This window comes from uncultured Campylobacter sp., assembly GCF_947255105.1.
Taxonomy (GTDB): domain Bacteria; phylum Campylobacterota; class Campylobacteria; order Campylobacterales; family Campylobacteraceae; genus Campylobacter_B.
On the sequence record NZ_CAMYFP010000008.1, the window covers coordinates 1 to 57,671 of the forward strand.

The 57,671-nt window shown below is 34.4% G+C and carries 56 protein-coding genes and 2 pseudogenes (1 of these 58 running past the window's edge); 22 read left to right on the forward strand and 36 right to left on the reverse strand.

What is annotated here, in order from left to right; all coding sequences use genetic code 11:
• Nucleotides 1-108: 108 nt before the first annotated feature.
• From Q0X52_RS05270 to nspC, 3 genes are all read right to left on the reverse strand, one after another.
• The gene (locus Q0X52_RS05270; RefSeq protein ID WP_297575727.1) at nt 109-828 is read right to left on the reverse strand and encodes a winged helix-turn-helix domain-containing protein; all 720 of its coding nucleotides are present in this window, start codon (nt 826-828) and stop codon (nt 109-111) included.
• A gap of 19 nt (nt 829-847) precedes the next feature.
• Nucleotides 848-1,798 (reverse strand): formate dehydrogenase subunit gamma, encoded by a 951-nt coding sequence (locus Q0X52_RS05275; protein ID WP_297575730.1) that lies wholly within the window; start codon nt 1,796-1,798, stop codon nt 848-850.
• 67 nt (nt 1,799-1,865) lie between these two features.
• Nucleotides 1,866-3,020 carry a carboxynorspermidine decarboxylase gene (gene nspC / locus Q0X52_RS05280; protein ID WP_297575732.1) on the reverse strand — a complete coding sequence of 385 codons (1,155 nt, stop codon included), beginning with the start codon at nt 3,018-3,020 and terminating at the stop codon, nt 1,866-1,868.
• A 100-nt stretch (nt 3,021-3,120) separates the two neighbouring features.
• Here nspC and Q0X52_RS05285 point away from each other — a divergent pair, with 100 nt between their 5' ends.
• The 6 genes from Q0X52_RS05285 to Q0X52_RS05310 all read left to right on the forward strand — a co-directional run bounded on the left by Q0X52_RS05285 (nt 3,121) and on the right by Q0X52_RS05310 (nt 7,263).
• On the forward strand, nt 3,121-3,342 hold the full coding sequence (locus Q0X52_RS05285) for a MoaD/ThiS family protein (protein WP_297575733.1): 222 nt from the start codon (nt 3,121-3,123) through the stop codon (nt 3,340-3,342).
• Between the two features lies 1 nt (nt 3,343).
• Nucleotides 3,344-3,784, forward strand: a complete 441-nt coding sequence (locus Q0X52_RS05290) for a molybdenum cofactor biosynthesis protein MoaE (RefSeq protein ID WP_297575735.1) — start codon at nt 3,344-3,346, stop codon at nt 3,782-3,784.
• On the forward strand, nt 3,777-4,985 hold the full coding sequence (locus tag Q0X52_RS05295; protein ID WP_297575737.1) for a molybdopterin molybdotransferase MoeA: 1,209 nt from the start codon (nt 3,777-3,779) through the stop codon (nt 4,983-4,985). The genes Q0X52_RS05290 and Q0X52_RS05295 overlap by 8 nt, the downstream gene beginning before the upstream one ends.
• A 715-nt stretch (nt 4,986-5,700) precedes the next feature.
• The gene (exbB, locus tag Q0X52_RS05300) at nt 5,701-6,117 is read left to right on the forward strand and encodes a TonB-system energizer ExbB (RefSeq protein WP_297575739.1); all 417 of its coding nucleotides are present in this window, start codon (nt 5,701-5,703) and stop codon (nt 6,115-6,117) included.
• Entirely contained in the window at nt 6,114-6,503 is a 390-nt protein-coding gene (gene exbD / locus Q0X52_RS05305; protein WP_297575741.1) for a TonB system transport protein ExbD, read from the forward strand. Before exbB ends, exbD begins: the two co-directional genes overlap by 4 nt.
• The gene (locus Q0X52_RS05310) at nt 6,466-7,263 is read left to right on the forward strand and encodes an energy transducer TonB (protein WP_297575743.1); all 798 of its coding nucleotides are present in this window, start codon (nt 6,466-6,468) and stop codon (nt 7,261-7,263) included. Before exbD ends, Q0X52_RS05310 begins: the two co-directional genes overlap by 38 nt.
• Before the next feature lie 324 nt (nt 7,264-7,587).
• Here Q0X52_RS05310 and Q0X52_RS05315 read toward each other — a convergent pair whose 3' ends face one another.
• The 4 genes from Q0X52_RS05315 to Q0X52_RS05330 all read right to left on the reverse strand — a co-directional run bounded on the left by Q0X52_RS05315 (nt 7,588) and on the right by Q0X52_RS05330 (nt 10,629).
• Nucleotides 7,588-8,043: an NAD(P)/FAD-dependent oxidoreductase gene (locus Q0X52_RS05315; RefSeq protein ID WP_297575745.1), complete on the reverse strand. Its 456-nt coding sequence runs from the start codon at nt 8,041-8,043 to the stop codon at nt 7,588-7,590.
• Nucleotides 8,044-8,252: 209 nt separating this feature from the next.
• Nucleotides 8,253-8,597, reverse strand: coding sequence for a CrcB family protein (locus Q0X52_RS05320; protein ID WP_297575747.1), 345 nt, complete (start codon nt 8,595-8,597; stop codon nt 8,253-8,255).
• A gap of 24 nt (nt 8,598-8,621) precedes the next feature.
• Nucleotides 8,622-9,335 (reverse strand): 1-acyl-sn-glycerol-3-phosphate acyltransferase, encoded by a 714-nt coding sequence (locus Q0X52_RS05325; protein ID WP_297575749.1) that lies wholly within the window; start codon nt 9,333-9,335, stop codon nt 8,622-8,624.
• Nucleotides 9,325-10,629, reverse strand: coding sequence for an MFS transporter (locus Q0X52_RS05330; protein ID WP_297575751.1), 1,305 nt, complete (start codon nt 10,627-10,629; stop codon nt 9,325-9,327). Before Q0X52_RS05330 ends, Q0X52_RS05325 begins: the two co-directional genes overlap by 11 nt.
• Nucleotides 10,630-10,737: 108 nt before the next feature.
• Between Q0X52_RS05330 and rdgB the strand changes: the two genes are divergently transcribed.
• On the forward strand, nt 10,738-11,361 hold the full coding sequence (gene rdgB, locus Q0X52_RS05335; RefSeq protein ID WP_297575753.1) for an RdgB/HAM1 family non-canonical purine NTP pyrophosphatase: 624 nt from the start codon (nt 10,738-10,740) through the stop codon (nt 11,359-11,361).
• A gap of 48 nt (nt 11,362-11,409) precedes the next feature.
• The gene (gene pdxS, locus Q0X52_RS05340; RefSeq protein WP_297575755.1) at nt 11,410-12,252 is read left to right on the forward strand and encodes a pyridoxal 5'-phosphate synthase lyase subunit PdxS; all 843 of its coding nucleotides are present in this window, start codon (nt 11,410-11,412) and stop codon (nt 12,250-12,252) included.
• A gap of 29 nt (nt 12,253-12,281) precedes the next feature.
• On the opposite strand, the gene Q0X52_RS05345 is transcribed toward pdxS, so the two are convergent.
• Complete coding sequence (locus Q0X52_RS05345; protein ID WP_297575757.1) at nt 12,282-13,577, reverse strand: DUF445 domain-containing protein; 1,296 nt, start codon at nt 13,575-13,577, stop codon at nt 12,282-12,284.
• Between the two features lie 112 nt (nt 13,578-13,689).
• Between Q0X52_RS05345 and Q0X52_RS05350 the strand changes: the two genes are divergently transcribed.
• Complete coding sequence (locus tag Q0X52_RS05350; RefSeq protein ID WP_297575759.1) at nt 13,690-13,965, forward strand: hypothetical protein; 276 nt, start codon at nt 13,690-13,692, stop codon at nt 13,963-13,965.
• 97 nt (nt 13,966-14,062) lie between these two features.
• On the opposite strand, the gene dcuC is transcribed toward Q0X52_RS05350, so the two are convergent.
• Together dcuC and Q0X52_RS05360 are read right to left on the reverse strand one after the other, a co-directional pair.
• Nucleotides 14,063-15,406 (reverse strand): C4-dicarboxylate transporter DcuC, encoded by a 1,344-nt coding sequence (dcuC, locus tag Q0X52_RS05355; protein ID WP_297575761.1) that lies wholly within the window; start codon nt 15,404-15,406, stop codon nt 14,063-14,065.
• A gap of 9 nt (nt 15,407-15,415) precedes the next feature.
• On the reverse strand, nt 15,416-16,735 hold the full coding sequence (locus Q0X52_RS05360; protein ID WP_297575763.1) for an amidohydrolase: 1,320 nt from the start codon (nt 16,733-16,735) through the stop codon (nt 15,416-15,418).
• A 199-nt stretch (nt 16,736-16,934) separates the two neighbouring features.
• Between Q0X52_RS05360 and Q0X52_RS05365 the strand changes: the two are divergent.
• A pseudogene (locus Q0X52_RS05365) lies at nt 16,935-17,054 on the forward strand (uracil-DNA glycosylase); the annotation flags it as partial.
• A 1-nt stretch (nt 17,055) separates the two neighbouring features.
• Here the strand turns inward: Q0X52_RS05365 and Q0X52_RS05370 are convergent.
• The 16 genes and pseudogenes from Q0X52_RS05370 to Q0X52_RS05440 all read right to left on the reverse strand — a co-directional run bounded on the left by Q0X52_RS05370 (nt 17,056) and on the right by Q0X52_RS05440 (nt 33,712).
• The gene (locus tag Q0X52_RS05370) at nt 17,056-17,610 is read right to left on the reverse strand and encodes a DUF4230 domain-containing protein (RefSeq protein ID WP_297575765.1); all 555 of its coding nucleotides are present in this window, start codon (nt 17,608-17,610) and stop codon (nt 17,056-17,058) included.
• Nucleotides 17,607-18,116, reverse strand: a complete 510-nt coding sequence (locus Q0X52_RS05375; protein WP_297575767.1) for a hypothetical protein — start codon at nt 18,114-18,116, stop codon at nt 17,607-17,609. Before Q0X52_RS05375 ends, Q0X52_RS05370 begins: the two co-directional genes overlap by 4 nt.
• A gap of 167 nt (nt 18,117-18,283) precedes the next feature.
• Nucleotides 18,284-18,559: a hypothetical protein gene (locus tag Q0X52_RS05380; protein ID WP_297575768.1), complete on the reverse strand. Its 276-nt coding sequence runs from the start codon at nt 18,557-18,559 to the stop codon at nt 18,284-18,286.
• Nucleotides 18,559-20,658, reverse strand: coding sequence for a dynamin family protein (locus Q0X52_RS05385; RefSeq protein ID WP_297575770.1), 2,100 nt, complete (start codon nt 20,656-20,658; stop codon nt 18,559-18,561). The genes Q0X52_RS05380 and Q0X52_RS05385 overlap by 1 nt, the downstream gene beginning before the upstream one ends.
• Before the next feature lie 2 nt (nt 20,659-20,660).
• Entirely contained in the window at nt 20,661-21,428 is a 768-nt protein-coding gene (locus Q0X52_RS05390; RefSeq protein WP_297575772.1) for a hypothetical protein, read from the reverse strand.
• Entirely contained in the window at nt 21,425-24,688 is a 3,264-nt protein-coding gene (locus Q0X52_RS05395; protein WP_297575774.1) for an ATP-binding protein, read from the reverse strand. The genes Q0X52_RS05390 and Q0X52_RS05395 overlap by 4 nt, the downstream gene beginning before the upstream one ends.
• Before the next feature lie 11 nt (nt 24,689-24,699).
• Nucleotides 24,700-25,110 carry a hypothetical protein gene (locus tag Q0X52_RS05400; protein WP_297575775.1) on the reverse strand — a complete coding sequence of 137 codons (411 nt, stop codon included), beginning with the start codon at nt 25,108-25,110 and terminating at the stop codon, nt 24,700-24,702.
• Nucleotides 25,110-25,616: a hypothetical protein gene (locus Q0X52_RS05405; RefSeq protein WP_297575800.1), complete on the reverse strand. Its 507-nt coding sequence runs from the start codon at nt 25,614-25,616 to the stop codon at nt 25,110-25,112. The genes Q0X52_RS05400 and Q0X52_RS05405 overlap by 1 nt, the downstream gene beginning before the upstream one ends.
• On the reverse strand, nt 25,607-26,428 hold the full coding sequence (locus tag Q0X52_RS05410) for a helix-turn-helix transcriptional regulator (RefSeq protein ID WP_367173575.1): 822 nt from the start codon (nt 26,426-26,428) through the stop codon (nt 25,607-25,609). Before Q0X52_RS05410 ends, Q0X52_RS05405 begins: the two co-directional genes overlap by 10 nt.
• A gap of 384 nt (nt 26,429-26,812) precedes the next feature.
• A complete protein-coding gene (fdh3B, locus tag Q0X52_RS05415; protein ID WP_297575802.1) occupies nt 26,813-27,424 on the reverse strand; it encodes a formate dehydrogenase FDH3 subunit beta in 612 nt (203 codons plus the stop codon).
• Nucleotides 27,425-27,434: 10 nt separating this feature from the next.
• Nucleotides 27,435-30,062, reverse strand: coding sequence for a formate dehydrogenase subunit alpha (locus Q0X52_RS05420; protein WP_367173576.1), 2,628 nt, complete (start codon nt 30,060-30,062; stop codon nt 27,435-27,437).
• A gap of 21 nt (nt 30,063-30,083) precedes the next feature.
• Nucleotides 30,084-30,350 (reverse strand): annotated as a pseudogene (locus Q0X52_RS07905) (hypothetical protein); the annotation flags it as partial.
• A 10-nt stretch (nt 30,351-30,360) separates the two neighbouring features.
• Nucleotides 30,361-30,552 carry a Tat pathway signal protein gene (locus tag Q0X52_RS05425; protein ID WP_297575806.1) on the reverse strand — a complete coding sequence of 64 codons (192 nt, stop codon included), beginning with the start codon at nt 30,550-30,552 and terminating at the stop codon, nt 30,361-30,363.
• A gap of 169 nt (nt 30,553-30,721) precedes the next feature.
• A complete protein-coding gene (locus Q0X52_RS05430) occupies nt 30,722-31,372 on the reverse strand; it encodes a molecular chaperone (RefSeq protein ID WP_297575808.1) in 651 nt (216 codons plus the stop codon).
• Nucleotides 31,369-33,033, reverse strand: a complete 1,665-nt coding sequence (locus Q0X52_RS05435; RefSeq protein WP_297575811.1) for a 4Fe-4S dicluster domain-containing protein — start codon at nt 33,031-33,033, stop codon at nt 31,369-31,371. Before Q0X52_RS05435 ends, Q0X52_RS05430 begins: the two co-directional genes overlap by 4 nt.
• Nucleotides 33,034-33,127: 94 nt before the next feature.
• Nucleotides 33,128-33,712, reverse strand: a complete 585-nt coding sequence (locus Q0X52_RS05440; RefSeq protein WP_297575813.1) for a hypothetical protein — start codon at nt 33,710-33,712, stop codon at nt 33,128-33,130.
• A 150-nt stretch (nt 33,713-33,862) separates the two neighbouring features.
• Between Q0X52_RS05440 and selA the strand changes: the two genes are divergently transcribed.
• From selA to Q0X52_RS05455, 3 genes are all read left to right on the forward strand, one after another.
• Nucleotides 33,863-35,194, forward strand: a complete 1,332-nt coding sequence (selA, locus tag Q0X52_RS05445; protein WP_297575815.1) for an L-seryl-tRNA(Sec) selenium transferase — start codon at nt 33,863-33,865, stop codon at nt 35,192-35,194.
• 9 nt (nt 35,195-35,203) lie between these two features.
• Nucleotides 35,204-37,021, forward strand: coding sequence for a selenocysteine-specific translation elongation factor (selB, locus tag Q0X52_RS05450; RefSeq protein WP_297575817.1), 1,818 nt, complete (start codon nt 35,204-35,206; stop codon nt 37,019-37,021).
• A gap of 75 nt (nt 37,022-37,096) precedes the next feature.
• The gene (locus Q0X52_RS05455) at nt 37,097-37,813 is read left to right on the forward strand and encodes a thioredoxin fold domain-containing protein (RefSeq protein WP_297575819.1); all 717 of its coding nucleotides are present in this window, start codon (nt 37,097-37,099) and stop codon (nt 37,811-37,813) included.
• A gap of 105 nt (nt 37,814-37,918) precedes the next feature.
• Here Q0X52_RS05455 and Q0X52_RS05460 read toward each other — a convergent pair whose 3' ends face one another.
• From Q0X52_RS05460 to gltX, 4 genes are read right to left on the reverse strand one after another with little or no spacing between them, the layout of a single operon-like run.
• Nucleotides 37,919-38,605 carry an MqnA/MqnD/SBP family protein gene (locus tag Q0X52_RS05460; protein ID WP_297575822.1) on the reverse strand — a complete coding sequence of 229 codons (687 nt, stop codon included), beginning with the start codon at nt 38,603-38,605 and terminating at the stop codon, nt 37,919-37,921.
• The gene (gene upp / locus Q0X52_RS05465) at nt 38,602-39,225 is read right to left on the reverse strand and encodes a uracil phosphoribosyltransferase (RefSeq protein ID WP_297575878.1); all 624 of its coding nucleotides are present in this window, start codon (nt 39,223-39,225) and stop codon (nt 38,602-38,604) included. Before upp ends, Q0X52_RS05460 begins: the two co-directional genes overlap by 4 nt.
• A 1-nt stretch (nt 39,226) precedes the next feature.
• The gene (locus Q0X52_RS05470) at nt 39,227-40,495 is read right to left on the reverse strand and encodes a malic enzyme-like NAD(P)-binding protein (RefSeq protein ID WP_297575824.1); all 1,269 of its coding nucleotides are present in this window, start codon (nt 40,493-40,495) and stop codon (nt 39,227-39,229) included.
• Nucleotides 40,482-41,870 carry a glutamate--tRNA ligase gene (gene gltX / locus Q0X52_RS05475; protein WP_297575826.1) on the reverse strand — a complete coding sequence of 463 codons (1,389 nt, stop codon included), beginning with the start codon at nt 41,868-41,870 and terminating at the stop codon, nt 40,482-40,484. Before gltX ends, Q0X52_RS05470 begins: the two co-directional genes overlap by 14 nt.
• 75 nt (nt 41,871-41,945) lie before the next feature.
• On the opposite strand from gltX, the gene Q0X52_RS05480 reads away from it, so the two are divergent.
• Nucleotides 41,946-42,785 (forward strand): peptidylprolyl isomerase, encoded by an 840-nt coding sequence (locus Q0X52_RS05480; protein ID WP_297575828.1) that lies wholly within the window; start codon nt 41,946-41,948, stop codon nt 42,783-42,785.
• A 146-nt stretch (nt 42,786-42,931) separates the two neighbouring features.
• Here the strand turns inward: Q0X52_RS05480 and Q0X52_RS05485 are convergent, their stop codons facing one another.
• From Q0X52_RS05485 to Q0X52_RS05495, 3 genes are all read right to left on the reverse strand, one after another.
• A complete protein-coding gene (locus Q0X52_RS05485) occupies nt 42,932-44,263 on the reverse strand; it encodes an acetyl-CoA carboxylase biotin carboxylase subunit (protein ID WP_297575830.1) in 1,332 nt (443 codons plus the stop codon).
• Nucleotides 44,263-44,715: an acetyl-CoA carboxylase biotin carboxyl carrier protein gene (gene accB / locus Q0X52_RS05490; RefSeq protein ID WP_297575833.1), complete on the reverse strand. Its 453-nt coding sequence runs from the start codon at nt 44,713-44,715 to the stop codon at nt 44,263-44,265. The genes Q0X52_RS05485 and accB overlap by 1 nt, the downstream gene beginning before the upstream one ends.
• A gap of 156 nt (nt 44,716-44,871) precedes the next feature.
• Entirely contained in the window at nt 44,872-45,918 is a 1,047-nt protein-coding gene (locus tag Q0X52_RS05495) for a type II asparaginase (RefSeq protein ID WP_297575834.1), read from the reverse strand.
• A 244-nt stretch (nt 45,919-46,162) separates the two neighbouring features.
• Between Q0X52_RS05495 and dcd the strand changes: the two genes are divergently transcribed.
• The 5 genes from dcd to Q0X52_RS05520 are packed head-to-tail and all read left to right on the forward strand — an operon-like array spanning nt 46,163 to nt 51,257.
• Nucleotides 46,163-46,723 carry a dCTP deaminase gene (dcd, locus tag Q0X52_RS05500; RefSeq protein WP_297575836.1) on the forward strand — a complete coding sequence of 187 codons (561 nt, stop codon included), beginning with the start codon at nt 46,163-46,165 and terminating at the stop codon, nt 46,721-46,723.
• Nucleotides 46,724-46,732: 9 nt separating this feature from the next.
• A complete protein-coding gene (gene topA / locus Q0X52_RS05505) occupies nt 46,733-48,808 on the forward strand; it encodes a type I DNA topoisomerase (protein ID WP_297575838.1) in 2,076 nt (691 codons plus the stop codon).
• The gene (locus Q0X52_RS05510) at nt 48,805-49,326 is read left to right on the forward strand and encodes a metallophosphoesterase family protein (RefSeq protein ID WP_297575840.1); all 522 of its coding nucleotides are present in this window, start codon (nt 48,805-48,807) and stop codon (nt 49,324-49,326) included. The genes topA and Q0X52_RS05510 overlap by 4 nt, the downstream gene beginning before the upstream one ends.
• Nucleotides 49,319-50,473, forward strand: a complete 1,155-nt coding sequence (locus tag Q0X52_RS05515) for a cation:proton antiporter (protein ID WP_297575842.1) — start codon at nt 49,319-49,321, stop codon at nt 50,471-50,473. Before Q0X52_RS05510 ends, Q0X52_RS05515 begins: the two co-directional genes overlap by 8 nt.
• On the forward strand, nt 50,466-51,257 hold the full coding sequence (locus tag Q0X52_RS05520; protein WP_297575843.1) for a 3'(2'),5'-bisphosphate nucleotidase CysQ: 792 nt from the start codon (nt 50,466-50,468) through the stop codon (nt 51,255-51,257). Before Q0X52_RS05515 ends, Q0X52_RS05520 begins: the two co-directional genes overlap by 8 nt.
• A 74-nt stretch (nt 51,258-51,331) precedes the next feature.
• Here Q0X52_RS05520 and Q0X52_RS05525 read toward each other — a convergent pair whose 3' ends face one another.
• Nucleotides 51,332-52,141: a hypothetical protein gene (locus Q0X52_RS05525; RefSeq protein ID WP_297575845.1), complete on the reverse strand. Its 810-nt coding sequence runs from the start codon at nt 52,139-52,141 to the stop codon at nt 51,332-51,334.
• Between the two features lie 322 nt (nt 52,142-52,463).
• On the opposite strand from Q0X52_RS05525, the gene Q0X52_RS05530 reads away from it, so the two are divergent.
• Complete coding sequence (locus Q0X52_RS05530) at nt 52,464-53,555, forward strand: FUSC family protein (RefSeq protein ID WP_297575847.1); 1,092 nt, start codon at nt 52,464-52,466, stop codon at nt 53,553-53,555.
• A gap of 121 nt (nt 53,556-53,676) precedes the next feature.
• Here Q0X52_RS05530 and Q0X52_RS05535 read toward each other — a convergent pair whose 3' ends face one another.
• Nucleotides 53,677-54,444: a UDP-N-acetylmuramate dehydrogenase gene (locus Q0X52_RS05535; RefSeq protein ID WP_297575849.1), complete on the reverse strand. Its 768-nt coding sequence runs from the start codon at nt 54,442-54,444 to the stop codon at nt 53,677-53,679.
• Entirely contained in the window at nt 54,445-55,311 is an 867-nt protein-coding gene (locus tag Q0X52_RS05540; protein WP_297575852.1) for an MqnA/MqnD/SBP family protein, read from the reverse strand. It lies immediately after the preceding gene.
• A 131-nt stretch (nt 55,312-55,442) separates the two neighbouring features.
• Between Q0X52_RS05540 and recA the strand changes: the two genes are divergently transcribed.
• Together recA and eno are read left to right on the forward strand one after the other, a co-directional pair.
• Nucleotides 55,443-56,483, forward strand: a complete 1,041-nt coding sequence (gene recA, locus Q0X52_RS05545) for a recombinase RecA (protein ID WP_297575855.1) — start codon at nt 55,443-55,445, stop codon at nt 56,481-56,483.
• Nucleotides 56,480-57,671, forward strand: the 5' portion of a protein-coding gene (gene eno / locus Q0X52_RS05550) for a phosphopyruvate hydratase (protein WP_297575857.1). The gene runs 50 nt beyond the window's last position; only the first 1,192 of its 1,242 coding nucleotides appear in the window; its start codon is at nt 56,480-56,482; its stop codon lies off the right edge, out of view. Before recA ends, eno begins: the two co-directional genes overlap by 4 nt.

The following is a 57,671-nucleotide window of genomic DNA, read 5'->3' on the forward strand; positions in this document are numbered from 1 at the left end:
AAAGGAGCTGGACACTCTAAATTTTTACAATCAATTTTCATAATTTTTCCTTTTTTATGTCTCTTCAACACTTGAAGCTTAAGTGCAATTTTAGCACAATAGTATAAATTACTTTACTTTTTTGGTTAAAAAAAGCTCTTTAAATCTTTTGTTTGCAAACTCTTCAATCTCTTTTTGAAGCTCTCTGTAGGCAGCTATTAACTCCAATGTTCGTGGCAGCAACTTTGTCCCACTACCGCCTTGTTTGGTTAAAAAAAGCTCCTCTTTTAAGTTATCTTCCAAAACTTTAAGATGGCTCCAACACTTTTTGTAGTTCATATCCAAAATCTCAGAGGCTCTTTTTATACTTCCAACCTCATCAATGGCTTCCAAGATCTCTGTTTTGCCTTTGCCAAAAAGCATTTTACCATCGACATTTTCTATCCAAATTTTAGTTTTGACAACCATTTTTTTGCTCTTTTTCTCTTTAAAACAGCCAAGCTCACAATACTTCACACCGATATTAAAGTTTTTAAGCGTCGCTCTAATGGTCTTTGGGCAAACATCTTTAGCCACTTCTAAGCCGTCTTTGCAAAAAATTCTTCTCTTTTCATCCAAGAGTTTTTTAAAGCGCTCATCATAAAGAGCGGCGCTTGCAGTTCCAAGCTCTAACTTTCCAAACTCGCCAAGCTCACAATCAGTAATTTTTACGCCAAGCTTGCTTGCCACCTCGCCAACCTTTAGTGGTGAGATTGCTGTTTTGCTGGCTATCTCAAGGGCATTTTTGCAGCTAATTTTGCCCTCTTTGTCTTTTTTCTCCTCTATAAGCTTGGCAATCTGACTTTCCATAAATTTCTCTTAAATTTGGCTATTTTAAATTTAGATATTGCTTTTCAAATATGGATGGCTTTATTTTGCCCTTTCTAACTAACTCTTGATACCAATAGTGATGAAGTATATAGACCTCTTCTTCCTCTTTGTAGCCTGTGATGATGGAGTGAATTGCCCCTTTTATAGCAAAAACTGCCATGTAGATATGAACTAGCAAAAAGATAGCACAAACTATGCCAAGTATGTTGTGGATGAGAGCTGCAGCTCTTAAAAGTTCTATCTGACTAATTCCAAAAAACTCTCTTACAAAAGCTGGTGTGTAGTGATCTAAAAAAAACATCATTGTGCCGCTTATTACCATAATTAGCCCGCCAATAGTGCATACCCAAAACCAAGCTTTCTGACCGGCGTTAAATTTGCCTGCTGGAATTGGCTTTTTGTTTTTGGAAAGATAACCGCCTACCATAAACATCCATCTTATATCATAAACTCTAGGAAGCATTCTTACAAACCAAAAAGAGAGCATCGGAAAGAGGCTTATGGCAAAAGAGATAGTTGCAAGTCCATGCAAGTTTTTACAGAGCCTTACAAAAAAGCCACCACCAAAAGTTGCGCCAAACATCATGATAACGCCGGTTGGCACAAGTATAGTCCAAGAGATAGCTGCTATTAGATGGATAATCCTTTCAAAGGCACTAAATGCATAGACCTTGCCATGGTCGTGTGAAAACTTTTTTGGACCTACGATAATGTAGTGAAGCGCAAATGCCAATATCACGCCAAAAATCCCAATTGCAGCACCCATTGCAAAGTAGTCGTTGCCTTGCAAATAGACAAACAATTTAGCAAAACCATCACTATAGCTATCGATATTTGTAAAACGACCGCTTGCCCAAACAGGACTATCTAAATTTAACTTATTTACAAAGTCTTCATTGGTAGCAAAAAGTGTTCCAAACAGCCCAAACAAAAGAAACAAAGCTCTCATAATCAACCTCTCAATCTAAACTTTTAATGAACAATGATAGCACGCTTTATTCAACAAAAAGTTAGTGCTAATTTCTACGGCGATACTCCTCATATCCAAACTCTATTTTTTTTATAACATCTGCGTTTTCATCAACCAAAACTAAATCAGGTAGCTTTATGCCATTAAATGTTGTGTTTTTTACAATGGTGTAGTGAATTTGATCTTTAAATATAATCCTATCACCAACTTTTAAAGGCCTATCAAACTTATAATCAGCATCTCCTTCTTCAAGCCCTACAATATCTCCTGCTAGGCAGGTATTTCCACCAAATCTATACTCAAACTTAGCGCTTTTTTTCTCACCCACAACAGCTGGACGATAAGGCATAAGTACGGTATCTGGCATGTGAGCTTCAGCTGAAGTATCCAAAATAGCAATATTTTTCTCATTTTCAACGATGTCTAAAACAGAACTTATCAAGTCCCCACACTCCCAGCCAACCGCCTCGCCAGGCTCTAAATAAACATCAACACCAAACTCATCTTTAAACTCTTTTATCAAATTTATAAGAAGTTTTATATCATAACCTTTTTTAGTTATGTGATGTCCACCGCCAAAATTTACCCATTTTACCCCATGGATAAACTCGCCAAAATCAGCTTTAAATTTATCCAAAACTTTTTTTAGACTTTGACTGCTTTCTTCACAAAGTGCGTGAAAATGAAGTCCACTAATGCCATCAAGCAAACTCTTATCCTCTTTTAGAGCTTTTAGCAAATTTGCCTTTGTTGTTCCAAGGCGGCTAAATTTAGCACAAGGATTGTAGATATCTTTTGGCGAAAAAGAGCTTTCTGGATTTATCCTAAGACCACACTCTATGCCTTTATCAAGCGCGATTTGTTTAAATTTTGAAATTTGATTTGGGCTGTTAAAGACAATGTGATTTGAAATTTGCATAATCTCATCAAAATCTTCATCTTTAAAAGCTGGTGAATAGGTGTGAATTTCGCCATTTTTTATAAACTCTTTTGCAAATTTAGCCTCATGTAGTCCGCTGCAAGTTGCTCCCCAAAGGTACTTATCAACATAGGGCATTGCTAAGCTAAATGCAAAACCTTTTAATGCACAAAGCACTTTTGCCCCACTCTCATCGCCAACACTTTTTAAGATTTCTAAATTGCTAATGAGCTTTGGGAGATAGCAGACATAAGCTGGTGTTTTGATATCGTTAATGTTCATTTGGCACTCCAGTTTTTTATAAATTATATAGAAAATATCACAAATCTTGCTATGATTTATAAATAATAAGATAGAATTTGAGGTTAAAAAAGAGGTAGTTATGATAAGAGTTGAATTTTTAGGACCGATTAAAAGAGAGAGTTTAGAGATTGATATCTCAAATTTAAGAGAGTTAAAAGAGCTTTTTGCCAACGATAAAGAGCTAAAAGAGTGGTTAAAAATCTCATCTGTTGCTATAAATGACACTATTGTTGATAGTCTTGATGTAGGGCTAAAAGATGGCGATGTAATCTCTATACTTCCGCCCGTTTGTGGAGGATAAGATGGAAATTTATAGTGGTGCTTTAGATGTTACAAAAATTTATGCCTCGTGGTATGAGCGATACAAAGATAAAAATTGCGGCGCTTTTATCACATTTGCAGGAATAGTAAGAGATGAAGATGGCATAGATGGACTTAGCTTTGATATACACAAACCGCTTCTTAAAAGTTGGCTTGATGGCTGGCAAGAAAGGCTTAAAAAGATAGATGGATATGCGCTTTTAGCACACTCCAAAGGCGATGTTTTGATCCATGAGTGCTCATATGTAGCAGCCATAATTACGCCACGAAGAGCCGCTGGACTTAAGCTTTTTGCTGAGTTTGTTGAAGACTTCAAACAAAACGCCCCAATCTGGAAATATGACATCATAGAGAAAAAAAGAGTCTATGCAAAGCAGAGATCTCACAAACTACCAAATGCAGGGATACTTAGCGATGATTAAAAAAGATTATGTAAGTTATGAAACAGCTCTTAATGCACTTTTAAAAAGCACAAAGCCTTGGGATAGAGTAGAGAATGTTGCCATTACCGAGGCACTTGGAAGAGTGCTAGCAAAAGATATAGTTGCAAAACAAAACTACCCAAAAAGCCCCATTGCTTCGATGGATGGTTATGCTTGCCGCTATGAAGATATCAAAAACAAAAGATTAAAAATAGTTGCAAAACTTCCCGCTGGTAGCAACAAAGAGATAGAGGTAGGCAAAAACGAGTGCGTCAAAACCTTTACAGGTTCGCTTCTTTCCAAAAATTGCGACACATTGATACCGATAGAAAATGTAGCTCTAAAAGAGATGACAATAGAGATATTAAAGAGCGTAGATAGAGGCTTTGCTGTGCGAGATGTTGGGGAAAGCTATAAAAAAGATGAGCTACTTTTAAAAAAAGGCACCACTCTTAGCTACTCACAAATCGCCCTTCTAGCAGAGCTTGGCGAGTTTTGTGTAACTGTTTTTGCAAAACCAAAGGTTGCTATTTTGGCAACTGGAAGTGAGATAAAAGATCTTGGCGAGCCACTTGAAAATGACGCTCAGATTAGAAGTTCAAACCACATAGCGCTCTTTTCAATGCTTCGTCTTTTGGGCTGCGAGACCGCTCTTTTGCCCATAGTTAAAGATGAAAAAGAGTTGGTAAAAGAGGCTATTTTAAATGGCTGCAATGGTAGCGATATCCTAATCACGACTGGCGGAGTTAGTGTTGGGGATTATGACTTTGTAAAAGAGATCTTAGGAGATGGCGAGATGATAGTAAATGGCGTTGCTATCAAGCCTGGGCGCCATCTAAAAATAGCTAAATTTAACGATAAATTTATCTTTGGACTTCCTGGCTTTCCCTACTCAGCGATGGTTACGGCAACTCTTTTTATAAGGGAGTTTCTAAATCACATCTTTGGCTTAGGGCAAAACTACAGAATAAGAGCGATAATCGATGAGGATTATGAGAGAAAAAGTCCTTTTTTGGAGCTTGTTGCCTGCAATCTTTATGTCGATGAAAAGGGTCAAAATAGAGTAAATTTAAGTGGCAAAAAGAGAGGTTCGAGTGCTATTATTAGCAATCTAAACAACGATGCTATGTTACTTATGGTGCCAAAAGAGCTTAAGGGATATAAAAGTGGCGATGTTGTGGAAGTTTTAAAGATGCTTTAATGAAAAAAGTTTTTTATATATTGAGTTTTTAATAATATTTTTACTCATTCCAGCTCTTTTTATACTGCAAATTTTGCCAAAAAATTATATGTTTTTTGTCCTTTGGCTTGGGAGCTTATATGCACTTTATCATATAAAAAAAGCAAATTTAAATCTTTTTAAAGGTTTTAAATTTGATGAGTTTAAAGATATTTTTAAAAGATTTTTAATTTTATCCATTTTTTTAACTATTTTTACTTTTATTTTTTCAAAAAATAGATATTTGGATTTTAGTAATGCTGCTTTACCCCATTTTATCAGCATTTTTTCAAGAAATTATATTTAGAACATTTTTTGCATTAAGATATATTAATTTATTTAAAAATCAAACTCAACCCTACTTTGCTGGGTGGAGCACTCTCTTTATGGAAATTTTATCTTCACAATAGGACTTGGGCACTACTTTTACAATGGCTATTAATAATATAAACAATGTTATTAATAATCCTTATCTATTTTTATTGTTTTTTAAGCAAATATTTTATAAATTACACAGCTATAATTATGATGATACGCACTATCATTATATATTTAAAATAAATTTAGAAGGACTAAAATGCGAAAAAATTATCTTATCTTTATAAAGCACTGCCAAATTTTGGTTATATAAAAATATATTCACCATAAACAACAATAAAAAATTTAAAAAATAAAATTTAATAAAAGGTTTAAAGGAATGGAATTTTTAAAACATTATTTTGAATACGCAATAATGGGTTTGCTCGCATTTATGAGCTTTTTAGTCTTACTTTATACGGTTGAAAGACTTTATTTTTATGCAAAAGTTAAATTTAGTGATTATAAAAATGCTGAAGATTTTGAAATCGCTCTGACAAAAAACTTGACTATACTTTACATAATATATTCAAATGCTCCATATATTGGGCTTTTAGGAACAGTTGCTGGTATCATGGTAACCTTTTATGAGATGGGTTTAGCAGGAGGAGTTGATGCAAGTGCTGTAATGATCGGTATGAGTTTAGCCTTAAAAGCAACTGCGCTTGGGCTTTTAGTAGCTATTCCAACACTTATGATATATAACGCTTTTAGTAGAAAAGTAGATGTTTTAATGACAAGGTATAATAACCGATGAGGCGTTCAAAACTAAAAAAAGACGGACTTAATGTCATTCCGCTGATAGACGTTATGCTTGTGCTTTTGTGTATAGTTTTAAGCATATCAACTTTTATAGCTCAAGGAAATATAAATATAGACCTCCCAAAATCAAAAAGTGGCGAAGGCGATCCAAACAAAGAGGTCGTAAATATCATAATAGATGCAAATAGCACGATTTATCTTGATGATAAGCCTATTTTAGAAGCTGAGTTTGAAGAATACATGAAAGAAATTGATCCTAAAACTCCAATAGTTTTAAGAAGTGATAAAGAGGCTAAATTTGAAAGCTTTGTAAAAGTTATAGATATTTTAAAGTTAAAAAAACATGAAAATTTCGCAATCGCAACAGAAACTAGAAAATAACGGCTTTTTAATCGGGGCTTTAATAAGTGCTTTATTTCATGGAGCTTTAATTTACTGGATATTTTTTTATGCACCAAAGCTTAAAACGCAGCCACCTGTAAATATTACAAAGATCGATTTAAACATCTTTGAAATTGGTGGAGGACCAAATGATGAAGCGCCTACTGAAACGGTTGAACCAGTAGTAGAAGAAGAAATAGTTGAGATAAACGAACCAGTCGAGAAAGTCATCGAAGAGGTTGAGGTGGCAGAAGAACCTGAAATTATCAAGCCAGTTGAAGAGGCAATAATAGTCGAAAAAAAGCCTGAACCTGAACCTAAAAAAGTAGTTAAAAAACCAGCTCCAAAAAAAGTCGAGAAAAAGCCTAAACCCAAACAAGCAAAAAGTGGTGGATTTAACGCTTATAATCCAAATGCAAATAATGTCGCCTCAAGTGCGATAAATAGCGAAAATACAGCTCAAAGTATAGGTGCTGATGAAAAGCTCAACATTGGAGCTCAAATCCAAGCAATCATCGCAAAAGAAGCTAAGAAAAACTACCCTATCAGAGCAAAGCGTCTAAGACAAAGAGGAATCTCAACTATTAGTTTTACCTATGATACTGATGGAAGCGTGACAAATATAAAAGTTAAAAAATCATCCGGCTATAAAATCCTTGATGATACTGTCATACAAGCTATCAATAGAGTAAAGAATAAATTTCCAAAAATAAGTGTAAAAACCAATTTTAATATTCCTGTGAATTTTACACTTAATTAAATTAATCTAAATTTTGTTTTACACAAATTTTAAACCTGCTTTAAAAAGTAGGTTTAAAATCTCATAAATCTATATGATTTAAAGACTATAAAAGTTAAAAATTTGATAAAGCTTTATAAAAGTAAAAACAATAAAATCAATAAATGTATTTTGTAGAATTTAAATATGTAAATTTATGTGTAAAAAAATAAAAAAGACTAAATTTAAAAGCTAAATTTAGTCTTTAATATAGCAAAACTATTTAATTCTCAAGTGATAAATCTTATGTATAATGTAAAAAAAGTAAGAAAGAGTGGCAAAGGCTTGAAAAGTGTGGTTATATGGCTATTTGGTGAGGAAAATAAAAAGGTAAAGAATGAGAATATTTTTTATATTTTTTTCGTGAAAAGTGACAAGATAGCTTAATCCACCACTTGCTACTATTAAATTTTTACATTCAAGATTTCCATTATTTGTATAAATTTTAAAAATATCATCATTTTTTACAACATCAAAAACTTCGGTATTTAAATAAATTTTTGGATTTGTAATTTTACTTTTTAGATAATTTAAAACACTTTTTGAACCAGTTTTGCAAAAAAATTGCGAGTTTTTTACTTTTTCAAATTTTAAAGGTTTGAAAAATTCCAAAACTTCTAAATAGTTTAATTTTGAAATGATTTGATTTATAAAGTTTTTATCACCAAGATAATACTTTAATAAATCTTTTTTAAAAGAGATATTTTCATTTGTGATATTGCATTTTCCTCCACCGCTAATTATTGCCGCGTTATCTTGCAATTGTTTTATTTGATTCTTTTTCTTTTGGTTCCTGTGCTGATATTTCAAAGCTATTTTTTTACTCTTGCTCTCTTTTTAGTTTTTCCGAAGCATCAACTACAGCCTGCTTGGCTTTCTAGCTGGCAAGATTTTATAAAAGCACCTATTAAATTCGCCTTGGTGAACTATACCGACACAATTACAAGCAAAAAATGGCTACAACCAAAACTTTAGCTAAATTTCAAAGCCAAATAACAAGCTCCGAAGCAACAAACTATGCTAAGTCCTACATTTAAAAAACAAAGCGCATATTTGGCATTTTGAAGCAAGTTGATATTTTCTATGGTAAAGGTCGAAAAAGTGGTAAGTCCGCCCAAAAATCCCGCTATCAAAAGAACTCTTAACTCCAAACTAAGACCCATTTTTGTAAGATAGCCCACCAAAAATCCACCCAAGATATTGACTATAAAGGTAGCTAGCGGAAAACTATAAGAGAAAAAAGTAGCTATCACATACCTTAAAACTGCCCCAAAAAAGCCACCACATCCAACTAAAAGTAGAAGTTTTAAACTCATATTTTTGCCTAAAATAGAGCCAAATTACGCATCAACTTTTTTATAATAGCCATTAGCAAAACGCTCTTTTTCTCTATCATAAATTTTTTGCATCTCTTCTCTTGTCTTTTCAAACCAATCTTGCTCGCTGATATCTACAACTGGCAGATAAGTTGCACTCACATCCTGTCCAAATTTAACGCAAAAGGTCTTTTCGTTCATTATCGCTGAAGTATCATACAAAACTATCGGTTGAACCTTTAAATTTAGCTTTTGTGCGATGATTTTAGCGCCACTGTGAAATTTAAGTAGTCTATCGCCCTTTGATCTAGTGCCCTCTGGAAAGATGGCGACTACTCTGCTGTTTTTTACTCTATCTTCAACATCTTTTAGAAATTTTGGCAAGCTTCTTGAGTTGCCTCTATCTACCGCTATCATCTTTGGAAGTTTTAAAATCTGACCAATGAGCGGGATCTGCCCTATCTCTTTTTTGGCAACCCATGCTAGATCTTTTGGGTGACGCTCCTCTAGGATGATGATATCAAGCATGCTTTTATGGTTGATTAGTAGTAGCTGCGCCTCTTCATCTAGCTTGCCATTTTCTATAAGATGATATCTCAAAAAAAGCTTTTGAAACTTGCCCCATACCTTCCTTATGCTTCTATTTTTCTTTCTAAATAGCGCCATAAAAATTATCACAATAAAAACTGTTAGCAAAAAATAGATTGCAAAAACAGAAGCTCCTATTTTACCTCTCATCTCTCAAAGCCTCCTCTAACTGCTCTTTTGTAACTAAACTTGAATTATATCTTATGACATAACTCTCCCCTGTTTTGTAAGACTCTATAAAGCCTTTAATGTTGTGAAGTTTTGTTAGATCTAACTTCTCTTTTTTGTAGACAAAGCTCTTAAGCAGACTTGGGTTGGTTAGAAAAATAAGTTTATAAAACCAAGGAAAGGCCATAATTATGACAAAGAGCGAAAGCCAACCTATCCCATAATTGTGCATAAAAAAGCCGCCAATTAGTCCGCCGCAAAAACTTCCAAAATATCCAACTCCGTTAAATATCCCAAGAACTACCCCTTTTTGTGTAGCTTTGGCAAATTTAGAGACGCTGCTTTGAAGTATTGGCTCATGCATACTAAAGCCTACAAAAAAGATGGTAACTCCTACGATGAAAAATAGCTTTGAGCTTGAAAGTGCAAAGAGAAGATAGGCTATGACAAAAAGGACAATTCCAAAAAGCAAAATCGCTTTAGCAAGCCCACCTCTTTCGCCAAACATTCCAACAAAGCTCATCGCAACAAAACCAAAGCACATAGCGATACTATAGACAATCCAAAGTTTATCGATGTTGTAGTTCATTTTATTTACCAATATGAGCGGAATAGCCAAAAAAGCTATCGTCATAATCATCTTTTGCAAAAAATTTGTCATATTCATCAAAAAAAGATCTCTATCTTTTAAAAGAGTTGCTATATTGCTCTTCTTCTCGATACTACTTATCTTTGGCTCAGCTGGCACAACTGTATAAAGAAGAATGATACAAAAAACAGTAAGCAAAGCACTTAGATAAAAAAGACTTGAAAGTCCAAAAAATCTAGCCAAAACTGGGCTAATAACCAAAGAGATAGTAAAGCCAAAGCCAATCATAGCGCCCATTATAGCCATCGCCTTAGCTCTTAACTCCTCTTTTACAAAGTCGCTTATCATAGCAATTGCAACAGCTCCAACAGCGCCGCACCCTTGGAGCAACCTACCAAAAATCATAGTATAGATATCACTTGATAGTGCACAGACCAAAGAGCCAACAATAAAGATAATTAGCCCTATCAATATGCTATTTTTACGTCCAAATTTATCTGACATAAGACCAAATGGAAGTTGAAAAACCATCTGCATAAGTGCATAAATTCCTATAGCAATACCGATAAGAAAAGTATTTGCACCATCTAAATTTTTGGCATAGACGCTAAAAACAGGTAGTATTATAAAAAGCCCAAAAAATCTAGTAGCAACTATAAATGAGAGCGGTAGAGTGCTTTTTAGCATAAATCTTCCTTTCATAAAACAAAAAGTTTATCATAAAATAGCTAATAAATTTTTCTCTTTTGTTGGATTTTGGTAAAATAGTCCCTATCTTCAAATTTAGGATAAGAGTTGAAAATAGTAGTATCAAGCACAAATTTAGACAAGATAAGAGAGATAAAAGCACTTTTTCATCAATATCAAATTTACTCACTTACAGAGCTTACTGATAGCTTTGAGATTGAAGAGGTTGGCAAAAGTTTCAAAGAAAATGCACTCATCAAATCAACCGCACTCTATGAAAGACTTAGCGACAAACAAAAAGATGAGTTTATAGTCTTAAGCGATGATAGTGGCATAAGCGTGGAGGCTTTGGACTTTAAACCAGGGATCTACTCTGCAAGATATAGCAAACATGGCGATGATAAGGCAAATAGAGCAAAACTTATGGCTGAGTTAGAAAAAAAAGGTGTTACTACAAGTAGGGCTTTTTATAGCGCTGCTATCGCACTTAGTTCCAAATTTGGCAACTACTGTGTTCATGGATTTATGTATGGAAGTGTGATAGATGAAGAAAGAGGCACAAATGGCTTTGGATATGACTCACTTTTTATACCAAATGGCTATGACAAAACTCTAGGCGAGCTAGATGACAAAACAAAACTACAAATTTCTCACAGAACAAAAGCATTAAAACTTGCTGAGATACTTTTAAGACTATTTGATAAAAAAGTCTCACAATCTCGACTATTTTAACTTTTTGTTTTATTCTCTGTAATATAATCTCAAATTTAAGGAGTAAAGATGAATATATTTGACAAACTAAAAGATGGCGTCATTATGGACGTAACGGATGTAGAGCAGGCCAAAATCGCACAAGATGCGGGAGCTGTTGCTGTTATGGCACTTGAGAGTGTTCCATCAGACATTAGGGCGATGGGCGGTGTTGCTAGGATGAGCGATCCAAAGATGATAGAGGATATTATGAAGGCTGTAAATATCCCTGTTATGGCAAAAGTTCGTATAGGTCACTTTGTAGAGGCACAAATTTTAGAGAGTTTAGGCATTGATTTTATAGATGAATCAGAGGTTTTAACACCTGCAGATGAGTTTTATCATATAGATAAAAGAGAGTTTAAAACTCCATTTGTCTGTGGTGCTAGAAATTTAGGCGAAGCACTTAGACGTATAGAAGAGGGCGCAAAGATGATACGCACCAAAGGTGAGGCAGGCACTGGCGACATCTCTCAAGCGGTCAACCACTTAAGAGCCATACACAAAGAGATAGCAGTAGTTGCCGCACTTAAAAAAGATGAACTTTTTAATAGCGCCAAAAATCTTGGTGTTAGCTATGAGCTTTTACTATTTGTTCATAAAAACAAAAAATTGCCTGTTTTAAATTTCAGTGCGGGCGGCGTTGCAACACCAGCCGATGCAGCACTTATGAGACAACTTGGCGCTGAGGGTGTCTTTGTTGGTAGCGGTATTTTCAAATCAAGCGATCCAGAAAAAAGAGCAAAAGCCATCGTAGAGGCGGTCAAAAACTATAAAAATGCTGATGTTTTAAAAGAGGTTTCCAAAGGCATTGGCAAGGCTATGAAAGGCATTTGCGCTAGCAATTTAGAGATAAAAATGCAAGAGAGATAACAACTAGCTCTAAGACTGTCAAAGCGGTCTTAGAGATTTTGCACAAAAGTTGTTATAAAGTAGATAATAAGCCCTATCAAAGCTCCCACAACCATACCATTTAGCCTTATGTATTGAAGATCTTTGCCGATCTCTAGCTCGATTTTTCTGCTTATTGTTTTACTATCCCAACTATTGATAGTCTTTTCAATGTAAGATGATATTAGCTCACTTTTGTTACTTAGCAAATTTATAACAAACTTTTTAAGCCACTCATCAAAAGCAGCAACTCTTCTATCATCTTTTATCAGCTCTTCTAGCATATCACCAAAACTTCTTTTTAAAAGAGTGTTAAATCCTTTGTCATTTTCAATAGACAAAATAATGGCGTCTATCATATTTGCCAAAGTTTTTGAGTCTGTTAAGGCTATGAAATTTTGGTTAAATTGAGCTTTACTTTCATCATCTAAAAGTAATTTATCGATGACGTTATCGATATCTTTTAAAAGCTTTACTCGCTCACTACTGCCCTCTTGCTTGCACCTTTGTAGATAGCTCTTTATACCATCTATAAGATAGCTATCATAGCTAGTAAGAAAGGCCAAAAACTTAGCGCCCCAACCTATAGTTACTTTCTTTTTAATCTCTGGCTCATACTTGTTGAGTTTTTCTTCCAAAGAGTTCAAAATGCCATCTAGTATAAGAGCGTCCTTGTTGCTTTGCTTGAAAGCTAACAGTGTCTTTGCAAAAATAGTGGCAAAATCAACATTTGAGATATTTAAAGTGCCACTTAAGCTCTTGCTTTCTCGAAGTTTTTTATAGATATATGGCAAGATTTTCTCTTCAACAGTGACAAAAAGGCTATCTATATTGAAATGTGCCTCTTTGGAGTGTAAAAAGTTGTGAATAAACTTTTTGGTGTTGTAGCTTTTGATGAAGTCAAGCTCTTTTAAATTTCGCCTATTTAAAAACTCCGCCCTTACAAAGATGGCTAAGTTTTTGGCAATTTTATCTTTGTTGTTTGGAATGATTGCCGTATGAAAAGGAAAGCCTAGCGGTCTTTTAAAAAGCGCTGCCACTGCAAACCAATCGGCAAGTCCGCCAATAAGCGCTGCCTCGCTTACCGCTTTTAGCCACTTTATATCATAAAAAAGTGCCACCAAAAAGACCACAAAAGCAACAACAAGTCCTGCTACCATAAAGCTTTTCATCTTAAAAAGCTCTTGTTTTTTTATCTGCTCGTGTTGCTGATATTGCCACTTTTGTCTTGCATCTTCATCATAAATTGTTATTTCAAAGTTTTTTGATGATGTTTTATCGCCATTTTTATCCATATTCATCTCCATACTTATAAAAACTCCTTAAAATAAAGATAATTCTACACTAAATTTATACTATTTAAGATAGATAAAGGTTTTTATATTAAAATAGTAAGAAATATTTTAATAAGTAGAAGAGATGAAGATAAACAACATTTGGATTTTCTCAAATAAAAATACGATTTTAGGCGCTTTCTATCAAAAAGAACTTGCTGAAATTTTTATAAAAAAGTATAGTCTTAGCGGCACACTTACCGCCTATCCTATAAATGAGCCAATCTATGAGTGGTCTATCGAGAATGAGTTTTTTGCACCAAAAAATATAGATGAAAAAAAGGCAAAATTTATTGAAAGCTTTACTACAGACAAAATTCCTACATTTAACTACAAAGAGGGCATTTTATCAAGAGAGTAATCTCTCTTAAAAATCAAAATTATCTTCAAATTTAACCCCAAAATAGAGTTAAATTTAGATTTAAATTTCAAAGAGAGCAAAAACTGCTCTCTTAATATCAAAGCACTACAAATACAACTACAAGTAGCGCAACAACCATTCCTGGCGCTGTTCTTTTAACCATCTCAACAGGATTGATACCTGCAATTCCTGCACAAACTATAGCCGCACCCGCTATCGGTGAGCAAGTTCTACCAAGAGCACCTGCAATAGTTGCTGCCATTCCAAGTTTGTCTTGCTCAAAGCCAAGCTCAAGAGCACGAGAGGTTATCGCCTCATTAAATGCCATAGTTGCCGCATCGCCTGAACCTGTGATTAGTCCCATTAAAAATGGTATGAAAGTTCCACCATAAATGGCATAGTCTTTCTCATTTTTAAGCCACTCGATTACCAAATCAATAGCTCCGCAAGCCTTGAGTCCTGCGACAAAAACTCCCGCTGCTATGATGATACCCATGATGTTGGCATAGCCACTTCCCATACCACTGAAAAACTCTTTTGTTATTTTTTCTGGGTTGGTTAGAGTTACGATGATAGTAATTACTGCACCAAGCAACATCGCCTCAGCAACTCCCATAGTGATAAAGCTAACCCAATATGGCTTTACGCTCATACCTTTTAGCTCTGGGTGTGTTGCAGTGTAGACTCCACCTATAACTAGTATAAGAAGTGGAATTATTGGCATGATAGCATGAAGGAAGTTGATCTTCTCATCGCTTGCATTGCTGCTTTTTTTATCTGTGTTATTAGCAAGATTGAAATTTGTACCTTTTTGGAAGTCTTTTAAGAAAAGTGCCATCACAGAGATACCAACAACCGCTACAGCAAGTGCTGCCAATGCGCTTGGTATTTGAACTTGGATTATATCTGGGATTGTATATGTTGGATCAACTTTTTGGATATATCCTGCAACCATTGCGTTGTGTGAAAGTCCTGGGCTTAAAAGTGAGCCAAAAGTTCCGCAAAATACAGCTGAAGCTGCCATCTCTGGTCTAACGCCGGCACTCATCAAAAGTGGTATCATAGTAGCACCAACCGCTGCCGCACAACCTGCTGCTGATGGAATAGCAATATTTATAAAAAATGTTATAGCAACTGCTAGCGGGATTAAGATAAATCCAACATTTCTCAAAGGTTTAGTTAGCATCAAGACAAACTGTCTATCGCAGCCTGTATATTTCATAACAAAGGCAAAACCCATACTAGCACAAATAGCCTTTATAAGGGCTGCTTTTGTCATACTTGCCGTAAAGGCATTTAGTGCACCTAGTGGATTTAGGCAAAGCACACAAAGCACAAGTCCAACACCTATAAGCACAGTTTTGGTATCGCGCTTTTTAATGAGTAGGTAGATAGCCACTATCAAACCAACAATGGCTAAAATTATCCTAAAAGTCTGCATTATCTCTCCTTATTTATTGTTTCCATTTATCTTAGTAGCAATTCTTAAAAAGACATCAAGTCCGCTGCAAAGCGCATCTTCGTTGAAGTCAAAAAGGCAGTTGTGGTGACCTGCTTTGAGTTTTGTTCCAATCATCGCATATCCGCTGATACCGCCATTTTTTTGAACTTTATCCATAAAGTGAGAAAAGTCCTCGCAAGCACCAAAATCATACTCTTTGATGATCTTATCGTTGTCTACAAAAGGTGACTCAAGCGCTGCTTCATAGAAAAACTCTCCCGCTTCTTTGCTACTATCACCGCCCCCTGTGCCGCCTGTGCGAACTATCTTATACTCAACTCCAAAAGCCTTGCTAACACCCTCAATGATATCTACACATTTGTCATACATAAACTCATTTAGCTCTGTTGTCTCGCCTCTAGTTTCGCATGCCAAATAGCCATTTGGTGCGATGACATTTCTTCCCTCGCCCGCTCTCAAAACTCCAACATTTACTCTAGTAACGCCCTCGCCATGTCTTGTAATGCCATGCATCAAAAGTGCCATTTGTGCCGCTGCTAGAAGTGCATTTGCACCTTTTTGTGGCTCGGCTGATGCGTGAGCTGAAAGTCCTTTGAGATAAACGTCAAATTTGGTGGTTGAGAGAATTTTATTTACTCTACAGATAAATGATCTATCCTCTGTCGCCTTAAATCCAATATGTGCTCCAAAAAGATAGTCAATGCCCTTTAAAATGCCCGCTGCTTCCATACCAACAGCGCCTCTACAACCCTCTTCACCTGTTTGGAAAATGAACTTAAATTTGCCGTTAAATTTGTCTAAATTTGAGGCAATTGCCTTTGCAAGTGCAAGTCCTATTGTGATGTGTCCGTCGTGTCCGCAAGCGTGAGTTACGCCGTCGTTTTGTGATGAAAAGCCATCACTTGTTGGTCTGTGAGTTTTCTCTTTGCTCTCTGTTACATCAACGCCATCGATATCAAATCTAAAAGCCACACATTTGCCCGGTCTTTTGGTATCTATAGTGGCAACTAAGCCTGTTTTACCGCCCTTTAGCTTTGGTAAAATCTCGGCTTCTTCTTTGGTTAGTAGTTTTAGTGCTTTGTCATAAGCAGCTTGAAGCACGTCCTCGTTTGCTACGCCATACATCTCATCTTTGCAAACTACCTCATCGCCAAACTTTAACTCATATCCATAGCTCTTTAAAAAAGAGGCAATCTTTGCAGTGGTCCAAAATGTAGCCCAACCGCTCTCTGGGTGAGAGTGGAAAAGTCTTCTATGCTCTTTCATCTCGTCTTTATAACTTGTCACTAACTGTGCAATCTTATCCATATTTTCCTCCTTAAAATCTATATGAGCTTAATTATACAACGAATTAAGCTTAAATTTACTTAAATCAAAAACATTAGTTTTTTGATAAATAAAATTAAATTTGACTTAAGACTTAAGATTGGTTGTTGATGGTGTTAAATTTGAATACATTTATTTGTTGATATATATCTTAACTAAGCAGTAATAAAATATCCAAATAGCCAATCCAAGCCCTTTGGCAAGAGGTGGTTTTTTTGGTTGCAAACATTTTTCAAAAACAAATGAAATTTTAAAAAAGCTTGGAAAAAGCCCGATTGACTGGGATTTAAATAACTATTAGTTTATTCACGATATTCAAGCTCAAGTTTTAGATCCATATTATTATTTTTTGCTATCATTTCAAAATATTCTTTTGAGACATTTTGTGTCATTTCAAGCATTTTTGGTTCGTATTTTTGCAAAGTCGAATTTAAAGCCTCCGTCATCTTTTTTTCTACATCAAACTCGGTTCCATTTTCATCAATTGGGGCATATTTTTCTCTTCTTGTTTTTAAATGTGCTATTTTTCTATCTATTGAAATCTGCTCTGGTCTTGGAAGTTTTACATAAAGTGTTTTTTTATCGTTGCCATAGACTTTTACTTTTATCTTATCAAGTGGATATCCGTAAAATATCCTAACATCATCAACTCTTACATAAAAATCATTACTTCTTATTAAATTTTTACTTGTATTTGTAAAGTCAATCCCATAAAAAGCCTCTAAATTTGACAAATAGCCCATATCTTTTAAAATTTGTGAATTTAATTTTTGTGTTAAAGCTTCATTTTCCTCACTATTAAAACAACCTGTAATTAAAAAAGAAATTATTAAAAATAAGCATAATCTAAATCTCATAAATTATCCTTTGCTTTATTTTGACTGGCATGCATGTTGTTAGGGCAATAATTTTTCAAAAATGTCATCAACATATCTTTACCATTTTTTGATATAGAATTTCCATAATTTTGATATATATGTCTTCTTATTTCTATCTCACTTTTTGTACCATTTACCTCTTTTATATCATATGAATCACACTCCGATCTCGTATATTTTCCATAAATTTCTGATGAAACTGGATTTGTGGATATTATTTGTGGACTTGGCAAATTTTCAATGTTGTCATTTTGACAAATATCGTTTTCATATTTTTTGAAAATTTCATAAATATTTTTGTAACCAAGTCCAACTTCATAACGCCTAAGACAGTAACCATCTGCCATATTAGAGTTATCGGAAAATAAAGTAAACTTATCCTTAAAAACAATAATTGGCACATAAGCAAAAGATGTAAATAGCGTATCGATTTTTTTACTTCCTCGCATACTCACTTCCATATTTGTCTTTCCGCTTTTTTTCATAAAGTCAAAAAAACCCAAGCTTAAAGCTACCACCAAATATTAATAAAGCTAAAAGCCGAAATAAAACTAAATGTCTCTCAACAAAAGCCCATATGGGCTTTAAAATTTGAACTATCAAACAAAATATTTTTTTCATTTTTTGCCTTTACTTAAAAATTAATGAAAAATTATCTATTGTCCAATGCATCCTTTATCATTTTAATAATTTCAGGAAAATCGTTTAATGCCAAATTATTTTCTAGCATACTTTCAAGTTCATTCCACTCTTTCTTTTCAATCATTTCTTCAACCATTTCTTTATAGGTATCAAATCTATCTGCATTCGAAAGAATATTATCGCTATCATTGGCTTTATTTTCATTTTTACTATCAGACAAATAGCAAATTGCACCAGCTACCATTACAACACCAATTACCACTAAAATTTTTCCCATTGACGACATTACTTTATCTCCTTTTCAATTTTTTCTAAACAATCAAGTTTAGTTTGATTAATACTTAAATTTTTTTCGCTATTTTGTATGTCTATTTTTAACTTGTCCATATCCCTTAACTTGTTCCTTCTAAACTCAACAAAAATTCCATTTGAGCTATCTACATAATTTTTTATAGCTTCAATATGTATTTTTCTTTCTTTTTCTATGAGCTCATCAACTCCTTTTTGCATATTTTGCGACAAGATCTCTTTAAGTTCATATCCACTTACCTGCATAGTGTGTTTTTCATCTTTAACCATAATTCTTTTTTTGCTAAACCATGTCCAAGGTTTATACCAAGTAGAATCACTAACTGTTTCATAACGAGCACTTTGATATTCGTATGAGATAGTAGAGCTAGGAATTTTTATTTCAGTATTAAAAGATGTCGCAATGTCAAGCTTTGGCAGATTAATTTCCCCAATTGTAATATCCAAGTCTTTTTCAAGCTGTTTATTGAGTTCTAATTTAACCATCTCAATTTCGTTTGTCAAGGCTCTATTTAATTCAAAATAAATATTATCTATATCTGTTTTTATATCAAGATAGTTATTTTTACAATCGTTAATAAGACTACCTGCATATTTTTGCATACTATACATAACATCTTCTACATTTATTTTATGAGAGAGTTCTATTTGATCTTTACCAAGATTTATTTTTCTAAAATTCCTCTCAGCTGTTCTTTTAGCGCTAGTTGAATCAGCTCCTGATGCTAACTCAATAGAATAAGCGATGGATTTTTTAGCAATAACATCAATTTGATCTATAATTTCATCTTTTGCTCTTTTTTCTATACTGTATTCTATCTCTTCTATTGCTTTATTTTCTTTTTTTTTAAGACTATCATATAGTTTGTTTTCAAGTGTTTTTGCTCCATTTTCTAAGAAATCCATAGCGTTTTTAAGTCTTAGTTCGCCTTCTTGTTTTGGTTTTTTTAAAACTAGTATATTTTTTAATAAATCTGATTTTTCTTCATTTAAAATAGACTTAATTTTAAAATTTATATTTTCAAGAAAATTGCCTAAGAATTTATCTTTTATAAGATTATTTATATCTTTTTCAAGTTTTTCAAATCCTAAATATTCAATAAATTTTTCTTCCCACTCATTCTTGAAAATTCTTATAAAATGTTTTCTCTTGAATTCTTCAAGTTCATCATCATCGTCAAAACTTTTTGTTATGTCTCTATTTAAAAGCTCAAATTTTGATGAAGCTGTATAGATTATTGGATTTTGTATGCCATGTTTTTGAGCTGCTATTTTAATTTTTTCAATAGCTAAATTTTCGTGTTTAAACCAATTTTGTCTTTTTGCCTTTATAAATTCTTCTTTGTCCTGTATATAAGATAAATCTTTAAAATTATCTTCAAAGGCCATATCTATTTTATTTATAATAAAATAGACTTCAAAGAATTTATCTTTACTATGTTTTTCTTTGATTGTGTTCCACAAACCTTGCCCATCACTTCTTAAATTTGCATCTATTTGGCCATAATCAAATAAAAATAGTGCTAAATTAGCTTCATTTAACACACTTCTTGTTTGATCTTTATGTTTTTCTTTGTATTCATCTCCAGTTGAATTTGGCCCAGGAGTATCTATAAAAATAATCTCAAGCTCATCATTGAGATCTGTTCTGATATTTTTAAAAGGATAATAAAGCTCTATTTTTTCAACATTTTTGTATTTATCATATTTGCAGTCTTCATCTTTTTGAGCATATTGTTTTATCTCCTGCTCTAAATTCTCAACAATCTCTATCTTAGGCTTATTATCGCTAAAAGTTATCACAGCCTTTTTACTCACGCCTTTTTTAGAACATATAAATGTAGCACAATCGGTTGTTGCTTGATTATACGCTGGCAAAACATCATCGCCAAATAAAGCATTTATAAAAGTTGATTTTCCAGCGCTCATATTTGCAACTACTGCTATTTTATACTTTTGATTTTTTAAATCAGATATTGTCTTGTTTAACTCTTGTTCTTTTTCTTTATTTTTATATTTTTCAAAATATTTTTTTAAAGTATCAATATTTTGTTCTAAAATATTTTTAGTTTTCATTCTTATCCCTTTCTATTTTGAATTTCTTGGTCAACTATTTTTTCATATCCATCAGCTATTTTTTCCTCAAAAGTACTTTTTGGATTATTTAAATCTATGCTAGGAATTTTGTTTATCTTATAGTTTTCATTTCCTTTTAAAGGCGTTTGACTAACTTCATTTCCACTAGAATCTACTTTTGAGATTTCTATTTGTAAATTACCATCAATTTCTTTCATTCTCCAAATTCTTGCTCTATATTCACCGTTTAAAACTTTTTCTTCGATTTGAGCGCAATCAGAATTCTCAGGATCTTTCTTTCGCAATTCACCCACCTTTGCTTCAATCCACTCTTTTGACATTTGTTCGCCATTTTGGGTCTTTCCTAGACGAGAAGTATTATATTTACTCTCAACAACTAAAACATCTATAATATTTCCATCTTTATCTCTTTTTACATATAATCCATCTATGCCATTGCAACCAACTTCTCCTTCTATTTTTTCCCAACCCGTTCTTTTAAAATGCCAATCCATAAGTCTTTCTGATATATCACCTTTTATTTTGTCTGTTTCTGACTTTGAAGCCTCGGGAAGATCTTTTTCTATTCGCTCTTTCAAAGTATCGTTTGCGAAATGCATGCCCTCTTTTTGCACATCAGAAATACCAAGCTCTCTTGATTTAGCCAAAAGCTCGTTTGGAGAAATTTTTTTTATGAACTTTTCAAATAATGAAACTTTTGTTTCAACAAAGGATTTTTCTATCTCTTTAGTAAAATTTAAAATATTCATAATACATCCTTTATACATTTAATTGCTTGTGAGGCAAATTTTATATTTGAGTCTGAAAAACCAATTATATTTGATAAAAAAGTATCTAAATTTTCATTTAAAGCATCATCTATTTCTATATTGGACCAAATCTCGAATATATTTTCACTGCCAGATATATTTTCTAATATTAGCAGTGTGTAATCAATTTCATATTTTGGAAAACTATTCATAAGTGGATAAATAGTTTTAATGTTGCAATGAAAAAAAGAATCTACAAATTTACTAACTTTATCCTTCAGATCATCTTTTTCATTTATAATTGAGTTTAAAACACCAAAAAAAGTTCTATAAGTTTCCATGTAACAATCAATATCGTTATAGTATTGATAATTTGAAATATAGTTTAAATTTGAAAAAAGATATAAAACCGCATAAATATATGACTTGTCATCTTTATATTCTGGTAAAATATTTTTTAACTGTTTAAATCCATCTAATATATTATTATTGGCAAATATCAAATTTATAAATTTGATAAATTCAGGCTTTAAATAGTCTAAATTTAACTCTTTTAAATTTGGTTTTTCTTCAAGATAATAATATTTTTCATAAAACATCTCATACTTAAAATTTGGATTTTTTGTTATGAATTGTTCATAGAAATTTTCTATATCTGTTTTTTGTAACGGAATTTCTTTATTTTCATCTATCTTAACTAGAAATGGTTGATGGATATCCCTATTAAAGACTATCGCTTCACCTTTTTTAAGTTCTGCAATGTCTAAAATTTGATTATCATTTAAATTTATAGCCTTTCCAACCAAATTTCTATCTTCATAAGACATTGTTTTATGAATTATTTTAATATCGGTGTTTTTAATAACATCCTGATTTAGTTTAGAGGCAATTTGATCTGCTACAATAATTCCCTCACCAAAAGAGCGAATTTCAGCCAAAATATTTGTAAAGGTTTCCACTGCTCCAACTCTTGCATTTGAATCTTCACCACTCACATTGAGTGATATATTTGGCAAGAGTCTATGAGCCTCTTCTATAACTGTGACATGTTTCAATCCACTATAATTTCCACTTTCTTCTCTGTATTGATAAAGTTTATTTAATAAAAGTCCCATAAAAAAAGATTTCTCTTCATCATTTACTATATTTGAAAGTTCTATAATGGTAGGTTTTTCAAATAAAATTTTCGAATCAAATGCGTATATTGAATTAAATATCTTTCCTTTTATACCAAGAGTTAAATTATTTATCCTAGTTTTTAATGCAGCTTTAATATTACTTCCTACATCTTGATAGTATCCAGCCCTATCTGCAACCTCAACAACTTTTCTCTTTAAATCGTCCATATTTGGAAAAAATAAGCTTTTTCTAAATTCATCAAAACTATCACTATTTGTAAAATATGGATGGGATTCTGTATTTAAATTCCAACCTCTTTCTTCATAAACCTGATAAATAGCATCTTCTAAAACATAAGGCATTGGTCCATACATAGCAAATGCTGAAATAAAAGTTGTTTTTAACATATCTATGTGTTTTGTTAAAGATATAGCTATATTATTTTTATTATATTCAAAAATAAATGGATTAAATTTAAAAACATCATCTTTGCCGCCTGGTCTAAAAATTTGTAAATCTTTTATATCGCTCAAAAGATTTTTATATTCAGATTTTGCTGGTTCAATCACTAAAAACGGTATATTTTTTTCATTTAATCTTTTTAAAATAACCTTAATAGTGTTTGATTTTCCACCACCTGTTGCACCAGAAATAAATAAATGTGAATTTAAAGCATCCAAACTAAGTTTGAATCTTTGATTTATAGGTTTTTTCTTATTTAAAATTTCGCCTATTTCAATAAAACTATTGGTTTTTGTATTGTTTTGTTGAGTTAATCCAAAATCAGAAATTTTAGTCACGCTTATACCATTTATATCATTATTTGGAAGAGCAGATAAAATGGCTAATTCTTGCGAGTTAATAGTAGAATTTAGTCCTGCAAAACTTTGATGAATTGGATTTGCTATAATTTTATCACTAAAATAAGCAGTTGGAAATCTATCTAAATTTACAACTGAATGTTTTAAATTTGGAGTAAACCTTATGCTTTCATAATGAGTTTCATCCCCGCTATAAACACTTTTTAAAGTATGTTCTAGCTCACTTAATGTAATCTCATCATCAGCCTGTATATAAAGTGATGCATTCCACATACCATAGCTTAGACCTTTTTCAAATCTTTCTATATATTTATCTATCATTTTTTCTATGTTTTGAGCGTTTTTGTTTATTTCATCAAATGTTACACCAGCACCTTTTGTTTTGGTATCGCTTGTTGAGTCACTTTGACTATTATTTGTCGTTTTTGTGTAGCTAGTTGTATCTGAGCTGCTATTTGTGATACTATGGTTTATAGTTTTTGATGAGCGAAAAGCATTTCCGGCAAAACCACCAATTGCAGCCCCAACATATCCAAACAATCCGCCAATTGCTGCACCAATTATAGGAAAACTCTTTGAAATATTTCCATATATTGTTGTATCACTATAACCATCAGTTTCACTAAAGCCTTTTGTTTGGCTATTTCCATAACTTTGGCTACTTCCAGTTGTAAAAGTTATTCCTTTTGTTTGTGAATCGCTCTGTGTGGCATTTTTACTTATTTTTGCAAGCTTATGAACTTCGTTACCAAGCTCTTGATATTTTGAAATAATTTCTTTTATAGTCGAATTATCATAACTATCAGCAACAATAACTATCCTAAATTTTTTGCCTTGCATAGGAAATAAGATATTTTCAAGACTTTGCTTGTATTTTTTATCAGAATCTCTTTTTAAAGATGGAATACCAAGCATTGCCTTTTTGTTTTCCATATCGCCAAAATTTAGGTCTTGACAAATCTCACTAGATGAACCAGAATAAATTCCATTAAAGGTTGCATTTAAAAAATTCACCGAATCCTTATGCGTACCAAGATATAAATCAACTCCTTTTTCACTGCTTTCTATGACGTAAATAAATTTTCCAGTTTTTGAGGAAATTGCATTTAAAATTTGCTCAAAATCAATTAAATTTATATCAGTCTGACTTTTATCTCTTGCATAAGTTATATGAGATATTTTTATAAATGACAACTCGCTAGAGTATTTTAACTCTAAATTTTCAAGCTCACAATTTTCATAACCAACCCTTTCTAAGAAATTGTTTATAGCTTTATCAAGTTTTATTTCTTGAAAATTTTCAATCATCAAATCATACATAATAACTCCTTTTATTGCTTAACGCTATCTATAATTTTTATGGCATTATTTATATGAGAAGCTGTATTTATCGCCCAATTATTTGATAAAGATATTAAATTTTCAGATAAATTTAATTTTCCTTCCAGCTCTTTTTTGATTTCATTAGTAAATTTATTTGGATTTAGACTTACTATCATTAAAAACTCAAGATAAAATTTAAAATCAGCTCCATCTAATAATCTTAAAACTGCTTCTTTGAGCTCTTCTTCATTATTTTTTAAAGATAAAATTTCATTAAATTCGCTATTAAATCCTTCGTCACACTCAAGATTAATTTCAGCTATATAATAATTAGCTATTTCTAAATCATCAGACAAAGCAGCTGCAAGTTTTATTAAATTTTTTCTTATTTCATCATTTTTAAATTCTTTTAAAAACATCATATATCCTTTTGAATTAATTCTAGTTCAGTCATCTGAGCTGTAAGTTCAATTTGTTTTAACATATCCATTTGAGCAGCTAATGCTCTTGCACTATTTTCTAAAACAGATAAATTTATAATTTGATATTTTTTGTAATTCCAATTATTTGCAATTAGTTTTTTTAGTCTATTGATAATATCTCTTTCTACATTATCGACCAAATTATCAGCATGTATCATGATAAATAATTCAAAAAGTATTATAATGCTATCCCTTGGCTCGCGCTCTATCTTTGCAACTATTTCTTCAACTTCACTATAATATTTTTTAGGATCATTTTCATAAGAATCAACAATATAATCCGCCTTGTAGGTCTTTGCTGGCTTAGCAATCCCCATTTCGTCGCAGTAAATTTCTAAAATTTCTGCTTCTTTATTGTCTAAATTTTCATCGGCCTTAGCACAAATCAAAGCCAAATCCAAAAATGCCTGTTTTGAATGGTCTTCTAATTGACTTAAAAACATTGCTTCTCCTTTTTTAAATAATTTTTTATATTTTTCAATAACTCGTCTTTTAAATAAAGTGGTTCTAAAATGCTAATATGTGGTATCCAATAGCTTATAATTCCCAAAATATCCGGTATAAAACTAGCCTTTGTCTCGATGATGATATCTCCATCTTCAAGCTCTTTGATTGTTTGTTGATTTGGAAAAATAGCTCTTCTTGTTATAAATTCTTTTATTTGTTTATCCACTTTTAACCTTATAGTTAGCGGATTTGCTGAGATGAAAGTTTGGTGATTGTCCTCAATAAATTTTGTTATTTTTGCATTTTTATTAAAATGTTTAGAGATTTTTAAATTTGAGATTTTTCCTAGTGAGAAATTTTTTATAATATCACCCTCAGTTGCTATAAGATACCAAATACCGTTTAAATTTATAAGTTTATAGGGATTGACATCTCTATTTTTGTTATTATATGTGAAATTTAATGTTTGATTGTCTGCAATAGCGTTTTGAATTTTATCAAAAAAGTTTTTATCTATCTTTTCATAGTCAAAACCTTTTACAAAATTATCCTCGTTTAAGTTGTCGATGCTTGGATAAAGTCCAAAAACTCCGCTTTTTTTACTAAAATTTATAAAATCATAATTTTTTAAATTTGAATTATCCGATAAAAAATATTTGCCATTTTTGCAGACAATAGGAAGATGAATAAGCCTTTTATTTAAATCTGTTCTAATGGTTCTAGTTGTGACATTAAACTCATCTGCAAGCTCATCTACATCAAGTTTTTCGCCACACAACAAAAGAGTGATAATCCTAGCAAGACGTATGCCAAGTTTATCATAGTCGCTTTTTAGGCGAACCCCCCCCTCGACGTTTTATTGAGTTTAGTTATCATTTGCTATCCATTAGTAGTTTTTATATTTGGAGAGTATGATATCAAATTTAAATGAAAGGTTGCTTCATCTTTGAATTATAAAAAACATAAATATTAAATTAATTCATTTTGCAACACTTTGTGATGAAGTTGCTTAGAATAGTGTTTTTATTGTTGTTGGTAAGGCGATTTGTTATCATAAAAATTGTAGTTTTAATTATAAAAACTAGATTTTAAGCTTTAGTTAAATTTCATATCAAATTTAGTTTTTTGGGTGTTTAGATTTCACTGAATTATTTAAATTTCAGATGATAAAGGGTCTTTACAGACCCTTTTTTTAGAAGCTATCAAGCTCCATTCTAGCCGCTTTGTTTTTGCCTTTTCCCATGCTTTTGCCAACTCCATCGCCTTTAGAAAGTATCCTTTTTCTATAGATATTGGAAACTTCTGTCGCGTCGCCAACCAACAAAGCATTTGTCGAGCAGATAGCAGCACACATTGGAACTTTGCCCTCGGCTATGCGGTTTTGTCCATAAAGCTCTCTTTCTTCATGTGAGTTAGTCTCTTCAGGTCCGCCTGCGCACATTGTGCATTTATCCATCTCGCCTTTTATGCCAAAAGCGCCATCTCGTGGGAATTGCGGCGCACCAAATGGACAAGCATAAAGACAATATCCACAACCTATACAGGTCTTTTTATCGTGCAAAACAATGCCATCTTTTCTAATATAAAAGCACTTTACTGGGCAAACTTGCGCGCAAGGTGCGTCGGTGCAGTGCTGACAAGCGATAGTGCTTGCATACTCTTTGCCTACAACGCCCTCATTTAGTATGATGACCTTTCGTCTGTTAATCCCAAGAGGCACTTCGTGAGCTGAAGAGCAGGCCACTTGACAACCATAACATGCTATACATCTATCGGTATCTACATAAAATTTCATTCTTGCCATAATGCCCTCCTTAAGCTCTTTCTAGTCTGCAAAGTCCGGCGTTGAACTCTGAAATTTGAGTAACTGGATCAAAACCGTAGTTTGTTACTGTATTTGAACTCTCGCCTATTACGTAAGGCTTGGTTCCCTCTGGATATCTGTGGCTCAAGTCAATGCCTTGCATAACTCCTGCGAAGTTATATGGTAGGCAAATCCTATCTGGCGTGATAGAGTGCGAATAGATACACTTTACCTTTATCTTTGTGCCTTGCGGCGAGTGGATCCACATCATATCGCCATTTCTTATACCATAATTTGCCGCTAAGCTTGGATTAACATGTGCAAACATCTCAGGTGTGATGGCTGCAAGATATTTGGAAGTCCTCTCTATCATGCCCGCACCACTTAAATTTACAAGTCTAAGTGAGCTTATAATAGTTGGGAATTCCTTACTCCAATCTTTCTCCTGCTGTTCGCTTATAAATCTACTTGCAACACGGAAGTTTCGCTTTTGATCCTCCCATGTTGGGTATTTTTTAACCAAATCCCACCTTGGTGAGTGGATAGGCTCTCTATGTTTTGGAATTTGATCGGCAAACTCCCAAACAATAGCTCTTGCTCTTGCATTGCCACATGGACAAACTCCAGCTTCTCTACATTTTTTAGCAATAATTCCACTATAATCATCACTCCAGCTAGGTCCCATCTTTCTTCTTTCTTCATCTGTTAGAGTAATACATAAAACTTTTTCAATGTTTTCTTTTGTAATTTGTGGATATCCACCTTTTACTTTTGAACCAGGTAAAGTTATGCTCTCATCAGCTAGTTGATTTACCCCATTGTGCTCTAGTCCAAATCTATTTCTAAAGCCCATACCGCCTTCTACATAAGGCTTAGAGATGTCATAAAGTATCGGTGTGCCTGGATGCTTTTCATCCCAACAAGGCCATGGAAGTCCGTAGTATTCGCCCTCAACTGGACCTCTTCCCATTTGTGTATCAGGATCGAAGTTGTGCCAATTTTCTTGATGTTTTCTAAGTCTTGCGGCAGTTCTTCCGTTGTTTCCTATGCTTTGAGTATTTCTTGCTATCTCATCAGTTGCATCATCTGGCCACTTAAAGTTATCTTTGACCTGTTTTATCTCGCCATCAACAATGCCCATCTTCATACCGCGCACATACTCATCATAAAAGCCAAATTTCTTAGCAAATAAAAACATCACTTCTTGATCTTCTTTACTTTCATAAATAGGCTTTATAATCTGTGTTCTCCACTGAGCGGCTCTATTTGTAGCTGTTACATAGCCCTCGCTTTCAAACTGAGTTGCAACAGGCAAAACATAAATGCCATCAGGTCTATCGCTAAGGATTGCAACCTCATTTAAAAATGGCTCTGCGACAACTAACATATCTAGCTTATCAAGTGCTTGTTGAATTTTGGTAGTGTGTGCCATAGAGGTAATGCCCGTTCCTTGCACCCAAAGAACTCTCAAATTTCCGCTTGAGTGAGTTTTTTCCTCTTTTAAGACACCCTGCCACCACTTAGAAAGAGAGTAGCCCTTTTCATTTCGCCAATTTCTATCTTCAGGATTTGCAGGATCGTGATAAAAATACTCTTTGAAATTTGTCCCTTTAACTGGCTCGCCCAACTTCTCTCGTGGCTCTTTGGTTGAAACAGCAAATCTTTTTACAAACTCATCAAAATCAACGCCCCAACCTTTGCAGTGATGTTTAAATGCAAAGTCCCCTAGTCCATAATATCCCGGCAAGCTATCAGCCAAACAGTTCATATCGGTTGCACCTTGAACATTATCGTGACCTCTAAGGATGTTTGTTCCGCCACCCTCTTTGCCCATATTTCCTAAAACTAGTTGAAGTATTGATAAAATTCTTGTATTTGAGTGACCAACTGAGTGCTGTGTGATACCAAGTGACCAAAATAGAGTTGCTGGTTTTGCTGTAGCAAACATCTTTGTAAATTGTATAAGCACCTCCGCTTTACAGCCTGTTACATTTTCAACCTCTTGCGGCGTCCATTTTTCTGCCTCTTTTCGTATCTCTTCGATACCATAAGCTCTAGTTCTAATGACCTCTTTGTCTTCCCAACCATTTTTAAAGATAAGATGAAGCATTCCATAGACAAATGCTATATCAGTTCCTGGTCTAATTCTGATGTAAAGATCGGCTTTTGCCGCTGTTCTTGTATAGACAGGATCTACCACAACTAAAGTTGCGTTGTTTCTATCTTTGGCTTGTAAGATGTGTTTCATCGCACCAACTGGGTTTGCAACTGCTGGATTTGCTCCAATTACTAACATCATTTTAGCATTGCCAGCAACATCTCCAACGTGATTTGTCATAGCGCCATAACCCCAAGTATTCGCCACACCGGCGACTGTTGCACTATGTCAAATTCTAGCAACGTGATCTATGTTGTTTGTTCCCCAAAATGCTGCAAATTTTCTAAAGTAAAATGCCTGTTCGTTTGAAAACTTCGCCGAACCTAAAAACTCAACTGAGTCAGGTCCATCCTCTTCGCGGATTTTAAGCATCTTATCGCCGATTTCATTTACGGCGGTTTCCCAGCTAATTCTCTCCCACTTGCCATTTACCTTTTTGAGTGGGTATTTTAATCTCATCTTAGACTTTGTTAAGTCCATTTGATCGATTCCCTTACAGCAGTGGCTTCCTTGACTTATCGGATGGTCTATCGCCATATCTTGTCTTATCCATGTATTGCTTGCCTCATCAACCTCAGCTACTACTCCGCAACCTGCAGAGCAGATAGAACAGATGGTCTTTTTCATAACTGAGTTTGGAAATGGATTTTGTACCTCTTGCTTAGTTGCTGTTCTAAAAACATCAGCGTCGCTACCAAAAAGCGTACTTCCACCAGCTCCCAAAGCAGCAAGCTTTAAAAAGGATCTTCTTCCGATGCTATTACTCATCTTTTACTCCTTAATAAGCTATATCGTAGTATTGTTGCCAAGCCTTACTTTTAAAATAAAGCACCTCATTTTTCTTAGCCTTGCCACTCACAACTCCGCTACCACCGCTCTCTTTGGCATGGAGCGCAGCCGCTGTAACAACCGCCGTAGCAGCAGCTGTTTTTAATGACTTCTTAAGAAATTCTCTACGCTCTTTTTTCATCTTAGACTCCTTTGTAGAAATTTCAACTATTGCAACTCAAATTTACATATCAAATGTAAATAAAACTTGGCTTGCTATCCGAATCTATGTAGTAATTTTAGCAAAATCAATAAATTTAACTCTTACAACCAAAAACTAATAACTAAGTTTAATTTTAATTTAACTCTCTCTAATCAATATCAAAGGTCTCAATCTTGCTTATATATGGTTTTTTGGCAAGTGACTCTGCGGCAATGTGTTTCATCTCTTGCTTAGAAACCCCATAAACTGAGCGTTCAAGTTGCATAAAACTATCAAAAATATTGGCTACACTTTGAAAGTAGTGCGCCCTTTTGTGAGTTTTTAAAAGATAGCAAAACTCCCCCTCAAACTCATTGATAATGGTTTTGAAAAGCTCTTGTGCAAGCTCTTGCTCGTTTAAATTTAAAAGCTTTGCCATAAACATAAAGATCAAGCCGATAAAATCCTCGCTATCTTTGCAACTGCCCTCATCTCGCCTAAATTTGGTCTTTCGCAATATATTTATCACTTTAAGTTTTGCCTCGCCCTCATCTCGTCCTTCAAGATAAAAAGAGGCGCTTAATGGGACATTGGCAAAAGAAAAGTCGAAAAATAGCTCATTTTGCTCCTGCATAAACTCTTCAAAACTCATCTTTACTAAACTCTCAAATGCCGCCCCATCTTCCTTTGTAATAGGCTCTTTACTAAGATAAGAGAGCTGTTTTTGCCATCTTTGAAACTTGCTTTTATCTGTCGTAAAAAAGAGCGTAAATGCTATAAACTCATAATAATAGGCTCTTAAATTTGCTAGTTCATTCATATCGCTTCTCCTCTCTCCATCGCTTTTTTTATCATTATTTTTGCCTTGCAATCGCTACAGCAATAAAGTGCCCTAAGTTTGTATTCGTCATCTTTAAATTTCTCACTCATAATAGAGGCTATTTTTAAAACAGCTTTTGTAGTAGCAAACTCTTTTCCACACTCAATGCATTTAAAAAGCTCATCTTTTGCCAAAGTTTGATACTCAAAATACTCTTTTTTAAGCTCCATTTCACCACGCTCTAAAAAGATCGTCTCTTTTTCAGCGCAACTTTGTATGCAGTATCCACAAGTTGTACAAAGTGAGGCGTTAAATTTGATAGAATTATCGCTCTCATCGGCAATTAGCGCTGCAACATTACACGCACCTACACAACTCAAGCAAAGCGTACAGGTGCTCTCATCGATGCTTACTTTTCCATATCTTACCCACTCGCCACTTTTTGCAACGCCAAGGTCATCATCGCCTACAATATGCAAAACTCTTTTTGAAAAAATCTCTCTTTTTGATAGAGTTCGCTCATTCATGTGAAATTTAAGCCCATCTATAAATTTAAGTTCTTTTAATTGTTTTCTAAGCTGGGTCTCATCTTTTGCAACCAAAATTCCAACTTCGTTAAACTTAGCTTTTATTATTTGATTTACTAAATCTATAGACTCTTTAACTCCTGGTGCGATAACATCACTAAAAAAGATCAAATTTGCTCCACTTTCTTGTAAAAGCGTCATAAAATGAGTCTGACTTAAAAACTTCTCTCCCTCTATAGCAAATGGCAAAACTCCCTCATCAAGGGTAACATCACAGGTTTCTAGATCCATAATCCTTGGTGTTATAACTATTTTTTTATCTTTAAATTTCAAAGCTACATCATAAAAGGCCTCACTTGGCATCTTTGCATAATCAATCGCCCCACTTGGACAAACACTCACGCATCCGCCACATCCAACACAATCAATATGCGAAAAAACTAGCTCTTTTTTTTCATCATCTTTTAAAATCGTAACCGTTGGGCAGATATCAACGCATTTTGCACAGTGCTCGCTTCTTCTTTTGTGGTATTGGCAAATTTTATCATCATAAGTTATGGCGCTTTTATAGTGGTAAATTGGCGTTTTTTCATCTAGATATTTTAAAATTTCCTCATCTGTTAAAATGCCAATATCCAAAGTTCCACTTTGTCTTAGCATATACTCTTTTATCCCATCAACTAAAACAAAGTCGCTTTTTACCTCAAACTCATCATTTGCACTCAAAACTGTTGTGTATAAATCACCAATTTCACCGTATAAAAACTTAACTTCAGCGTGAGTTAAATTTATCACTTTGTAGCCATTTTGCTTTAAAATTTCGGTCAGATTTGTGCGATCTTTATCGCTTATCAAAATAACATTTTTGCCAACATTTTTTTCATAATCCATATCTTTTGCCAAGTCAAAAACACTGGCTCTTGCTTCGTATAAAATGTTTAAATTTTTAGCTTTTTGTAAAACGCTATCTTTACTGTTTTTTAGATAAAAATCAATCTCAGATGCGTAAATTTCAGCCTTTAAATTTGGTGAGTTACTAACTAGATAATGCTCATCATTTGGCGCTTTTAGCTCCTCTATCTCATCAGGAATTACAACTTCTAGCCCATTATCTAAATATGCAAATTCTTTCATCTATCTTCCTTAACTGCAAATTAGACAATTTTATAATGATTGTTTTAATTTGAATTAAACCATAAATTAGTAGCTGCTAATAACCATAAATAATTTAGATTTCTATCCATGCAACACTTTCATAAATTTCTCTATCTTGCGGTATTCCGTCTGTATCAAAGCTATAATTTTTACCTAAATGGTTAAATTTATACCCAGTTATCTCGCCAAACAAAGGCAGTTTTTTTATCTTTTTATAGTGATTTTTTACAACTTTTGAGATAAATTGAAGCTGTTTATCTAAACTTTTAAAAACCAACTCTTTTTTATCAAAATAAAGATATCGAACGCCTTGCATCATCGCTAGCATAAAAATAGGCTCGGTATTTCTTTTGAAATTTGTATCGATATAAATATAACTATTTTTATATTTATTTACCTCATCGTTTAGCTTTTTTGCCTGATTTAACTCATCTAAAATATCTAAGCCATAAATTTTGGCTAGTTTAAGAACTAAATTTTCAGAAGTGTAAAAATAGTCATAATACCCATTTTGCAAAAACTCATCCAGACTTTTTGCTTGTGTGATTTTTAAAAGAGCTTGATTGAGCTTATCTAAACTATAGTAACCTAATTTTTTAGCTAAATTTAAGCGCTCATCTGAATTTGTAAGATTTGTTTGAAGTGTTTGAAATATCATTTATTATCCTTTTTAAAAATTTTCGCCGATACATTTTTTGCGATTAGTAATTATAGCTAAATTTTTAAAAAAGGCTTTGGATTTGTCTAATGTTAAAATTGTTGTATTTAAAAAATGTTATACTCACATAACCAAATTTTAGGAGTTTATATGAAAATAGCTCTGCCAAAAGTGGATAAAATCGCAAATTTGGCTGAATTTAAAGACTATTTTTATCCACTTGTTTTAAATTTAGCCAAACAAATTATCGAAAAAGAGAGAAAAAAAGCTCTTTTAAATTTAGAATATAAAGATGAGCAAGGCATTATTGAGGCGATAAAAAGCGAGTATGAAATTTATAAAAATCTAGAGTTAAAGCCCTTGATAAATGCAACTGGCGTTGTGATTCATACAAATTTAGGAAGAAGTGTGATAAATGATGAAATTTTAAAAAGAGCTAAAAAAACCATAACTTCATATTCAAATTTAGAATATGACTTAAAAACTGGAAAAAGAGGGCTAAGATACAACTACACAGCAAAGCTTTGTTCCATGCTTTTTGACTGTGAGGACGCGCTTGTTGTAAATAACAATGCAAGTGCTGTTTTTTTAGTCTTAAATACATTTGCCAAAAATAGCGAAGTTATCGTTAGTAGAGGCGAGTTAGTTGAGATTGGTGGAAGCTTTAGAATTCCAGAAGTCATGGCAAGCTCAGGTGCGATTTTGCATGAAGTTGGCACAACAAACAAAACAAATTTAAACGACTATGAAAAAGCTATCAATGAAAACACAAAAATGCTTATGAAGGTTCATCAATCAAACTTCAACATTCAAGGTTTTAGCCAAAATGTAAGTGCAAGTGAAATTTCAAATTTGGCTAAAAAGTGCGGTTTAATAAGCTATTATGACCTAGGAAGTGCTTATGTAAATGAACTTCCATACTCTTTAAGCTCTCATGAACCACCACTTAAAAAGGTTCTTCAAAGCGCTGTAAATTTAGTTAGCTTTAGCGGCGATAAGCTTTTTGGAAGTGTGCAATGTGGGCTGATTTTGGGTAAAAAAGAGTTGATAGATGAACTTAAAAAAAATCAACTCTTAAGAATGCTACGAGTTGATAAGATAACTCTAAGTATCCTAAATGAAACCCTAAAAGCCTACATCAACAAAGAATTTAACCTCATCCAAACAACTCATCAAATTTACAAAGACATCGATGAGCTAACCGATATGGCAAATTTAGTAAAAGCAAATGTAGCAGCTCCCTCAAAAGTGGTAAAAACAAAAACTTTTATAGGTGGTGGAACGCTTCCATGTAGGGAGTATCCTAGCATTGCATTAGCTTTTTTGGAAAACCCGATAGGGTTAGAGAAAAAATTTAGAGAAAAAAGAGTTATTGGAAGAATTGAAAATGATAAATTTATGCTTGATTTTAGAAGCATAATGGATAAAGACTTGCAAAATTTAATCAAAATTTGCAACGAAATTTTTAGCGAACAGCCTTAAGGATATTTAATGCAAAGTATGATAATTGGCACTGCAGGACACATAGATCACGGCAAAACTTCACTCATAAAAGCGCTAAATGGCTTTGAGGGTGATGAGATGAAAAGTGAGATCGAAAAAGGCATAACAATTGATTTAAGCTTTTCAAACTTAAAAAAAGGTGAAGAAAATATCGCTTTTGTTGATGTTCCTGGACATGAAAACTTAGTTAAAACTATGATTTCAGGAGCCTATGCATTTGATGCGGCGATGCTAGTTGTAGCAAGTAACGACTCTCTTATGCCTCAAACTAAAGAGCATATTCAAATTTTATCACTTCTTAATGTAAAAAGCTTGATTTTATGTATCACAAAGTGCGATTTAACAAGTAAAAGCGAGCAGGTTAGCGCCCAAAACCAAACTCTTAAATATATAGAAAATTTTAAAAACTTAGAAGTTTTAAAGACCTTTTTTGTAAGCATAAAAGATGAGCTTTCCATAACTGAGCTTAAAAACTTTTTATTTACATTAAAGCCTAAAAAACGTGAAGAAAGTGCCTTAACAAGATACTATATCGATAGAGTTTTTAGCTTTAAAGGAGTTGGGACAATTGTCACTGGAAGTTTGATAGAGGGCACTATAAAAGAAAATGAAAGGCTTTTTTGCCTAGATATAAATAAAGAGTTTTTAGTAAAAAGCATTCAAGTCCATGATGAGTTTACCAAATTTGCCACTCATCCAAACAGAGTTGCACTAAACTTGGCAAATGCAAAAACAAGCGAGCTTAAAAAAGGCTATATTTTAAGTAAAAAAGGCTTTTTTAGAGGCTTTAAAGAGATTGATACTGTATTTTATGGAGAGATTTCTCATACAAGTGAGGTTATTTTTTGCGTTGGAAGTAGGCAAATCGCAGCAAAAGCTTTGGTTTTAAGCACAAAAGAAGAGCAAAGTTTTGTAACTTTTAAGTTTGAAAAAGAGCTATTTTTGAAATTTAACGAAGCTTTTGTAGTGCTTGAAAACTCGCGTGTGATTGGTGGTGGAAGAGTTTTAAACCCAATTAGCGAACCACTTAAAAAAGCTCAAAAAATAGAGTTTTTAAAATGCCTTTTAGAAAAAGATTTTAAAAAAGTTTTTGAGATTTTAACCACCACTCACAAACACGGCTTTGGACTTATCTCATCATTTCAAAGATTTGATCTAACCCATGAAGAAGCTTTAGAAGTCGCAAGCTCGCTAAATCAAGTATTTGTTGATAAAGAGGGGCTTTGTATTTATCCAAATAGCGCTATTTTGGAGGTAGGTAAGTTTATTGGGTTTATTATCTCCAAAAACAACAATGCTATTTTCTCAGCCCAAAGTATCGCTCTTAGGCTCTCTTGGGCAAGTACAACTTTGGTTCAAAAGGCCATAGATGAGATGGTTAGCAAAAATCTCATTGAAGAAAAAGCTGGAGTTTATATAAAGCGCGGAGTTGATTTTGAAGAGTTAAATAAAACACTAAAAGATGAGATTTATAGAGAGCTTCAAAATGGCGGTTATAAGCCAGTTGCACCATACAATATCTATGATCTTTTAGATATCGATAGAGTTAGTGGCGACAATGCACTAAAGAGCCTAACAAGTGCTAAAAAGGTAGTAAGACTTCAGCACAATCTCTTTATCACAACGCCAAATTTAACGCTACTTTTGCAACAACTAAGAGAGCTTATCAAAAAGCACGGAAGTATTGATGTGACGATTTTAAAAGATGAGCTAGGACTTAGCAGAAAGTTTGCCATCGCCTATCTTGAGTATCTTGATGGCTTTGCCGATATCCAAAACAGCGACAATAAAAGATCATTTATATAATGATGTATTGATTTGAATTTGGAATATGTTTATAATAGTTGCTTATCATTAGAAAATTTCTTACAAAGGTTAAATATGAAAAAAATTATTTTATCACTAGTTGCTATGACAGCCATTTTATCTGCAGCTACAAACGAGCAGATTTTAAAACTCTACCAAAATCCACATCTTCCAAAGGATATAAAGATAGAGATAGTAGATAGAGTACCACTAGATAAAGCGCCTGGTTTTGAGGCAGTGACACTAAAGATGAGCCAAGGCGAGATGTCACAAGAGTCTGTGCTTTTTACAAATGGTGACTTTTTACTCTTTGATCTAGTAGATGTCAATAGTGGCGAGTCCCTAAAGAGCGCTTTTGAGCAAAAGTTAGTCAAGTCAAGCGTTGCAAAGATCTATAAAAATGAAGATCCAAAAAACATCATCAAGCTAGGTAGCGACAACAAAAAGGCAACTGTTGTTATCTTTACTGATACTGACTGTCCATATTGCAGACATGAGATGGATATGATAGATGATAGATTGAAAGATACAAATGTTGAGATAATCATGGCTTCGATACATGGCGATGCTGGTCACAAAAAGAGTGCTGCCATCTACAAAGAGATAGCAAAGGCAAAAGATGACAAAGCCAAAATCGCAATACTTAAGAAGTATTATGACAAAAACTTTGATGATAGCACTTTGAAGATAGAGGAGAGCGAGATTCAAGCTGCTAAGGCATTGGCAGAAAAATACTTTATGGCTGGTATCAACGCCGTTCCATTTATCGTAGATAAAAGTGAGCTAAAATAAATTTAGGGCCCTTTTGGGCTCTTTGTCTTTTATTTAAATTTCAACTCTTTGTTTAAATTTCAACTATTTTAAATTTGAAATTTAAGCCGCTCAAAACTTTGAAATTTAAGCTCTTTTTGTTGGATTGTAGTTAAGTGCTCTTGCCTCTTTGTTAAACTTATAAAGCGCCTTACGCTCTTTTTGACCGATTTTATAACTGATGTATTGTAGATACCACCTTATCTCTTTGGGCACGATATCTCTACTAAGTGAGTAGTTTTTTAGGATATATTGTGGAATGTGGATCTTTTGTCTGTGGAAACTTTTTATTAGTTTTTTATAAAAAGAGCTGTTTTTTGTAGCACAAAATAGCCCAAAGACAAATGGCAATCCTGTCTTTTCGTGCCAAACCCTGCCCAAATCATAAAACTTTTCTTTGCCATCACTTAAATAAGCCTTAAGCGCTCTATCGCCGATGATAACTTCGCCCTCTAAACCCAAAATAGCGCTTAACATATTGGAACTTTTGGAAGCGGGGTCTAGCTTGGGTGGTGTGTTTTTCTTAACCAAAACGCTTATAACCTCTTTTTTGGCAACTATGCCCATGGGAAGTTTTTGGTATTTTTTGTGCCTGCTTTCTATGCTTGAGATAACCGCTGCATCGACTCTTAAGCTATAAAGCTCTCTGCAAAGAAAGCTAGGCACTCCCTTTTTAAACTCAATTGTCTTTTTGACATAGCTCGGAAGCGGATACCTTTTTAAAAACACATGAAAAGGTAGTAAATTTAGATAATCAATTTTTCCAAAAATCAAGTATTAAACACCCTATCTCCAGCATCTCCAAGCCCTGGAACGATATAACCCTTTTCATTTAAGCCCTCATCAATAGCAGCTACATAAACTTCAACATCAGGATAGATCTCGCTAAATCTCTTAAGTCCCTCAGGAGCGGCGATAATAGAGATAAATTTAATCTTTTCAACACCCTTTTCTTTTAGAAATTTAACTGCATCTATCGCTGTGCCACCTGTTGCAAACATCGGATCTATGACAATGGTAATTCTATCTTTATAATCTTTTGGAAGTTTTGCATAGAAAAATTCTGCCTCTAAGCTTTTTTCATCTCTTTGAAAGCCCAAAAATCCAACACTTGCATCAGGAATAATCTTAAACACAGCATCGAGCATACCAAGAGCAGCTCGCAAAATCGGGCAAATCATAACCTTTGTCTTTAGCTTTTTACCCTTTGTTTTGCAAATAGGTGTTGTTATCTCAACATCTTTAAGCTCCAAATCGCTGCAAGCCTTAAATATCATCAAGTAGCTAATCTCATCTATTAGCATCCTAAACTGAAAAGGATCGACACTTTTTTCCCGTAATAGCGAGAGTTTATGAGCTATTAGCGGGTGTGATATCTCTTTGATATTTTGCATTTTAGTTATAGGTGTGAGGCAATATCTCTTTTTTGAGATACTCTCTATACTCTTTGATATCAAAATCTCTAACTCTTGCAACTCCATCATCAACTGCTGCTTTTGCAACTGCTGGCGCAACTTCTAGCAAAACTCTACTATCAAAAGGGTTTGGTATGATGTAGTCTTTGCCAAAGGCTAGTTTGTCATTGCCAACTAGCTTTTTAATCTCATCGCTTACTGGCTCTTTTGCAAGTTTTGCAAGTGATTTTGCCGCTGCCATTTTCATGTTTTCGGTTATCTTTTTGGCCTTTACATCAAGTGCACCTCTAAAGAGAAATGGAAAGCCCAAGACATTATTTACTTGGTTTGGATAGTCACTTCTGCCAGTTCCTACCATCGCATCATCTCTTACTTTATGGACCTCTTCAGGATAGATTTCTGGCACAGGGTTGGCCAGTGCAAATATAATAGGATTTGGCGCCATGGACTTTACCATCTCGCCCTTTAGCACGCCCGCTTTGCTAAGTCCCAAAAACATATCGGCTCCATTAATGGCATCTTTTAAAGTTCTAAGCTCTGTATCGATGGCAAACTCCGCCTTTTGCGCTGTTAAGTCTGTCCTTTTTGTGTGAATTACTCCCTTTGAGTCAAGCATAACTATATTTTTCGCACCAAGCGCTCTATACATCCTTGCGCAAGCGATCCCAGAGGCGCCACTTCCGCTTACTACAATCCTAATCTTATCAATTTTCTTTTTGGATATCTCAAGTGCGTTTATAAGTCCAGCAGTCGTAATCATCGCTGTTCCATGCTGATCGTCATGCATAACAGGGATATCAACCAACTCTTGAAGCTTCTTTTCTATTGCAAAGCACTCAGGCGCTTTAATATCTTCTAAATTTATGCCGCCAAATGTAGGCGCTATCGCTTTGCAGATCTCTACTATCTTATCGGGATCTTTCTCATCTATCTCAATATCAAAGCTATCAATATTTGCAAATTTTTTAAATAAAACTGCTTTGCCCTCCATAACAGGTTTGCTAGCAAGCGCTCCAATGTTTCCAAGACCCAAAACTGCACTACCATTACTTATAACTGCAACTAAATTTGCTTTGTTTGTGTATTTGTAGGCTAATTCACTCTCTTTTTTAATAGCTTTGCAAGGCTCAGCAACTCCTGGACTATAAGCCATACTAAGCTCTTTTGAAGTGGTGCAAGGTTTTTTAACATCAATTGCTATCTTTCCACCTATGTGATACTCCAATGCCTCTTTGCTAAAATCTGACATTACTCTTCTCCTTGATCTGTTCTATTCTAAATTTAATCTCACTACTTCCCAAAATCTCAATCACATCAAAAATAGAGGGGCTAACAGCGCTTCCTGTTATGGCAACTCTTAAAGCTTGAGCGATATCTTTTAGTTTTAGACCTCTTTTATCTAAAAACTCTTTAGCCAACTCTTCTAACTCGGCTGCTTTCATATCTTTGGTTAAAATTTGACTAAACTCACTAAGCAATTCTACGCTCTTTTCGTTAATAAACTTCTCATAGGCCTTTTTGTCATAACTCTCTGGTCTATTGAGTAACGATTTAATACTCTCACTCATCTCTAGTAAAGTCTTGCTTCTCTCTCTATAAGCTTGGATTATAAGCTCTTTTTTTGGATTGTTTTCCAAATTTAGACCAAAAAATTTAAGCTCTTCTATCATTCTTTTTACTGGCAGAGTCTTTATGTAGTGTTGATTTAGCCACTCTAGCTTACTTTGGTTGAAGGTACTTGAGGATTTGCCTATGTTTGATGGATTGAAAATCTTTTTTAGCTCTTGCATGCTAAATATCTCATCATCGCCATGACTCCAACCAAGACGAACTAAGAAATTTAGCAATGCCTCGCTTAGATAGCCCATGTTTCTATACTCCATAACATCGGTTGCGCCATGTCTTTTGGAGAGCTTTTGTCCATCGCTTCCATTTATCATCGCAACATGCCAAAAATGTGGTACCTTAAAGCCAAGAGCATCATATAAAACTATCTGTTTTGGAGTGTTGGAAAGGTGGTCGTCGCCTCTTATTACATCAGTTACGCCCATCAAAGCGTCATCAATGACAACTGTAAGGTTATATGTAGGCGTTCCATCATCTCGTGCAATAATAAAATCATCAAGTATATCGCTAGCTTGAAACTTAATCTCGCCTTTTATGCCATCATTAAAGGCTATCTCGCCACTAAGTGGGGATTTGATACGGATAACTGGCTTTCTGTCTTTTGGTGGTTCGCCCTTAAAATCCCTATATCTTCCATCATACATCGGACGTTTTTTCTCTGCAATTTGTCTGGCTCTAAGCTCATCAAGCTCCTCTTTGCTCATATAGCATTTATAAGCCTTACCCTCTTTTACCAACTTATCTATATAGCTTTTATAAAGATCAAACCTACTACTTTGATAGACAATCTCACCATCATACTCAAGTCCGCACCACTCAAAGGCCTCTACTATGGCTTTGGCAGCCTCTTTGGAGTTTCTTTTTAAGTCAGTATCTTCTATGCGTAACAAAAATTTACCACCATTTGCCCTTGCATAAAGATAGTTATAAAGTGCTGTCCTAAGCCCGCCAATATGAAGATATCCTGTAGGCGAAGGTGCAAAACGGGTAACTATCATCTCAATCCTTTTATCAATCTATTTAATCAAAAAATGTTATAATCGTCCATTATATCACAAAATTAAAGGTCTATTATGAAAAAAACTCTTATTTTAACTGCCCTGTTACTTTCTTTTTCTAGCCTAAATGCAAAGGTTATCAACAGAGTAGTTGCGCTTGTAAATAACCAGCCAATAACAGAATATGAGATAAAACAACTAACAAAAAGAGGCCTAAACAGAGGCGATGCGATCAATATTTTGATAGATCAAAAACTGCTTGATTCACAGATAAAGAGGCTAAATATAATTGTAACTCCATATGAGATAGACTATAGAATTGCACAAATAAAAAGACAAAACAAAATAAACGACGCACAATTTCAAGCAGAGCTAATAAGACAGAAAATAAGCATGGAGCAACTAAGAGATCAAATAGAGGATGACCTTAAGAAAGAAAAGCTTTACGGAGCGTTATTTGCAGAGCTAAATAGCCAAATTTCAGATGAGAAAATTAGAGCTTTTTATGAGCAAAATATCGACCTTTTTTCAAGCTATAAGACAATCTCTGTCTCTAGATTTTTTGCGGCAACAAAAGAGGAGTTAGAAAATTTAATAAAAACTGGCAAAAAGGGACCTGAAGTTGTTGAAAGAGATTTGGAGCTTGCAACAAATGAGTTAGATCCGCAAACTGCCGCTCTTTTTGGAAGTATCCCAAATGGCAAATTTACAGATATCATTCCTAGTTTAAGTACCTATTTTGAGGTGATTCGCATCAATCACAAAAGTGGTTTAGTAAAAAGACCATTCAAAGAGGTTAAAGAAGAGGTTGGGCATCTCTATATGCAAGAGTTAAGAAAGATAAAGAGCAATGAGTATTTTGAGACGCTCCGCTCAAAAGCAGTTGTTAAATTTGTAGATAGAAAAACACTCTAAATTTAAGATTTCAAATTTAGGCTCCAAATTTAAGACTGCAAATTTAAAATACCAAATTTATACTTCAAATTTAAGAGTTCAAATTTAAGAGTTCAAATTTAAGAGTTCAAATTTAAAGCTCCAAAGGACAAGCCTTTGGAGTCTCTTTAGTGTCTAGCTAAGTAGTTAGTATCGAAGTTATTTTCCAAAAAGTCTTCATTTTCCATCATATTGCGGTGGAAATTTCTAGTAGTTTTAATGCCTTGAACTATAAGCTCATCAAGCGCTACTCTCATCTTAGCAATGGCTCTTTGGCGGTTATCGTCATAAACTATAAGTTTGCCTATCATACTGTCATAAAATGACGGCACAGTATAGCCCTCATAGACATGGCTATCCATTCTTACATTTCTGCCACCTGGTGCTACATATTTTGTGATTTTACCTGGACTTGGCATAAATGTTTTTGAGTCCTCTGCAGTTATTCTGCACTCAATAGCATGACCTTTAAGTTTTATCTCATCTTGGCTAGGAAGTTTTTCGCCTTGCGCTATCCTTATCATCCACTCGACCATATCAAGACCACTTACCATCTCGCTTATAGTATGCTCTACTTGAAGTCTAGTATTCATCTCAATAAAATAGAAATTTAGATCTTTATCTACCAAAAACTCAAATGTTCCAGCTCCCACATAGCCAACTGCCTTTGTAGCCTTGATGGCTGTTTGGTGAAGTCTCTCTCTAGTATCTTCGTCTAAAATGATAGCTGGAGTCTCTTCGATGAGCTTTTGATGGCGACGCTGTAAAGAGCAATCTCTCTCGCCCATATGAACTACATTTCCATGCTCATCAGCCAAAATTTGAACCTCAACATGTCTTGGACAGAGTATATATTTTTCCATATACATTGTGCCATCGCCAAATGCCGTAAGCGCCTCACTCTCAGCCGCCCAAAATGCCTTTTCTATCTCATCTTCTTTATTTACGACACGCATGCCGCGGCCTCCGCCTCCCGCTGCTGCCTTTAAGATGATTGGATAGCCCATCTCTTTGGCTAAGTTTTTTGCCTCATCAACACTTTTTACAGCGCCATCACTTCCTGGAACAGTTGGAATCCCTGCTCTTTTCATAAGACTTTTTGCCTTGCTTTTATCGCTCATCAAAGCCATTGCCTCAACACCAGGACCTATAAATTTGATATTTTCTTTCTCGCAAATTTCAACGAAGTTTTGATTTTCACTCAAAAAACCATATCCTGGAAAAATAGCGTCGCACTCGCTAATTTGTGCTGCTGAGATGATAGCTGGAATATTTAGATAGCTGTCACTACTTTTTGCTCCACCTATGCAAATAGATGCATCCGCATATCGTAGATAGAGTGCGTCACTATCGGCAGTTGAATGGACAACAACCGCCTCTTTTCCCATCTCTTGTATAGTTCGCAAAGCACGAAGCGCAATCTCGCCACGATTTGCTATAAGAATTCTTTTTATCTCCATTAGAGCTTCTCCACTCCAAATAGTCCCATGCCAAACTCAACAGGTTGTCCATCTTCTACCAAGCTCTCTACTATCTTGCAGTCAAACTCAGCCTCTATCTCATTCATTATCTTCATCGCCTCAATAATACCTACAATATCGCCCTTTTTAACCTTGTCGCCAACCTTTACAAATGGAGCCTCTCCTGGTGCTGGCGCTACATAAAATGTTCCAACCATAGGCGACTTTATACTCTCTTTGCTTTTATTTGAGGCATCTCTTGTTACAATCTCTACAGTTTGAGTTTGAGGTTGTGGTGCTGGTTGAGTTTGAACTGATGGACACTTTTTAGGCAAAGAGCTCTCTATCTCTTTTTCAAGCTCAATTTGAAAATCACCCTCTCTTATCTTCATTCTTGCAATGCCAATCTCTTCAAAGAACTGCATAAGTTCCTTTATCTCTTCTTTTTTCATAAGTTCTCTCCCAATATGATTTAAATAGGCTATTCTATCTAAAAAGAATATAAAATTTAATTAATTTAGCAATTCAAATTTGGCTATAGGATAAATTTGGCTTGGATAGTTTGAAATTTAGGGATAGAGAGTGGCAAAAGTGCCACTCTTTTGGGGTTAGTGAGTTCGGAAATATTTTTGAATTTTAGCTGGCTCACTAGTTCTAGTTAATGCAACCATTAAAAGAACTCTAGCTTTTTGTGGATTTAGGTTGTCTGCTGTAACAAAGCCATATTTAGCGTCATCTACTTCAGCACCAACGCTTGTTGAACCAGAACCAACTCTTGAACTTCTTACTACAACAACGCCCTCTTTAGCTGCTTTTGCAAGTGCCTCTTCTACTGAAGGATAAGGATTGCCGTTACCCATTCCTGCCAAAACTATACCTTTGGCACCATTTGCAACTGCACTCTCAACAAAATCAGCACTATCGTTGCTATGTGCATAGATAATATCTACTCTTGGAAGTGAGCTAATATTTCTTATGTTAAAGTCTGAATTTACAGTGTGTTTTTTAGTAGGTGCTAAGTAGTAATTTACAATTCCATAATTTACAGTTCCGATGTTACCTGTATTTGGTGATGCAAAGGTCTCAACCGCTGTTGTTATAGTCTTGGTAACCTCTCTTGCTGCATGAATTTTATCATTCATAACAATCAAAACTCCCTTGCCAACACTCTCTTTGTTCATTGCAACATTGACAGCATTGTAGATATTTAGCGGTCCATCAGCACTTAGTGAAGTTCCTGAGCGCATTGCACCAACCAAAACTATAGGTTTTTTCTGCTTTACAACTAAATTTAGAAAATAGGCAGTTGATTCCATTGTGTCGGTTCCGTGAGTTATGACAACTCCATCAACGCTATTTTTTGACAAAAGCTCATTTACTCTTTTTGCAAGAGTTAGCCAAACTTCGTTATTCATAGCTTGTGAGCCGATATTTGAAATTTGCTCGCCTTTGATAGTAGCAATCTCGTTGATTTGTGGCACTGCTGCTATTAGCTTATCAACAGTAACTGTTCCTGAAGTATAACTTCCACTAAGGGCGCTATCGCCACTTCCTGCGATGGTTCCACCAGTTGCTAAGACATAAATTGTTGGTTTTGCAAAAGCTCCACTTACCAAAAAAACAGCAACTAAAGCCAAGGTTTTAAAAAGTTTCATCTTTTCCTCCCTTTAAATTTGATAAAACAAGGTCATCTTTTGACCACCTCAATCTCACGAAAAACGCAACTATTTTAGCAAAAAACTCTCTGTTTGTAGCTTAATAATTTATTTTCAAATAGCTGGCTTTTATAAATTTAAAAGGTTAAATTTATGTCATTTTTCAAAGCTATTAGAGTTAAAAATAGCTTCAAAGATAATAGAAGCTTAATTTTTGATATAATTTAGCCCAAAAAGGAAAACCATGGGACTAAAAAGCGATAAATGGATAAGAGAACAGAGCCTAAAAAACAAGATGATTGATCCATTTTGTGAGAAAAATATAGGTGTTGGCGTTGTTAGTTATGGACTTAGTAGCTATGGATATGATATAAGAGTGGCTGATGAGTTTAAGATTTTTACAAATGTCGGCGGAACGGTAGTTGATCCAAAAAACTTTGATGAGAAAAATGTAGTTGATTTTAAGGGCAATATCTGCATAGTGCCTCCAAATTCATTTGCTCTTGCAAGAACTGTGGAATACTTCAATATGCCGCGAAACACTCTTGCTATCTGCCTTGGAAAAAGCACCTATGCAAGATGTGGAATTATAGTAAATGTTACTCCATTTGAGCCAGGATTTAGAGGCTATATCACGATAGAGATCTCAAACACCACTCCACTTCCTGCCAAAATTTATGCAAATGAAGGAATTGCTCAAGTGCTATTTTTAGAAGGTGATGAGCCATGCGAAGTCTGCTACAGCGACAAAAAAGGCAAATATCAAGATCAACAAGGCATAACTCTGCCTAGAATTTTAAAGTAAGGAGCAGTGGTGAAAAATTTAATAATAGTAGAGTCTCCAGCAAAAGCCAAAACAATAAAAAACTTTCTTGGCAAAGACTACACCGTCATAGCGTCCAAAGGTCACATTAGAGATCTTCCAAAAACTAGCTTTGGCATAAAAATAGAAAACAATACTTTTACACCAGAATACAGAGTAAGTAGCGACCACTCAGCCATCGTAAAAGAGATAAAAGAGCTTGCTAAAAAGGCAGATAAAATCTACCTTGCAACGGATGAAGATAGAGAGGGTGAGGCGATTGCCTATCACATAGCTCACGCCATCGGCAAAGAACCGACTTCACTTGATAGAATTGTCTTTCACGAAATCACCAAATCAGCCATAGGCGAATCTTTGAAAAACCCACGAAAACTAGATCTTGCAAGTGTCAATGCACAACAAGCAAGAAGACTTTTGGATAGGATAGTAGGCTATAAATTAAGCCCACTTCTTAGTCAAAAAATCCAAAGAGGCTTAAGCGCTGGAAGAGTCCAAAGTGTAGCACTTAAAATAGTTGTCGATAAAGAGAGAGAGATAAGGGCATTTGTCCCTGTTGAGTATCACACTATTGAAATGATATTTAAAAAAGATCTTGAAGCTGAAATTGTCGGATATAGAGGTAAAAAATTAGAAAAACTCTCTATAAAAGATGAAAAAATGGCAAAAGAGATAACCCAGTCTATAAAAAAAGATAAATTTCATGTAAAAGAGATAGAGAAAAAAGAGCGCAAAACAAACCCACAGCCTCCATTTATGACCTCAACTCTGCAACAAACCGCAAGTTCAAACTTGGGCTTTAGTCCAAGAAAAACTATGATGATAGCTCAAAGTCTTTATGAGGGCGTTGAGACAAATAGCGGTTTTATGGGCGCAATCACCTATATGAGAACAGACTCTTTAAATATCTCAAAAGAGGCAATTGCTTCTGCAAGAGAGCTTATCTCCAAAGAGTATGGCGCAAAATATCTTCCCAAAACTCCAAATTATTACAAAACCAAAAGCAAAGGTGCCCAGGAAGCACACGAAGCAATTCGCCCTACAAATTTAAACTTTAGTCCAGAAGTTGCAAAGGGCTATCTAAGCGGCGATGAACTCAAACTCTACACTCTAATTTACAATAGATTTATCGCCTCACAGATGACACCAAGTATCTCACAAAATCAAAATATCTTTGTAAAAGGCGATGAAAGTGAGTTTAAAATAGGCGGTAGAGTTGTGCTTTTTGATGGATTTTACAGAGCTTATGGCGATGTTGATAAGGACAAAATTTTGCCCGACCTAAAAATAGGCGATGAGATGAAAACTCAAAGTGTTGGTAGCAAACAAAACTTCACAGAGCCGCCTGCAAGGTACTCTGAAGCCTCTTTGATAAAAATGCTTGAAAGCTTAGGAATTGGTCGTCCATCAACATATGCGCCAACTATCTCCATCTTAACTAGCAGAAACTATGTAGATATTGAAAAAAAACAGCTCATCCCAACAGAGATAGCCTTTAAAATAACTACTATGTTAGAGCAATATTTTAGCAATATTGTAGATAACAAATTTACCTCCAAAATGGAAGAAAAACTTGATGATATAGCCGAAAATAAGGCGGATTGGCAGGAGGTATTGAGTGAGTTTTATAACCCCTTTATAGAAAAGATAGATAGTGGCAAAAAAAATATCAAAAGTCAAAAAATAGCTACGCCAATTGGCGAAAAATGCCCAGAATGTGGTGGCGAACTTGTAAAAAGAAGTGGAAGATATGGCGAGTTTATAGCATGTTTGAATTTTCCAAAGTGCAAATATAGTAGAAATTTAGAGGGCGAGAAAAAAGAGAAAAAAGAGCCTATAAGCACAGGAGTAAAATGTCCTCTATGCAAAGATGGAATGGTTGTTGAAAGAATTTCTAGAAGAGGAAAGTTTTATGGATGTTCCAACTATCCAAAGTGCCGCTTTGTAAGCAACTATGAGATAGTTTTAAAAGAGTGCCCAGAGTGCAAAAACAACTATCTTTACAAAAAAGAGCTCAAAAAAGGCAACTTCCTAGACTGCCCAAAGTGCAAACATAGGCAAGAGATATGATAATAGGCGTTATCTCTGACTCTCACAAAAGAGATGATGTTGCAAAAGAGGCGATGCTCTATCTTAAAGATAGAGGCGCTTCTATCATCATTCATGCAGGCGATATTGTAGAAAAGACAACTCTAAAGGACTTAAAAGAGCTTGGTATTCCATATAGAGCCGTTCTTGGCAACAACGATCACCATTTAGAAAAGCTTAAAGAGAAATTTAACCTCTACAGCGAGCCCTATGAGTTTAGCTTTGGCTCATTTTCATTTTTATTGATGCACAAACCAAAGTGGCTAAAAAGCGGCACTGATTTTTGTATATTTGGGCACACTCACACATTTGAGTGCTTTAAAAAAGACAAAACAATCTTTGTAAATCCAGGTGAAATTTGTGCTAGAAATAGGCCTTTGCATGAGTTTTGTTACATAGATACAGATAGCATGGACGCTATAAAAGTAAGTGCAAAAGCAAAAAAGCAAAGAGTTTGGATAGAGGAGAAAATGGATATTTTGGAGTTAAAAAGTGAGTGAGATAGTCATCTTAATAGTCCTTTCTTTTATCATTTTTGCCTCTCCATTTATCGCAAAACTCATCAAGATACCAATAGCTCCCACAGAGATACTCCTTGGAATGGTTGCTGGAAGCCTAGGGCTTTTTAGCCATAACGAACTTTTTAAGCTAGTTGCAGACATTGGTTTTTACTATCTTATGTTTTTGGCAGGAACTGAGGTGGATTTGAAAATATTTATAAGGACTGACAGAACAATACTCAAAAAATCACTCATCTTTACAGTGCTTATGTATCTTTTCGCCGCTCTTATCACCTATATTTTTGGACTTAGCCCACTTTTTATAGTCATCTTTCCACTCATAAGCATAGGAATACTTTCAACTCTTTATAAGGATTATGGCAAGAAAGAGGAGTGGCTAAATTTGGCGATGCTTGTAGGCGTTATAGGCGAGATTGTAAGTATCGCACTTTTAACAGTTTTAGGCGCCTACCTAAAACATGGCTTTGGGAGCTCTTTGTTTATAAACTTAGGCGTTTTAGTGCTATTTTTAATAACAGTAAGTCTTTTGTTTAAGGGGCTAGAAGTGCTATTTTGGTGGTATCCTGGTATCAAAAGAGTGCTTATGCCACAATATGACAAAGATGAAAAAGATATAAGACTCTCAATGGCGCTTTTTTGCTTTGTTATCGCCATAATGATCATCATAGATCTAAAGGTAGTTCTTGGCGCCTTTATCGCAGGCACCTTTATCTCGACATTTTTTGACCACAAAAAAGACCTACCAAACAAACTCTCTGGCTTTGGCTTTGGCTTTTTGATTCCTATCTTTTTTGCCTATGTTGGCTCTACGATAGAGATAGATTCACTCTTTCTGCCTGGCGTCATATCGCAAATTGCTATGATTGTTGGAGCTATTATTGTCATTAGAATTCTCTCTGCGGTGGTATTTTTGAAAAATCTTAAATTTATACCGACAATTCTTTTTGCTCTCTCGCTCTCAATGCCTCTAACGCTTCTAATAGCAGTTGCAACTATCGGCATAGAGACTGGCTACATCACCCAAAAAACATACTATTCATTTGTTTTTGCAAGCCTTTTTGAAGTTGTCATTTGTCTGGTGTTTATTAAACTTATCCACAAAAGAAAGGGGCTAAAAAATGCATGATCTGTTACTAGCTGCCAAAAATGCAGCACTTCTTGCTGGTAAGGAGATCTTGGCGCATTACAGCAACTACAAAGTGCTACAAAAACCTGACAACTCTCCGCTAACTTCGGCTGATCTTGCTGCAAATGAAGCTATTTTTAAAATTTTAAGTAAAACTGGTATTGAAATTTGCTCTGAAGAGAGCATTTTAGAGGCTGATAAAATGGGTGAAGATGACACTTTTTGGCTTGTTGATCCACTTGATGGGACACGCGATTTTATCGCAAAAAATGGTGAGTTTTGTGTCTGTATCGCACTTATAAAAAACTCTCGTCCAATTTTGTCTGTAATTTTTATACCAACTAAAAATGAACTTTTTTATAGCGCTGGAGAAAATAAAGTATTTATAAATGATGAACTTATAAAACCAAATTTAGACTGCAAAACTCCAAATTTACTTCTACTTGGAAGAAGTGGAATGGGAAAAAGACGCATAGCTTTGGCAAATAGCTTTAATCTTAGTTTTAAAAGAGTTGGCTCAGCAATTAAGTTTTGCCAAATTGCAAAAAGCAAAGCCATGCTCTATCCACGCTTTGGCGATAGCTATCTTTGGGATATTGCGGCGGGGGATTTTTTGGTTGTGCAAAGTGGTGGAGAGATAATTGACCTAAAGAGTAGAAAAAAGCCACTTTACAATGGCAAAAAGCTTCTAAACTCGCCATTTGTTGTGATTGATAAAAACAGCATTCATTTAAAAGAGCAAATTTTAAATAAAATTGATGAGATTTTAAAAATTCAGCAATAGTGCCATTTTTTAACAGCTAGTGAAATTTAAAATCTACTCTTTAAAAACTGTTGTAACTACAAAAACTTCTTACTTTATTTGACATCGTTTTTATATCCTAAATTTAAAAGTTCTTTTGTAGCATTTTCATCACCTAGATACTCAAATGTCACATATAGATATTTTAAGTTTTTAGAATTAAGCCCTTTTTCGACCAATTTTTCAGTCAAATTTAGCCAAAAAGTGCGGTGCGTTTTATATTTTTGTGAGTTTAATAAATTTAAAAGCTCCTTTGAGCGCGGAGTTTTGATATTTAAGGCTATATTTTCATCTCTAAAAATCTTGGTAAAACTAAACCAAATATCCATTCCAAGGCGATCGTTTATAAGACAATTTTTATCAAGCAGATAGTCAAAAACTTTAATTTTATTATTTACTAAAGCCAAATTTAAAAGCCCAGTATCCTCGTAGAAAAAAACTGTATTTTTATCCAATCCCTCATCAAAAAACTCATTTAAAATAGCGATAGTTTCATCTTCGCTTATCTTTTTATCTGTCAAAACAGCCGGCACATAAACACCAAATTTAAAAGTCCTTTCATCGGCACAAAAAAGCATATCTTCTATCAAAATGCTATTTGTAGTTTTGTGGTTTTTTATAAAAGGACTAATGCCTTTACTATCGTTTTTAAAACTTAGCTCTCTATCACTTCCCAAAATCTCCAAAACCTTGCTCTCGTCATTATTCTCAATGGCCTTATTTAACTCATCTACGCTAAATTTACTCTCGCTTTTTTTAAACTCAAATTTAGAACAATCAATATCTTTAAAATATAAACTTTTAAGCCCATCATAAGTAAAAGCGTTTAAATTTAAACAAAATAGCAAAAAGAGTAAGATTTTCATGGCAAATCCTTTTAGATTTTAAAAATTACTAGCTTTTTTCATCTCGCAATCTTTTAGAGCTTTTTTAATCTCTTTTGCGATATAAAAAGCTAAATTTATAAAGCAGCACCTCCAACCATTTTGTGTGCGTCATTTAATTTTTATAATATAGCATAAATCATGCTTAACTTTTTTTGCTTTTATTCTCTATTTTGCTTTTTATGCCCTGTCAAAGGCTATTTGAGATGATATCTTTTCATCTACATTTTTATCTAGGCAATGATTATTAAATATCTTGATTTATAAAAATTTATATTTAGAATTAATATGACTTTGGGATTTTATGAATATCATTAAAACAATAAGTTACGAAATAAATAAAATATTAGAAATAAATAAAGATGATTCAACTTGGCATCTTGCATTTTTTACGGGTTTTTGCATGTCGGCTCCACTTTTAGTAGGGGCTTTTTTAAACAATATGCATTTAGCAGTTATTAGTTCAATGGGTACAATGCTTTTTTTATATACTCCAAAAACACCACTTTATCATAGAATGATAGTTTTAATGGCTTGTGGATTTGGTTTTATAGTAAGTTTTATCTTTGGAGGATTGGCGCATTTCTCACCACATATAAGTCCAATTGTTTTATGTGTTTTAACTATTATTGTAACAATGACTGTAAGATTTTATCAATTATCAAACCCTGGAAATTTCTTCTTTATAATGATTGCTACGATATCTATCTTTTTACCTTTTAAAACATCACAGCTTATAGAAATTAGTGGGTATTTTGTCTTAGGGACTATTTGGGCTGTAATAGTTGCCTTTATATATAGTTTATTAACTGCAAAAATTTTAAAAATAGAAGAGATTAAAAAGATAAAATATGATGGCTTTGATAATGTAGTTGTTGATAGTGTGATAATTGGATTTTTTGTTGGATTTAGTATTTTAATAGCACAAATAATAGGCATTGAAAGAGCGTATTGGGTGCCAATTTCTACACTAGCAATCCTACAAGGAATGACTTTAAGAAGCAAATGGACAAGGCAAATTCATAGAATTTTGGGAACCGCAATAGGAATAGCTTTAGTATATTTTTTGCTGCGTTTAAATTTAAATAGCCTACAAATTGCAATTTTAATAGGTGTTCTTGGCTTTTTAGCACAACTTACAATCACTAAACACTATGGTGTAGCCACAATTTTTATAACTCCGATGACTGTTTATATGGCTGAAATGAGTGGAGTAATAAGTGGTGGAGCAACAACTTTAATTGTAGCAAGGCTTGAAGATATTATTCTAGGAAGTATAATTGGTTTTATTGGTGGAATTTGTTTACACAATCTTAAATTTAGAAAAATAATAATAAAAACAATTTACTTTTTTATAAATTTACTTCCTTCTAGCAAGCAAGATAATGTAACTTAAAAAATAGTTTTAAGTTGTCTATAACCGCTATTTTGCTCTCTTAAATTTTAAATTTATTTTGTAGATTTTAAGTTTTAAAACAGCACAAATTTATTTAAATTTAGAATCAAAAATCTCTTTTTCAAAGTATCACAACCTCAGTTTCTAGCTTTATGCCAAAGTTTTCAAAAACTCGCTTTTTAGCTAGATTTATCAAAGACAGAGCCTCATCAAATGTTGCTTCGCCATAATTTATAAGAAAGTTTGCATGAGCATCGCTAAACCCACAACCACCAATCTTATATCCCTTAAGTCCGACTTCTTCTAGCAGTTTGCCTGCAAAAAATGGTGTAGGATTTTTAAAAATGGAGCCAAAACTAGCACCTCGTGGTTGATTGGCTCTATTTTGTGCTATCTTGTTAGCTAGCAAGTGATCAAAGCCCTTTTTTACCTTAAACAAAGCAGTAAAAACAACTTCATCAATCCCACTTTTTCTATAGCCAAATTTAAGCTCGTCTTTTGCAATCTCTTTGTCAAAAAACTCAACTAAAATAAGGTTATTTGAGATCTCATATCCCATAAGTCCGGCATTCATCTTCAAAAGTCCGCCGATTGTGCCTGGAATGTTTTTAAGAAACTCAAATCCAAAAATATCGTTTTTCATAGCAAAATTGTAGAGCTTTGCACTCTTTGTAGCGCCTCCAACTCTTAGATATTCCCCATCAAATTTGATAAAATCAAAGCTCTTATCAAGCATACCAAGAGGAGGTGGCGTTGGCGATATCAAGAGGTTATTAGCGCCTCCTACAACGACACCATCAAACTCTGGATAGCTCTCTTTTGTGATGTTAAAAAGCTCTATCTTAGGACCAATTTTGATAGATGAATATCTCTTAAAATCAACAACCACCTACGAAAACCTTATCTTTTCATACTCAGTTGGAATAAGATAGTTGTTGATATCTATTGGCTGGTCATAAAACTTGGCATCAAAACCTATCTTATAGAGCCTATTTAGGGCTTGAAGCTGTATATCGCTTAGAGTTATTGACTCTTTGTTGGCATAGAGATCTAAATATTTATCAAGTTTTATCTCATCAACTCTAACAAGTCCTCTTGCAAGCAGCATTTGCGAAAGAAGTTTTTTGTGCTTTGTGGCAACTTCAACTGCTTTGCTTAAAACTCTTTGCGCCTCTATCGCATCAGTTAGCGGGATACTTCTTCTTATAGCCATTCCACCAAGTGGCAAAGGAAGCCCATCGCCTCCAAGCTCACACCAGATATCCCAAAGCTCTTTTTCAACACAGAGCGAACTATCAAAATCCAAAATGCTCTCATGTATAAGCACACCAGCATCGACTTTGCCACTAAGCACCGCCTCTTGAATATCTAAAAAATTCATATAAACAACTCTAGCCTTTGGATAGTAAGCTCTAAACAAAAGGGCATTTGTAGTATGCTCGCCGCTTAATGCAACTTTGAAATTTGGCTTTAGTTGGTGCTCTTTTTTTCTTATGAGTTTTGGACCATAGCCCTCCCCAAAACTAACAGCGGTATTTAAAAGTGCATAGTCATTTTTGATGTAGGGATAGAGTGCAAAACTTATGGCACTTACATCATACTCTCCTCTTAAAGTGGCTAAATTTAAGCTCTCGATATCATCAGATCTGCTGCTAAACTCCAAAAAACTACTTCCAACCCAACCAAATTTGATAGCCATATACATAAAAATGTCATCGGCGTCTGGCGAATGTGCAACCTCTATTAGCTTTTTCATCTACTCTCCTTTTAAGCTCTATCTTAATCAACTTTGGCTTATTTTTTTGTAAAAAGAAACCCTTTGTTACTTAAATTAATTAAAAGTAATAGTATATTATAATAGTAGTTATTTTAATTTAAGGGTTTCTTATGGATGAAAGCAAGAAAAAATCAATCGACCTAGCCTTAAAACAGATCGACAAAGCCTTTGGAAAAGGGACTTTGGTAAGATTGGGCGATAGAGAAGTTGAGCCGATAGATAGCATATCAACAGGTTCAATTGGACTTGATATCGCTCTTGGAATTGGGGGCGTTCCAAAGGGCAGAGTTGTAGAAATTTATGGACCAGAAAGTAGCGGTAAAACAACTCTTACACTTCAAATCATAGCTGAGTGTCAAAAAAAGGGTGGAATTTGTGCCTTTGTAGATGCTGAGCATGCTCTTGATGTAAAGTATGCATCAAATATAGGAGTAGATACTGACAATCTCTATGTTTCACAGCCTGATTTTGGCGAGCAAGCACTAGATATCGTAGAGACTTTGGCAAGAAGTGGAGCAATTGATCTTATAGTTGTAGATAGCGTTGCAGCACTTACTCCAAAAAGCGAAATTGAGGGCGATATGGGCGATACACATGTGGGACTTCAAGCCCGCCTTATGTCGCAAGCTCTTAGAAAACTTACAGGTATTGTAAGCAAGATGGGGACAACAGTTATTTTTATCAACCAAATTCGTATGAAAATAGGAATGATGGGCTATGGTTCGCCAGAGACAACAACAGGCGGTAATGCACTTAAGTTTTACTCATCTGTTAGGATAGATATTAGAAGAATTGCCACACTCAAACAAAACGATGAAAGTATCGGCAACAGAGTAAAGGCGAAAGTTGTTAAAAACAAAGTGGCTCCACCATTTAGAGTGGCTGAGTTTGACATTATGTTTGGCGAGGGCGTTAGCAAACTTGGCGAGCTTATAGACTATGGAGTTAAGTTAGATATCGTAGATAAAAGCGGTGCGTGGTTTAGTTATGGTGCTACTAGACTTGGTCAAGGTAGAGAGAACTCCAAAATTTTCCTAAAAGAAAATCCAGCTATTGCAGATGAGATAGAGAGCAAAATAAAAGAGCAAATAGGCGTTATGCCATCAGAGGGCGATGATGATGATAGCCAAGACAAAGGAGATGATGAATGATAACAATAAGCAGCATAACAGCACTAGAGGTGCTAGATAGCAGAGGAAACCCAACTATAAAAGCCAATGTTTTTCTAAGTGATGGAAGTAGTGGCTCTGCAATCGTGCCAAGTGGCGCAAGTACTGGTAAAAAAGAGGCGTTAGAGTTAAGAGATAAGGACCAAAGATATGGTGGAAAAGGTGTATTAAAGGCTGTTGCCAACATAGAGGGCGTTATTGCACCAAAGCTAATAGGACTCTCTCCTTATGACCAAAAAAAGGTAGATAATACCATGCTAGAGCTCGATGGCACCAAAAACTACTCTCATCTTGGTGCAAATGCCGTGCTAGGTGTGAGTATGGCTGTTGCAAGAGCTGCGGCAAATAGCTTAAATTTGCCACTATATAGATATCTTGGCGGTATCAATGCTTCTTTACTTCCAATACCGATGTTTAACATCATAAATGGCGGCGCACATGCAAACAATAGTGTTGATTTTCAAGAGTTTATGATAATGCCTTTTGGTATGCATACATTTGATGACGCTCTAAGAGCAGCCGCTGAGGTCTATCAAGCATTAAAAGCGCTTTTGGATGAGAAAGACTACAGCACTGCAGTTGGCGATGAGGGCGGTTTTGCTCCAAATTTAGCCAACAACGAAGAGCCGATAGAGCTTATCATCGAGGCTGTAAAAAGAGCTGGTTATGCACTTGGTTCACAGATAAAAATTGCTCTTGATGTGGCTGCAAGTGAGATCTATGAAGAGGGTAAATACAAAGTTGAGGGAAAAGAGTTTAGTAGTAGCGAGCTAATCGACTACTATGAAAGTCTTTGTGAAAAATATCCTATCTACTCCATAGAAGATGGACTTAGCGAAGATGACTGGGAGGACTGGGCTTTGCTTACCAAAAGGCTTGGCGACAAAGTTCAACTAGTAGGAGATGATCTCTTTGTAACAAATGAAGAGATACTGCAAGAGGGTATAAAAAAGGGAGTTGCAAATGCAATCCTTATCAAACCAAACCAAATAGGAAGCCTAACACAAACTCTTCAAACTATTCGCCTTGCACAAAGAAGTGGCTATAAAACAATTATAAGCCACAGAAGCGGCGAGAGCGAAGATAGCTTTATAGCAGACTTAGCAGTAGCTACAAATGCCGGTCAGATAAAGACAGGCGCAACCTCAAGAAGTGAGAGAAATGCCAAAT

Coding starts and splice junctions, on each gene's coding strand:
- Q0X52_RS05270 (WP_297575727.1), bottom strand. CDS start 828: ATGGAAAGTCAGATTGCCAAGCTTATAGAGGAGAAAAAAGACAAAGAG.
- Q0X52_RS05275 (WP_297575730.1), bottom strand. CDS start 1,798: ATGAGAGCTTTGTTTCTTTTGTTTGGGCTGTTTGGAACACTTTTTGCT.
- nspC (WP_297575732.1), bottom strand. CDS start 3,020: ATGAACATTAACGATATCAAAACACCAGCTTATGTCTGCTATCTCCCA.
- Q0X52_RS05285 (WP_297575733.1), top strand. CDS start 3,121: ATGATAAGAGTTGAATTTTTAGGACCGATTAAAAGAGAGAGTTTAGAG.
- Q0X52_RS05290 (WP_297575735.1), top strand. CDS start 3,344: ATGGAAATTTATAGTGGTGCTTTAGATGTTACAAAAATTTATGCCTCG.
- Q0X52_RS05295 (WP_297575737.1), top strand. CDS start 3,777: ATGATTAAAAAAGATTATGTAAGTTATGAAACAGCTCTTAATGCACTT.
- exbB (WP_297575739.1), top strand. CDS start 5,701: ATGGAATTTTTAAAACATTATTTTGAATACGCAATAATGGGTTTGCTC.
- exbD (WP_297575741.1), top strand. CDS start 6,114: ATGAGGCGTTCAAAACTAAAAAAAGACGGACTTAATGTCATTCCGCTG.
- Q0X52_RS05310 (WP_297575743.1), top strand. CDS start 6,466: ATGAAAATTTCGCAATCGCAACAGAAACTAGAAAATAACGGCTTTTTA.
- Q0X52_RS05320 (WP_297575747.1), bottom strand. CDS start 8,597: ATGAGTTTAAAACTTCTACTTTTAGTTGGATGTGGTGGCTTTTTTGGG.
- Q0X52_RS05325 (WP_297575749.1), bottom strand. CDS start 9,335: ATGAGAGGTAAAATAGGAGCTTCTGTTTTTGCAATCTATTTTTTGCTA.
- Q0X52_RS05330 (WP_297575751.1), bottom strand. CDS start 10,629: ATGCTAAAAAGCACTCTACCGCTCTCATTTATAGTTGCTACTAGATTT.
- pdxS (WP_297575755.1), top strand. CDS start 11,410: ATGAATATATTTGACAAACTAAAAGATGGCGTCATTATGGACGTAACG.
- Q0X52_RS05345 (WP_297575757.1), bottom strand. CDS start 13,577: ATGGAGATGAATATGGATAAAAATGGCGATAAAACATCATCAAAAAAC.
- Q0X52_RS05350 (WP_297575759.1), top strand. CDS start 13,690: ATGAAGATAAACAACATTTGGATTTTCTCAAATAAAAATACGATTTTA.
- dcuC (WP_297575761.1), bottom strand. CDS start 15,406: ATGCAGACTTTTAGGATAATTTTAGCCATTGTTGGTTTGATAGTGGCT.
- Q0X52_RS05360 (WP_297575763.1), bottom strand. CDS start 16,735: ATGGATAAGATTGCACAGTTAGTGACAAGTTATAAAGACGAGATGAAA.
- Q0X52_RS05370 (WP_297575765.1), bottom strand. CDS start 17,610: ATGAGATTTAGATTATGCTTATTTTTAATAATTTCTTTTTTAATTACA.
- Q0X52_RS05375 (WP_297575767.1), bottom strand. CDS start 18,116: ATGAAAAAAAGCGGAAAGACAAATATGGAAGTGAGTATGCGAGGAAGT.
- Q0X52_RS05380 (WP_297575768.1), bottom strand. CDS start 18,559: ATGTCGTCAATGGGAAAAATTTTAGTGGTAATTGGTGTTGTAATGGTA.
- Q0X52_RS05385 (WP_297575770.1), bottom strand. CDS start 20,658: ATGAAAACTAAAAATATTTTAGAACAAAATATTGATACTTTAAAAAAA.
- Q0X52_RS05390 (WP_297575772.1), bottom strand. CDS start 21,428: ATGAATATTTTAAATTTTACTAAAGAGATAGAAAAATCCTTTGTTGAA.
- Q0X52_RS05395 (WP_297575774.1), bottom strand. CDS start 24,688: ATGTATGATTTGATGATTGAAAATTTTCAAGAAATAAAACTTGATAAA.
- Q0X52_RS05400 (WP_297575775.1), bottom strand. CDS start 25,110: ATGTTTTTAAAAGAATTTAAAAATGATGAAATAAGAAAAAATTTAATA.
- Q0X52_RS05405 (WP_297575800.1), bottom strand. CDS start 25,616: ATGTTTTTAAGTCAATTAGAAGACCATTCAAAACAGGCATTTTTGGAT.
- fdh3B (WP_297575802.1), bottom strand. CDS start 27,424: ATGGCAAGAATGAAATTTTATGTAGATACCGATAGATGTATAGCATGT.
- Q0X52_RS05425 (WP_297575806.1), bottom strand. CDS start 30,552: ATGAAAAAAGAGCGTAGAGAATTTCTTAAGAAGTCATTAAAAACAGCT.
- Q0X52_RS05430 (WP_297575808.1), bottom strand. CDS start 31,372: ATGAATGAACTAGCAAATTTAAGAGCCTATTATTATGAGTTTATAGCA.
- Q0X52_RS05435 (WP_297575811.1), bottom strand. CDS start 33,033: ATGAAAGAATTTGCATATTTAGATAATGGGCTAGAAGTTGTAATTCCT.
- Q0X52_RS05440 (WP_297575813.1), bottom strand. CDS start 33,712: ATGATATTTCAAACACTTCAAACAAATCTTACAAATTCAGATGAGCGC.
- selA (WP_297575815.1), top strand. CDS start 33,863: ATGAAAATAGCTCTGCCAAAAGTGGATAAAATCGCAAATTTGGCTGAA.
- selB (WP_297575817.1), top strand. CDS start 35,204: ATGCAAAGTATGATAATTGGCACTGCAGGACACATAGATCACGGCAAA.
- Q0X52_RS05455 (WP_297575819.1), top strand. CDS start 37,097: ATGAAAAAAATTATTTTATCACTAGTTGCTATGACAGCCATTTTATCT.
- upp (WP_297575878.1), bottom strand. CDS start 39,225: ATGCAAAATATCAAAGAGATATCACACCCGCTAATAGCTCATAAACTC.
- Q0X52_RS05470 (WP_297575824.1), bottom strand. CDS start 40,495: ATGTCAGATTTTAGCAAAGAGGCATTGGAGTATCACATAGGTGGAAAG.
- gltX (WP_297575826.1), bottom strand. CDS start 41,870: ATGATAGTTACCCGTTTTGCACCTTCGCCTACAGGATATCTTCATATT.
- Q0X52_RS05480 (WP_297575828.1), top strand. CDS start 41,946: ATGAAAAAAACTCTTATTTTAACTGCCCTGTTACTTTCTTTTTCTAGC.
- Q0X52_RS05485 (WP_297575830.1), bottom strand. CDS start 44,263: ATGGAGATAAAAAGAATTCTTATAGCAAATCGTGGCGAGATTGCGCTT.
- accB (WP_297575833.1), bottom strand. CDS start 44,715: ATGAAAAAAGAAGAGATAAAGGAACTTATGCAGTTCTTTGAAGAGATT.
- Q0X52_RS05495 (WP_297575834.1), bottom strand. CDS start 45,918: ATGAAACTTTTTAAAACCTTGGCTTTAGTTGCTGTTTTTTTGGTAAGT.
- dcd (WP_297575836.1), top strand. CDS start 46,163: ATGGGACTAAAAAGCGATAAATGGATAAGAGAACAGAGCCTAAAAAAC.
- Q0X52_RS05510 (WP_297575840.1), top strand. CDS start 48,805: ATGATAATAGGCGTTATCTCTGACTCTCACAAAAGAGATGATGTTGCA.
- Q0X52_RS05520 (WP_297575843.1), top strand. CDS start 50,466: ATGCATGATCTGTTACTAGCTGCCAAAAATGCAGCACTTCTTGCTGGT.
- Q0X52_RS05525 (WP_297575845.1), bottom strand. CDS start 52,141: ATGAAAATCTTACTCTTTTTGCTATTTTGTTTAAATTTAAACGCTTTT.
- Q0X52_RS05530 (WP_297575847.1), top strand. CDS start 52,464: ATGAATATCATTAAAACAATAAGTTACGAAATAAATAAAATATTAGAA.
- Q0X52_RS05540 (WP_297575852.1), bottom strand. CDS start 55,311: ATGAAAAAGCTAATAGAGGTTGCACATTCGCCAGACGCCGATGACATT.
- recA (WP_297575855.1), top strand. CDS start 55,443: ATGGATGAAAGCAAGAAAAAATCAATCGACCTAGCCTTAAAACAGATC.